48 protein-coding genes and 2 pseudogenes (1 of these 50 only partly in view) are annotated in these 57,355 nt (G+C 61.1%); 28 read left to right on the forward strand and 22 right to left on the reverse strand.

What is annotated here, in order from left to right:
* The 4 genes from AC0IPL_RS10715 to AC0IPL_RS10730 all read left to right on the forward strand — a co-directional run.
* Positions 1-1,541, forward strand: partial view of a tripartite tricarboxylate transporter permease gene (locus tag AC0IPL_RS10715; protein ID WP_474274352.1) — the 3' portion only. It extends 490 nt beyond the left edge of the window; the window shows 1,541 of its 2,031 coding nt (coding positions 491-2,031); its start codon lies beyond the left edge, outside the window; its stop codon occupies positions 1,539-1,541.
* A gap of 18 nt (positions 1,542-1,559) precedes the next feature.
* The gene (locus tag AC0IPL_RS10720) at positions 1,560-2,648 is read left to right on the forward strand and encodes a 4-oxalomesaconate tautomerase (RefSeq protein WP_474274354.1); all 1,089 of its coding nucleotides are present in this window, start codon (positions 1,560-1,562) and stop codon (positions 2,646-2,648) included.
* Between the two features lies 1 nt (position 2,649).
* Positions 2,650-3,465 carry a universal stress protein gene (locus AC0IPL_RS10725; RefSeq protein WP_474274356.1) on the forward strand — a complete coding sequence of 272 codons (816 nt, stop codon included), beginning with the start codon at positions 2,650-2,652 and terminating at the stop codon, positions 3,463-3,465.
* A gap of 189 nt (positions 3,466-3,654) precedes the next feature.
* Complete coding sequence (locus AC0IPL_RS10730; protein WP_474274358.1) at positions 3,655-4,629, forward strand: D-2-hydroxyacid dehydrogenase family protein; 975 nt, start codon at positions 3,655-3,657, stop codon at positions 4,627-4,629.
* Here AC0IPL_RS10730 and AC0IPL_RS10735 read toward each other — a convergent pair.
* Entirely contained in the window at positions 4,604-5,659 is a 1,056-nt protein-coding gene (locus AC0IPL_RS10735; protein ID WP_474274360.1) for an AbrB family transcriptional regulator, read from the reverse strand. The two genes, AC0IPL_RS10730 and AC0IPL_RS10735, sit on opposite strands and share 26 nt — an antisense overlap.
* A gap of 87 nt (positions 5,660-5,746) precedes the next feature.
* On the opposite strand from AC0IPL_RS10735, the gene AC0IPL_RS10740 reads away from it, so the two are divergent.
* Positions 5,747-6,439 carry a GntR family transcriptional regulator gene (locus tag AC0IPL_RS10740; protein ID WP_474274648.1) on the forward strand — a complete coding sequence of 231 codons (693 nt, stop codon included), beginning with the start codon at positions 5,747-5,749 and terminating at the stop codon, positions 6,437-6,439.
* Between the two features lie 38 nt (positions 6,440-6,477).
* On the opposite strand, the gene AC0IPL_RS10745 is transcribed toward AC0IPL_RS10740, so the two are convergent.
* Complete coding sequence (locus AC0IPL_RS10745) at positions 6,478-7,380, reverse strand: LysR family transcriptional regulator (protein ID WP_474274362.1); 903 nt, start codon at positions 7,378-7,380, stop codon at positions 6,478-6,480.
* Between the two features lie 79 nt (positions 7,381-7,459).
* On the opposite strand from AC0IPL_RS10745, the gene tcuA reads away from it, so the two are divergent.
* The 3 genes from tcuA (at position 7,460) to AC0IPL_RS10760 (ending at position 10,813) form a co-directional block, all read left to right on the forward strand.
* Positions 7,460-8,848 carry an FAD-dependent tricarballylate dehydrogenase TcuA gene (gene tcuA / locus AC0IPL_RS10750; protein WP_474274364.1) on the forward strand — a complete coding sequence of 463 codons (1,389 nt, stop codon included), beginning with the start codon at positions 7,460-7,462 and terminating at the stop codon, positions 8,846-8,848.
* Positions 8,835-9,899: a tricarballylate utilization 4Fe-4S protein TcuB gene (tcuB, locus tag AC0IPL_RS10755; protein WP_474274366.1), complete on the forward strand. Its 1,065-nt coding sequence runs from the start codon at positions 8,835-8,837 to the stop codon at positions 9,897-9,899. The genes tcuA and tcuB overlap by 14 nt, the downstream gene beginning before the upstream one ends.
* Positions 9,900-10,396: 497 nt before the next feature.
* Positions 10,397-10,813, forward strand: a complete 417-nt coding sequence (locus AC0IPL_RS10760; protein WP_474274368.1) for a CBS domain-containing protein — start codon at positions 10,397-10,399, stop codon at positions 10,811-10,813.
* Here the strand turns inward: AC0IPL_RS10760 and AC0IPL_RS10765 are convergent.
* From AC0IPL_RS10765 to AC0IPL_RS10775, 3 genes are all read right to left on the reverse strand, one after another.
* Entirely contained in the window at positions 10,810-11,562 is a 753-nt protein-coding gene (locus AC0IPL_RS10765; protein ID WP_474274370.1) for a Crp/Fnr family transcriptional regulator, read from the reverse strand. The genes AC0IPL_RS10760 and AC0IPL_RS10765 overlap by 4 nt on opposite strands.
* A 634-nt stretch (positions 11,563-12,196) precedes the next feature.
* Complete coding sequence (locus AC0IPL_RS10770; RefSeq protein ID WP_474274372.1) at positions 12,197-13,579, reverse strand: MBL fold metallo-hydrolase RNA specificity domain-containing protein; 1,383 nt, start codon at positions 13,577-13,579, stop codon at positions 12,197-12,199.
* 24 nt (positions 13,580-13,603) lie between these two features.
* Complete coding sequence (locus tag AC0IPL_RS10775) at positions 13,604-14,434, reverse strand: universal stress protein (RefSeq protein WP_474274374.1); 831 nt, start codon at positions 14,432-14,434, stop codon at positions 13,604-13,606.
* A gap of 714 nt (positions 14,435-15,148) precedes the next feature.
* Here AC0IPL_RS10775 and AC0IPL_RS10780 point away from each other — a divergent pair.
* The 5 genes from AC0IPL_RS10780 to AC0IPL_RS10800 all read left to right on the forward strand — a co-directional run bounded on the left by AC0IPL_RS10780 (position 15,149) and on the right by AC0IPL_RS10800 (position 22,438).
* On the forward strand, positions 15,149-16,657 hold the full coding sequence (locus AC0IPL_RS10780; protein ID WP_474274376.1) for a thymidine phosphorylase family protein: 1,509 nt from the start codon (positions 15,149-15,151) through the stop codon (positions 16,655-16,657).
* Positions 16,654-17,592: a ribose-phosphate diphosphokinase gene (locus AC0IPL_RS10785; RefSeq protein ID WP_474274377.1), complete on the forward strand. Its 939-nt coding sequence runs from the start codon at positions 16,654-16,656 to the stop codon at positions 17,590-17,592. Before AC0IPL_RS10780 ends, AC0IPL_RS10785 begins: the two co-directional genes overlap by 4 nt.
* Positions 17,593-17,855: 263 nt before the next feature.
* Positions 17,856-20,477, forward strand: a complete 2,622-nt coding sequence (locus tag AC0IPL_RS10790; RefSeq protein WP_474274379.1) for a cation-translocating P-type ATPase — start codon at positions 17,856-17,858, stop codon at positions 20,475-20,477.
* 44 nt (positions 20,478-20,521) lie between these two features.
* The gene (locus AC0IPL_RS10795) at positions 20,522-21,235 is read left to right on the forward strand and encodes a VIT1/CCC1 transporter family protein (protein WP_474274650.1); all 714 of its coding nucleotides are present in this window, start codon (positions 20,522-20,524) and stop codon (positions 21,233-21,235) included.
* A 57-nt stretch (positions 21,236-21,292) separates the two neighbouring features.
* Entirely contained in the window at positions 21,293-22,438 is a 1,146-nt protein-coding gene (locus AC0IPL_RS10800) for a site-2 protease family protein (RefSeq protein ID WP_474274381.1), read from the forward strand.
* A 23-nt stretch (positions 22,439-22,461) separates the two neighbouring features.
* Here the strand turns inward: AC0IPL_RS10800 and AC0IPL_RS10805 are convergent, their stop codons facing one another.
* Together AC0IPL_RS10805 and AC0IPL_RS10810 are read right to left on the reverse strand one after the other, a co-directional pair.
* Positions 22,462-23,292: a formate/nitrite transporter family protein gene (locus AC0IPL_RS10805; protein ID WP_474274383.1), complete on the reverse strand. Its 831-nt coding sequence runs from the start codon at positions 23,290-23,292 to the stop codon at positions 22,462-22,464.
* A 62-nt stretch (positions 23,293-23,354) separates the two neighbouring features.
* Positions 23,355-24,200 carry a universal stress protein gene (locus AC0IPL_RS10810; protein ID WP_474274385.1) on the reverse strand — a complete coding sequence of 282 codons (846 nt, stop codon included), beginning with the start codon at positions 24,198-24,200 and terminating at the stop codon, positions 23,355-23,357.
* A gap of 309 nt (positions 24,201-24,509) precedes the next feature.
* On the opposite strand from AC0IPL_RS10810, the gene AC0IPL_RS10815 reads away from it, so the two are divergent.
* The 5 genes from AC0IPL_RS10815 to AC0IPL_RS10835 all read left to right on the forward strand — a co-directional run bounded on the left by AC0IPL_RS10815 (position 24,510) and on the right by AC0IPL_RS10835 (position 30,768).
* Entirely contained in the window at positions 24,510-24,917 is a 408-nt protein-coding gene (locus AC0IPL_RS10815; RefSeq protein WP_474274387.1) for a universal stress protein, read from the forward strand.
* Positions 24,918-25,113: 196 nt separating this feature from the next.
* A complete protein-coding gene (locus AC0IPL_RS10820) occupies positions 25,114-25,641 on the forward strand; it encodes a universal stress protein (RefSeq protein ID WP_474274389.1) in 528 nt (175 codons plus the stop codon).
* A gap of 189 nt (positions 25,642-25,830) precedes the next feature.
* Positions 25,831-26,208, forward strand: a complete 378-nt coding sequence (locus tag AC0IPL_RS10825) for a SnoaL-like domain-containing protein (protein WP_474274391.1) — start codon at positions 25,831-25,833, stop codon at positions 26,206-26,208.
* Positions 26,209-26,767: 559 nt separating this feature from the next.
* Complete coding sequence (locus tag AC0IPL_RS10830) at positions 26,768-27,682, forward strand: efflux RND transporter periplasmic adaptor subunit (protein WP_474274393.1); 915 nt, start codon at positions 26,768-26,770, stop codon at positions 27,680-27,682.
* A complete protein-coding gene (locus AC0IPL_RS10835; protein ID WP_474274395.1) occupies positions 27,679-30,768 on the forward strand; it encodes an efflux RND transporter permease subunit in 3,090 nt (1,029 codons plus the stop codon). The genes AC0IPL_RS10830 and AC0IPL_RS10835 overlap by 4 nt, the downstream gene beginning before the upstream one ends.
* 77 nt (positions 30,769-30,845) lie before the next feature.
* On the opposite strand, the gene AC0IPL_RS10840 is transcribed toward AC0IPL_RS10835, so the two are convergent.
* The 4 genes from AC0IPL_RS10840 to AC0IPL_RS10855 form a co-directional block, all read right to left on the reverse strand.
* Complete coding sequence (locus tag AC0IPL_RS10840) at positions 30,846-30,971, reverse strand: hypothetical protein (RefSeq protein ID WP_474274397.1); 126 nt, start codon at positions 30,969-30,971, stop codon at positions 30,846-30,848.
* 254 nt (positions 30,972-31,225) lie between these two features.
* Positions 31,226-32,338: a C4-dicarboxylate TRAP transporter substrate-binding protein gene (locus AC0IPL_RS10845; RefSeq protein WP_474274399.1), complete on the reverse strand. Its 1,113-nt coding sequence runs from the start codon at positions 32,336-32,338 to the stop codon at positions 31,226-31,228.
* Between the two features lie 28 nt (positions 32,339-32,366).
* Positions 32,367-33,677 carry a TRAP transporter large permease gene (locus AC0IPL_RS10850; protein WP_474274401.1) on the reverse strand — a complete coding sequence of 437 codons (1,311 nt, stop codon included), beginning with the start codon at positions 33,675-33,677 and terminating at the stop codon, positions 32,367-32,369.
* Positions 33,674-34,186, reverse strand: a complete 513-nt coding sequence (locus tag AC0IPL_RS10855) for a TRAP transporter small permease subunit (RefSeq protein ID WP_474274403.1) — start codon at positions 34,184-34,186, stop codon at positions 33,674-33,676. The genes AC0IPL_RS10850 and AC0IPL_RS10855 overlap by 4 nt, the downstream gene beginning before the upstream one ends.
* 131 nt (positions 34,187-34,317) lie before the next feature.
* Between AC0IPL_RS10855 and AC0IPL_RS10860 the strand changes: the two genes are divergently transcribed.
* Both AC0IPL_RS10860 and AC0IPL_RS10865 read left to right on the forward strand, forming a co-directional pair.
* The gene (locus AC0IPL_RS10860; RefSeq protein ID WP_474274405.1) at positions 34,318-35,214 is read left to right on the forward strand and encodes a LysR family transcriptional regulator; all 897 of its coding nucleotides are present in this window, start codon (positions 34,318-34,320) and stop codon (positions 35,212-35,214) included.
* A 71-nt stretch (positions 35,215-35,285) separates the two neighbouring features.
* Entirely contained in the window at positions 35,286-36,056 is a 771-nt protein-coding gene (locus AC0IPL_RS10865) for an alpha/beta hydrolase (RefSeq protein WP_474274407.1), read from the forward strand.
* A gap of 508 nt (positions 36,057-36,564) precedes the next feature.
* Here the strand turns inward: AC0IPL_RS10865 and AC0IPL_RS10870 are convergent.
* Both AC0IPL_RS10870 and AC0IPL_RS10875 read right to left on the reverse strand, forming a co-directional pair.
* The gene (locus AC0IPL_RS10870; RefSeq protein WP_474274409.1) at positions 36,565-37,338 is read right to left on the reverse strand and encodes a ricin-type beta-trefoil lectin domain protein; all 774 of its coding nucleotides are present in this window, start codon (positions 37,336-37,338) and stop codon (positions 36,565-36,567) included.
* A gap of 338 nt (positions 37,339-37,676) precedes the next feature.
* Complete coding sequence (locus tag AC0IPL_RS10875; RefSeq protein WP_474274411.1) at positions 37,677-38,582, reverse strand: LysR family transcriptional regulator; 906 nt, start codon at positions 38,580-38,582, stop codon at positions 37,677-37,679.
* A gap of 186 nt (positions 38,583-38,768) precedes the next feature.
* Here AC0IPL_RS10875 and AC0IPL_RS10880 point away from each other — a divergent pair, with 186 nt between their 5' ends.
* Both AC0IPL_RS10880 and AC0IPL_RS10885 read left to right on the forward strand, forming a co-directional pair.
* Positions 38,769-40,433, forward strand: a complete 1,665-nt coding sequence (locus tag AC0IPL_RS10880) for a GMC family oxidoreductase (RefSeq protein ID WP_474274652.1) — start codon at positions 38,769-38,771, stop codon at positions 40,431-40,433.
* A gap of 28 nt (positions 40,434-40,461) precedes the next feature.
* A complete protein-coding gene (locus tag AC0IPL_RS10885; protein WP_474274413.1) occupies positions 40,462-42,972 on the forward strand; it encodes a CoA transferase in 2,511 nt (836 codons plus the stop codon).
* A gap of 426 nt (positions 42,973-43,398) precedes the next feature.
* Here AC0IPL_RS10885 and xylB read toward each other — a convergent pair whose 3' ends face one another.
* The 9 genes from xylB to AC0IPL_RS10930 form a co-directional block, all read right to left on the reverse strand.
* Positions 43,399-44,844 carry a xylulokinase gene (gene xylB, locus AC0IPL_RS10890; protein ID WP_474274415.1) on the reverse strand — a complete coding sequence of 482 codons (1,446 nt, stop codon included), beginning with the start codon at positions 44,842-44,844 and terminating at the stop codon, positions 43,399-43,401.
* A gap of 61 nt (positions 44,845-44,905) precedes the next feature.
* Complete coding sequence (locus AC0IPL_RS10895) at positions 44,906-45,859, reverse strand: ABC transporter substrate-binding protein (protein ID WP_474274417.1); 954 nt, start codon at positions 45,857-45,859, stop codon at positions 44,906-44,908.
* A gap of 34 nt (positions 45,860-45,893) precedes the next feature.
* Positions 45,894-46,892 carry an ABC transporter permease gene (locus tag AC0IPL_RS10900; protein ID WP_474274419.1) on the reverse strand — a complete coding sequence of 333 codons (999 nt, stop codon included), beginning with the start codon at positions 46,890-46,892 and terminating at the stop codon, positions 45,894-45,896.
* 11 nt (positions 46,893-46,903) lie between these two features.
* Positions 46,904-48,421, reverse strand: coding sequence for a sugar ABC transporter ATP-binding protein (locus AC0IPL_RS10905; RefSeq protein ID WP_474274421.1), 1,518 nt, complete (start codon positions 48,419-48,421; stop codon positions 46,904-46,906).
* On the reverse strand, positions 48,418-49,554 hold the full coding sequence (locus tag AC0IPL_RS10910) for a Gfo/Idh/MocA family oxidoreductase (RefSeq protein ID WP_474274422.1): 1,137 nt from the start codon (positions 49,552-49,554) through the stop codon (positions 48,418-48,420). Before AC0IPL_RS10910 ends, AC0IPL_RS10905 begins: the two co-directional genes overlap by 4 nt.
* On the reverse strand, positions 49,554-50,609 hold the full coding sequence (locus tag AC0IPL_RS10915) for a sugar phosphate isomerase/epimerase family protein (RefSeq protein WP_474274424.1): 1,056 nt from the start codon (positions 50,607-50,609) through the stop codon (positions 49,554-49,556). The genes AC0IPL_RS10910 and AC0IPL_RS10915 overlap by 1 nt, the downstream gene beginning before the upstream one ends.
* A 19-nt stretch (positions 50,610-50,628) precedes the next feature.
* Positions 50,629-51,924 carry a xylose isomerase gene (gene xylA, locus AC0IPL_RS10920; protein ID WP_474274426.1) on the reverse strand — a complete coding sequence of 432 codons (1,296 nt, stop codon included), beginning with the start codon at positions 51,922-51,924 and terminating at the stop codon, positions 50,629-50,631.
* Positions 51,921-52,982, reverse strand: a complete 1,062-nt coding sequence (locus AC0IPL_RS10925; RefSeq protein ID WP_474274428.1) for a LacI family DNA-binding transcriptional regulator — start codon at positions 52,980-52,982, stop codon at positions 51,921-51,923. Before AC0IPL_RS10925 ends, xylA begins: the two co-directional genes overlap by 4 nt.
* A gap of 806 nt (positions 52,983-53,788) precedes the next feature.
* A complete protein-coding gene (locus tag AC0IPL_RS10930) occupies positions 53,789-54,001 on the reverse strand; it encodes an aldehyde dehydrogenase family protein (RefSeq protein ID WP_474274654.1) in 213 nt (70 codons plus the stop codon).
* Between the two features lie 72 nt (positions 54,002-54,073).
* Between AC0IPL_RS10930 and AC0IPL_RS10935 the strand changes: the two are divergent.
* The 6 genes and pseudogenes from AC0IPL_RS10935 to AC0IPL_RS10960 form a co-directional block, all read left to right on the forward strand.
* Positions 54,074-54,250 (forward strand): annotated as a pseudogene (locus AC0IPL_RS10935) (transposase); the annotation flags it as partial.
* Positions 54,251-54,336: 86 nt separating this feature from the next.
* On the forward strand, positions 54,337-55,377 hold the full coding sequence (locus tag AC0IPL_RS10940) for an IS110 family RNA-guided transposase (RefSeq protein ID WP_474274430.1): 1,041 nt from the start codon (positions 54,337-54,339) through the stop codon (positions 55,375-55,377).
* Between the two features lie 219 nt (positions 55,378-55,596).
* Positions 55,597-56,183, forward strand: a pseudogene (locus AC0IPL_RS10945) (IS5 family transposase); the annotation flags it as partial.
* Between the two features lie 6 nt (positions 56,184-56,189).
* Positions 56,190-56,762, forward strand: coding sequence for an ABC transporter permease (locus AC0IPL_RS10950; protein ID WP_474274432.1), 573 nt, complete (start codon positions 56,190-56,192; stop codon positions 56,760-56,762).
* Positions 56,763-56,772: 10 nt separating this feature from the next.
* Positions 56,773-56,928, forward strand: a complete 156-nt coding sequence (locus AC0IPL_RS10955; RefSeq protein WP_474274434.1) for a hypothetical protein — start codon at positions 56,773-56,775, stop codon at positions 56,926-56,928.
* Positions 56,929-56,947: 19 nt separating this feature from the next.
* The gene (locus AC0IPL_RS10960) at positions 56,948-57,337 is read left to right on the forward strand and encodes an ABC transporter permease (RefSeq protein ID WP_474274435.1); all 390 of its coding nucleotides are present in this window, start codon (positions 56,948-56,950) and stop codon (positions 57,335-57,337) included.
* Positions 57,338-57,355 lie beyond the last annotated feature (18 nt).

Raw genomic sequence — 57,355 nt, forward strand, 5'->3', positions numbered from 1 at the left:
TTCTGGCTGGGCGCGTGGCACTGAAAGGGCTGGCTGCGGCCGGGCTTGGCATGCTGATCGGTACCATCGGCGAGGCCGACGCGGGCGGCAGCCTGCGGATGGCGACATATGACATCCCCTATCTCACCGACGGGTTGAAGCTGGTGATCGTCGGTCTCGGCATCTTCGCCGTGCCGGAAATCGTGTCGCTGCTGCGCCAGGACCGTTCCATCGCCAAGGACGCCAAGCTGGGCGCCGGCTGGGGCGCGGGCGTGAAGGACTGGGCCGCCAACAAGTGGCTTTCGGTGCGCTGTTCGCTGATCGGCGTCGTGGTCGGGGTGATCCCCGGCCTGGGCGGGTCGGTTGTGGACTGGATCGCCTATGGCCACGCGGTGCAGAGCACCAAGGACAAGTCCGGCTTTGGCAAGGGGGAGATCCGCGGCATCATCGGCCCGGAAAGTTCGAACAACGCCAAAGAAGGCGGCGGGCTGGTGCCGACGCTCCTGTTCGGCATTCCCGGTTCTGGCTCAATGGCGATCTTCATCGGCGCCATCGCGCTGCTCGGCTCGGGCGATATCGAGGTTGGCCCCTCGATGCTGCGCGACAACCTCGACATCACCTATTCCATCGTCTGGCTGCTGGCGCTGGCCAACGTGGTGGGCACCATCCTGTGCATCGCGGCCTCGGGCGGCATCGCCAGGTTGACGACGATCCGCTTCACCTACCTTGCGCCATTCCTGTTCATGCTGATCTCCTTTGCGGCGTTCCAGTCCGGGCAGAATTTCGAGGACATCCTGGCGCTCTTCGCGATCGGGCTGATCGGCATCTTCCTGCGCCGCTTTGACTGGTCGCGCCCAGCTTTCCTGATCGGCTTTGTGTTGTCGAACCCGGTGGAGAAATTCTCCAACCAGGCGTTTCAGATCGCCTCGTTCCGCTTCCGCAAGTCCTTCGAGGAGGGGCTGGACTACCTGTTCTCGCCCATCGTCATCGTGCTCTTGATCGTCACCGTGGTCTCGGTTGTGCTAGGCCTGCGCCAGGCCAAGTCGATCATGGCCGAAGGCGACGTGCAGTCCGGTTCCAAGCGCGCGCCAGTGGTCTTCCTGATGGTGCTGATGGCCTACGCCGTAGCCGCGCTGATCAACGCAAACATGATCCCCGACTACAACATGACGGACAAGATCATTCCTCTGGTTTTGGGCGGTATCACCCTCGCTGCGCTGCTGATCCTGCTGGTGCAGATGCTGTTGCGGCCGGAAACCGACGCGATCTTTGCGGACAAGGAAATCGCCGGGGAGGACGCGGATGCGCCCTACGGCCTCTGGGGCACGCTGGCCTGGTTCGCGGTGCTGATCGTGGCGACCTACTTCGTCGGCTTCATTCTGGCGCTGCTGGGCTTCCTCGTCGCCTTCCTGCGGGTGCGGGCGCAGGCGCCCTGGCCAAAGACCCTGATCCTGACCGCTGCAGGCCTCACGCTGATGTGCGTGATGGCAGGCGCGCTGAACCGCGACTTCCCGCCGGGGATGCTGCAGCAGGCGGTGGACCTGCCGTGGCCCCTGAAATGATCCAACGGAGGAAATGACATGACACAGACAGGCATTCCTTACGTCTTTATGCGCGGTGGCACCTCGCGGGGGCCATACTTCAACCGGGCTGATCTCCCCGAAGACCGCGAGACCCTCGCAGAGGTGCTGCTGGCGGCGGTCGGCTCCGGCCATGCGCTCAACATCGACGGCATCGGCGGCGGCGCGGCGGTGACCACCAAGGTGGCCATGCTTTCTCCGTCGCAGGACGATTGGGCGGATGTGGACTACTTCTTCGCCCAGGTTTCGGTCGAGGACCGGCTGGTCGACTTCAAACCCACTTGCGGCAACATTCTCTCCGGCGTGGGCCCGGCTGCAATCGAGATGGGGCTGGTGCGCCCGGCGGCGGACGAGACAGTGGTGAAGATCCGTGCCGTCAACACAGGTGCCCGGGTTGTCGCCCGCGTGCAGACCCCGGAGGGCAGGCTCACCTATGCGGGCGATGCCGAGATTGCCGGGGTGCCGGGCAAAGCCGCGCCGGTGGCGCTGAACTTCATGGGCGTGGTCGGATCGGCCACCGGGGCCTTCCTGCCCACCGGCAACCTGCGCGACAGCTTCGGCGGGATCGAGGTGACCTGCATGGATGTGGCGATGCCCATGGTGGTCGCCCAAGCCGCCGATTTCGGGCTTTCCGGCTATGAAACCGTGGCCGAACTGGACGCGAACCGGGAGTTCTTCGCCCGGATGGAGGCGATCCGGCTCGAGGCAGGGGCGGCCATGGGCATGGGGGACGTGTCCAAATCAGTCACCCCAAAATTCGGCCTGCTTGCCCCAGCCAGGGACGGCGGCACCATCGCCACGCGCTATTTCATGCCCTGGAACACGCATCCGTCAATGGCCGTGACCGGCGCGCAATGCCTGGCCTCCTGCGCGCTGACACCGGGCACCGTGTCGGACGGGCTGCTTGACCGCCCCGCCGACAGCCCGGCCAGTGTGGTGCTCGAACATGCCTCCGGCACGATCGAGGTTTTGGTAGACTTCGAAATGAACCCTCGTTTCACACTGAACTCCGCAGGCATTTTGCGCACGGCGCGCAAGCTGGCGGATGGTAAGGTCTACGTGCCCGCGCACATCTGGGAGGGCGCCTGATATGCCGGTCATGAACCTGCTGGTTGCCTTCAACGGCTCCGACGGCTCGGTGGCGGCGCTGCGCTATGCGGCCTCGCTGGCGCGAACAGAAGGCGCCCATGTCACCGCGATGCTTGCGCATACGTCGCATGAGGTGATCGACCGCCGCTCGCGCTGGATCCCGAAACAGGCGCGGGCGCTGCTGGAGGAAGCCAGCAATGGCGTGCTGCGCGAGATCGAAGAGGTGTTCGGTCGGGAACGCGCTGCGCTGGGTCTTTCCGGCGAACTGCAACTCATCGAAGTGACTGGTCGCGTTGACAGTCTGCTGTCGGAGGCCGCGCGGTATTATGACGTGCTGGTCGTTGGCGCGCGCTCCGACGCTGATGACGCGCATGTCACCCTGCACCCGGACCGCATCGCGCTGATGTCCGGGCGGCCGGTCATCGTGATCCCGGCAGGTTATGACTCGGGCGCGCGCCACAGCCACGCTGCGCTTGCCTGGGATGGCGGGCGGGCCGCCGCGCGTGCTCTGTCCGACAGCCTGCGCCTGCTGGAGGCCGAAGGCCGCGTCAGCGTCCTGACCGTTGGCCAGCGCAGCGGCTGGCCGATCGCCGACCTGCTGACCCATCTGGAGCGCCACGGAGTCGAGGCCATCCACGAGGATTTCCCCGAAAGCCACGCGGTTGCCGCCAAGCTGCTGGCCTATTGCGAGCGCCATGATCCGTCGTTGTTGGTGCTCGGCGCCTATGAGCATTCCAAGTTCCGCGAGGATTTCCTTGGCGGAGTCACCACCGAGGTGCTGGCGAAAGCTCGTATCCCCGTATTGTTGTCGCACTGAGGACAGAGCCATTACCGACTATGAGAAACTGAATCAGACCCGCCGCGATCTGGAAGACATCCGTGCCGGACTGGCAGCACGGATTGGACGGGCCGGCGATTGCAAGTCCGATCTGCTTGTCTTGCACGAACGGGTCAGCAAAGCCATCAAGGCGCTGTCAGGGCAGGGTTGAAAACAAGGGAGACAGACATGAAGGTTCATATCCTCGACGATTGGTTCGATACGCTGCGAGGGCTGTCGTGTTTCGGGCTTCTGGAAGGTCACGACGTCACCGTATGGACGGATCATGAGCCGGATGAGGCCGCTCTGGCCGCGCGTCTCCAAGACGCCGACTGCGTTGTGCTGTTTCGTGAACGTACCCGGATCACCCGTAGCCTGCTGGAGCAGCTGCCGCGTCTGAAGCTGATCTCCCAGCGTGGCGCCCATCCGCATGTGGACGTTGAGGCCTGCACGGACAACGGTGTTCTGCTGTGTTCGAACAAGGGTGCGGACGGCGCAAACTACGCCGCGGCAGAGCTGACCTTTGCACTGATCCTCGCGGCGATGCGCCAGCTTCCCCAGCAGATGGCCAGCGTCAAGGCCGGCGGCTGGCAGATGGGCGTCGGCCGAACCCTGCGCGGACGGCGTCTCGGGCTGTATGGCTATGGGCGGATCGGCCGCGCTGTGGCCGAATACGCGCGCGCCTTCGGCATGGACGTGGTCTGGTGGTCCTCGGAGGAGGGCCGCGCGCGGGTACAGGCGGATGGCGGAACTGTGGCCCCCAGCCGGGAGGCGTTCTTTGCGCAAAGCGACGTGGTTTCCCTCCATCTGCGGCTGACGCCGCAGACCCGCGGCATCGTCACGGCGCAGGATCTGGCCCAGATGTCCGCCCGCGCGGTGCTGGTCAATACTTCGCGCGCAGGGCTGGTTGCGCCGGGAGCCCTGCTTGCTGCGCTGAACACGGGCCGACCCGGCATGGCCGCCGTGGACGTGTTCGACAGCGAGCCACAGACTGACGCGACGGACCCGCTTCTGGCGCACCCGAACCTGATCGCCACGCCGCACATTGGCTTTGTCACCGAGGATGAGTTCGACAAGCAGTTCTCGGATATTTTCGAGCAGGTGAACGCCTATGCCGCGGGCCGCCCGATTCACATGATCAATCCGGACGTCTGCGTGCCATAAGCCCCGCAGCAAGCGGCGCGCCGACGATCACCAGCACGATCCGGGTCAGGTGATGGGTAATCACAAAGCCGAGATCGGCGCCGGTGACGATGGCCAGCACCGTCATCTCGGCCTGTCCGCCCGGCGCGAAGGCGAGGAAGGCCTCCAGCGGGCGGCCAAGGCCAAGCGCGGTGACAAAGGCGGTGAAACCGGCGGCCAGCAGCGCCAGCAGCAGCACATATGTCACCCCGGCCAGCACCACTCGTGTCAGCTCTCCCCAGGTGACGCCAAGAAAATGCACGCCGATGCCGCAACCGATGAAGAACTGCGCCGCAAGGATCGCCTCGGCCGGCGGGCGGAAGTGGATGATCCCGGCTAGCGACAACGCAGCGGTGACGATCATCGGGCCCAGGATCGAGGCGCCAAACAGGCCCAGGCGTTCGCCGCCCTTCCAACCGATCAGCGCTGCAGCCGCCATCAGGGCAAGTTCTTGCATTGGCAGCTCGGCGACCGGTGCGCCGATCGGATTGGTCAGTTCGGCGGCGTAAGCGAGGGTCAGGATTGCCGGTGCCAGCGTCACGATCAGCAGCACCCGCGTGGCATGGATCAGCGACAAGGTGCGCGGATCGGCGCCTGCCTCGGCGCCAAAGATGACCATATCCTGCAGCCCGCCAGGCATCGCAGCATAATAGGCGGTGGCGGTGTCAAATTTCCAGATTTGGCGGAAGTAGGGCACGCCGACAAAGCCAATCAGTGCAATGAAGACCGGCACCAACGCCACCGACAGTGCCATCTGGGGAAGTTGCGCCAGCAGCGCCGGTGTGATCGACGCGCCGACCGCCACGCCAAGAATCGTGCGCGCGCCCACCGAGACCTGCCCGAACCCGCTTACCGGAAGATGCGCCAGTGCTGCGATCAGGCAGGCGGCCATCGGGCCGAATAAGAACGGCAGCGGCAGCGACAACGCCCAGAACAGCGCCGCTCCCAGTCCTGCCAGGGCAAGCGTCAGGCCGCGTCGGGCGGCTGGTGTCTCCAGATTGGGTGTGCGCATGCGTGTCTCCGTCCGGTCTTGACCACATTTGTGTACGCCTGTATCCATCTGGATACAATAGTCGAACAACAGCAGGGCAAGCGCGCGATGGCCAGTGACGAGCATGACACCCCGCAGGGCAACGCCGCCTATTTGCGCCTGCTGACCGAACTGCGCGAAGGCAGGCTGAACCCAGGCGACCGCCTGCGCGAGACCGAGCTGGCAGAGCGGCTCGGCATGTCTCGCACACCGGTACGCGAGGCGATCCGCCAGCTCGAGTCAGACGGCATCGTGACCCATGTGCCGCGGCATGGCGCCAGCCTTCGCATGCTGGATTATGCCGAGGTGATGGAGCTGTATGAGATGCGGGCCGTGTTGGAAGGCACCGCCGCGCGGCTTGCGGCCCGGGCGGCCTCCGATATTGAGATCGAAGAACTGTACGAGATGAACCAGGCTCTGGCGGCGCTTGGGAACCAGCCGGAGGCTTTCACCCTGAACCGGCAGTTCCACGCGGCGCTTCTGGACGCGGCAAAGAACCGGTTCCTGACACGCTCGATCCACACCCTGCAGAAGACACTGATGATCCTCGGGCCCACCACGCTTACCCAGCCCGACCGCGCGGAGAAGGCGGTGCAGGAGCATTTCGGGGTGCTGGATGCAATCAAGGCGCGCGACGGCACTCTGGCCGAAGCGGCCATGCGCGCCCATATCGAGACCGCCCAGCGTGTCCGCGTGCGCGCGCTGCGCGGCCAATCCAACCGCTCCGTGCCGCCTGCCAGTTTCGACGGCGATCTGCTGTGATCGGCTAAACACCGGGTGCCGCAGGATGCTTTCGGCGGTCAGACCGCGTTTCGAATGTGCGCCTGCACCGCCATCGCTGCCGGAGAGGGCGACTGGCCGACGCGGGTGAGCAGGCCGACAGGGCGGGCAATGTCCAGCCCCGTCAGCGTGCAGCCTGTGACGCCGACCGCCAGCGGCGAACTCAGCATTGCCTCGGGCAGGAGCGCCGCGCCCGCGCCCTGGGTGACAAGCTCCAGCGCGCTCGTGCTGCGGCCGGCCTCCAGGGTCCACACCAGTCGCACGCGCGCGCGGGCAAGAGTTTCGTCGATCAGCACCCGGTTGCCGGTTCCGCGGGCAGGCAGGATCAGCGGCGTCTCGGCAAGGTCTTCGGCGCTGAGACATACGTGTCCTGACAGCGGATGCCCCTTTGGCAAAGCCACCATGATGCGGTCGTCGAACAGTGGTTCGAAATCTGTGTTCGGCTCCAGGGCGGGCAGCGAACACAGGCCGAAATCGGCCTCGCCCTGCGCGACGGCCTCGGCGACGCCGTTGGCGGTGTCGTCCAGCAACCGCAGGCGCGCACGGTGCCCATCGGCGCGGAATTTGCCGAGCGCGGGGATCACCAGCCGCGACAGCAGCGTCGGCACGACAGCGATGGTGACCACCACGCCGCGCTGATGCGCGAAGGCCACGCTTTCGTCGCGCATTGCGCGGGTGGTTTCGCGGGCATCCTCCAGGATCGCTTCGGCCCGCACCTGCAAGCGTTTGGCTGCGAGGGTGGGCTTTACCGCCCGTGTCGTCCGCTCGAACAGCCGTGTGTCCAGCGCCTGCTCCAGCTTGGCGACCCGCCGAGTGATCGCCGATTGCGACAGGTTCAGCACTTCTGCCGCCGCATGGAAGCTGCCGGTTTCCTTCACTGCGAGAAAGGCCTCGAGATCGCCGAAATCATAATTAATGCTCATGGCGCAATAATCTTTGATAAAGCCTCATTGGTCAAATCAAAAACCTCGGGTTAGGACAGCCCCAGCCAGGAGGACAGCCATGACCGAAGCTTACGATCTTGCCGTGATCGGTGGCGGCAATGCCGCGCTCTGTGCCGCGATGACCGCCGCCGAGGCGGGCGCCCGCGTGGTCATTCTGGAGACCGCGCCGAAGGCCTACCGCGGCGGCAACTCGCGCCACACCCGCAACTTCCGCTGCATGCATGGCGGCCCGCTGGGGCCGCTGGTCGAAGGTTACGACGAGGAGGAGTATTTTGCCGACCTGATGAAGGTCACCGGTGGCAAGACCGATGAGCATCTGGCGCGCCTGGCTATCCGCACCAGCGAGGAATGCCTGCCTTGGATGCAGGAGCGCGGTGTGCGGTTCCAGCCTTCGCTGTCGGGCACGTTGTCGCTGGCGCGGACCAATGCCTTTTTCATGGGCGGTGGCAAGAGCCTGGTGAATGCCTATTACCGCACGGCCGAAAATATGGGGGTCGAGGTGCTGTACGAGGCGGCGGTCACCCATCTGGAGCTGGAGGGCGACCGGATCACCCGCGTCGATTACACGTATGAAGATGCGCAGCACTCGATCAGCCCAAAAAGCGTCGTCGTCGCCTCTGGCGGGTTTCAGGCGGACATCGACTGGCTGACCCGCGCGTGGGGGCCTGCGGCACGCAACTTCTTGATCCGTGGTACACCTTACAACCGCGGCGTGGTGCTGGCGGATCTGCTGGAACAGGGTGTCGAGAGCATAGGCGACGCTGATCAGTGCCATGCGGTTGCCATCGACGGGCGCGCACCGAAATACGACGGCGGCATCGTCACACGGCTGGATTGCGTACCGTTTTCCATCGTGGTGAACAAGAACGGTGAGCGGTTCTATGACGAGGGCGAGGATGTCTGGCCCAAGCGTTACGCGATCTGGGGCCGTCTGGTCGCGGCGCAGCCGGATCAGGTTGGCTATGTCATCATCGACTCGAAATCTCTAAACCTTTTCATGCCCTCGGTTTTCCCGCCGTTGCAGGCGGACACGTTGGAGGAGCTGGCGGGACTGATGGGCCTGCCGCCGGACAAGCTGCGCGACACCGTCGAGACCTTCAACGCAGCCTGCGGCGATACGTCGGCGTTTCACCCGACTGAACTGGATGGCGTTGCGACCAAAGGGCTTGTCCCGCCGAAGACCAACTGGGCCCGGCCGATCAGCGAACCGCCGTTCTACGGCTATTCGCTGCGCACCGGCGTTACCTTCACCTACCTGGGCCTGAAGGTCGACGAGACCGCCCGGTGCCGCACCGCCGAGGGCCCGGTCCGCAACCTGTGGGCCGCGGGGGAGACCATGGCCGGCTCAATCCTCGGGCAGGGCTATCTTGCCGGGTTCGGCATGACAATCGGAACAGTCTTTGGACGCATCGCAGGACGGGAGGCCGCAGCCCATGCAAACCGTTGACCTTATTCAGGAAGCTCGCCGTCAGGCAGAAATTTGCAACGCCTGCCGCTATTGCGAAGGCTACTGCTCGGTGTTCCCGGCAATGCACGCGGGCCGTGCCTTTTCGGATGGGGACATCACTCAGCTCGCCAACCTTTGCCATAATTGCCGCGGCTGTTATTACGCCTGCCAGTACACCGCCCCGCATGAGTTCGAGCTGAACCTGCCCAAGGCGCTGGCCGAGGTCCGCCGCGACAGCTGGGAGGCCTACGCTTGGCCGCAGCCGCTGGCGCGGCGCTTTCACACCCATGGCGGCGCCATCGCGCTGGCGCTGGTGCTGGGCTTTGCAGTGATCCTCTGGGCGCTGCGGACGCTTGGTGGCAGCGGCGAGGGCTTTTACGCCGCGCTGTCGCATAATGCGATGGTGGCGATTTTCCTGCCGGCTTTCCTGTTACCGCTGTTGTGTCTGGGCGTGGGCATGCTGCGCTACTGGCGCGCTGTGGACGGGGTGCCCATCCGGCTGGCGCATCTCAGGCAAGCCTTCGGCATGGTCGCAAAGATGAAGAACCTGGCGGCCGGTCATGGCGAGGGCTGCAACTTCGAGGATGAGGACCGCTTCAGCCACGCACGCCGCTACGCGCATCAGGCGGTGATGTACGGATTCCTCCTGTGCTTTGCCTCCACCTCCACCGCCACAGTCCTGCATTACGTCTTTGACATGCCCGCGCCCTATCCGCTGTGGTCCCTGCCAAAGATGCTGGGTGTGCCGGGCGGCATTCTGTTGACCGCGGGTTGCATCTGGATGGCGCTGCTGAAGCTGCGCTCTGACAAGACGCTGGACGATGAAAGCGCCTTTGGTGGCTCCGTCGCCTTTATCCTGCTCCTGGGGTTTGTGGCGCTGACCGGGCTTGCGCTCTATGTGCTTGGCAGCTCACCCTTGATGCCCGCGTTGCTGGCCGTCCACCTCGGTGCGGTGCTCACCTTCTTCCTGCTCACGCCCTTCACCAAGATGGCGCACGGCTTTTACCGCTTGCTGGCGCTGATCAGGGACGCGCAGAGGACGCTGTCGTGAAAGTATGAATTGGCTGACAACGTCGCGAACTCCCGTTGAGGTCATGCAGGGTCATTCAGAAGCTTGGCCGCCGGGGTATCGCTTCACATCTGCAGAAAGGCGGGGCGGGATGTGGCGGTTTCCTGCTCCCGCAACCCGCGTTTCCGTCCACGCGTCCGCAAGCAGGCCGGGGCTATGTTGCTCCCTGCCAATTCCTCAACACGGTCAAGGAAATGTCGGCCGTGCACGCCATGTCCGGGCTTGAAGTACAACACATCCTGCCGGGTCAGTTCTTGCTCCCGATCTCTTGAAAGTCTGTTGCGTTTTAACGCCGGTTAAGGCGGAGGTCGCAGCTTTCATCAAGGCTGGTAGGTGTTGCGACTCGCATTCGATCTGAGGGTGCTGCCAGCAGCCAGATAAACGAAGAGCCGTCAAAGTTGCATCCTGATGCGCTTGGCGCAGGCAGGCGGCTATCGGCTATCGGCAACCGCCGCGGGGGGCCCAGAAAGGACATGCCCATGCTTGTACAAGACATCATGACCATACCCCCACGGTATGCCAGTCCGCGGGACAATGCCGCCAGCGCTGCGGCGCAAATGAAAGCCGTTGGTATCGGCGTTTTGCCCGTTGTAGAGGATGGGCGGATTGTCGGTATCTTCACAGACCGGGATCTGGTTCTGGCATTGGCAGGGCAGGAGCGCGCGCTGGCAGGGCTGTCCATTGCCACGGTCATGACCACCGACGTGATATGCTGCCGGGCCACGGACACGATCGAGGCTGCGGCCGCACTCATGGGGGACTATCAAATCCGCCGACTGCCGGTGGTGGATGATCATGGGCGATTGGCGGGCCTGCTGTCGGTTACGGACATCGCGGTGCATGGGTCGGAACATATTGCGGGGGAGGCGCTGGGAGAGATTGCCGAGTACCGCTAACCTGAAAACGGTGAGATCTCGGCGGCCAAGCGCTCCGGTTCAACCCCGGCGATTTCTGACAGCGCGGCCAGATCTTTGATCTGGATGTCAATGTGGTCTGCGGTCTCCACCAGGCCGTTTCTGACAAAGCGGCGCATGGTGCGGCAGACATGAACCGCCGTGAGGCCGGTGAAATCGCCAATATGGCGTTGGGTCAGAGGCAGGTGAAACGCGCCATTGTCCGACAGGCCCAGCGGTTTCAGCCGAAGGGAGAGTTCGATGAGGGCATAGGCAATTCGGCTTTCGGCGCTGCCGCGGCCCAGTCGCAGCATGCGTTCGGACAGCCTGCTGCGTTCGGCGGCGTGGACGAGTTCATTGGCCTGTGCCAATCGCGGGGACGCCGCCAGCATGCTGTGCCAGGCCGACAGGGGAATGACGCAGACCAGCGCGTCGGTTACGGCCTCGATGCTCAGCCCGGCTGTTTTCCCGTCAGCGGATGTCGGATCGGCGATATCCCCGGGCAAGATGAAATCGATCAGCTGCACGTCACCGTTCAAGGAGGATTTCGAGGTGGCAAGCCATCCTTCGATTCCGATTATGACCGTGCTGCTGTCCTCGCCATCGTGAAGCATTATGCTGCTTGCCGGGATGGAGCGGACGTTCATACGGAAGCTTTGCAGTGCGGGGTCGCTGCCGTCGAAATCCATGGCACCGATGCGCAGACGGTTGGTTTCGGCAACATGGCTGTGAGTCGAGGCTTGCCGCGTCATTGGCTCGTTCCCTGTCAGTGATGACAGTACGGAACCGAATGCCGTACTGAGCAAGTGCCGCTGTTGTTGAAGTCCGATCTGCGCCCTGAAGTTAATGGTACCGGTGCGGCGCGATTTTGTCGACTCTCGCCTGGGGTGCCTTGCATTGCTGCCTTTCGTCCGCGTCTTTGCGGGAGAAGACTGCGTCGAGTGCCGCAGTTGTAGTCGACTTCGCTGGAGACTGCCTGCCTGTCCTCATCAAGCGTGACAGGCTTTGGAACCACCTCTGCTCAACGGGCTGATTTGGCGAAATTTGGACTTCTAGAAGCCAGCTGAATTTGCCTCCGGACGGTAGAAAGATCTTGTTACCAGAATTGAGGCGCGTTTTGACAGGGAGCCGCCTGACGATCCGGAGTGTGCCGTGTCCGCTGCATTCGATCTGCCGCGGCGGCATGTATCCAAGGGAGAGTTCGACCAGGTCAGAAATGCGATGCGCAAACCCATCCAGCAGCTTTGGCACTAGGGGAAGGGTTTTACGCCTTAACGCCCCGGTGCTCAGCCTGCGTGCCCAGCCCGGTGCTTTGCGGCTTGGCCAAGGAGTTGACCCGGCAGAGCAGACGGCTCAGCCCGGGGCACAGTCTTCTCGCCGACCGGATCAGGTTGGGCTGTCGATGCGGATGGCCTCCAAGTGTTCGGGCACTCGCGAAGGGCGTCCAAGTTCATGTGCGATGCGGCGTCGGAGCGTGTCAGACGCTTCGGGTTCGCCGTGCGTCAGATAGGTCATTTCAGGCGCCGGTGCAGCTGCCATCCAGCGCATCAGTTCATCGGCGTCAGCATGGCCGGAGAAGGATTGGAGTTGAGTGACCTGGGCACGGATGGCGTGGTCTTGCCCGAACATACGCAGGCGGCGTTCTCCCGCCGCCAGAGAGGCGCCACGGGTGCCGCCTGCCTGATAGCCGGTGAGTAAGATCAAGGTCTTCAAGCGCCGGCCAAAGTTCGCGATATGATGCAGTATGCGGCCGCCAGTGATCATGCCGCTGGCCGAGATGATGACCATCGGGCCCTCAAGCGCACTCAATTCCTTGGATTGTGAAACCGAATTCGTGCGGACAGGGAGCTGGAACACGCCTGCGCAGTCCTGCCGGGAGATCCTGTGTTCTGTGCAGTGACGGGCATAGATATCCGTGGCGTCCGCTGCCATTGGGCTGTCAAGAAATACTGGGATCTTCGGAATGCGCTTGGCCGCTATCAGACGGGAAAGATGATATATGATGCCCTGCGCGCGGCCTACGGCGAAGGCCGGGATCAGCACGATTCCCTTCTGCTTCAAAAACGGCGCCAGAATGCTGGCAAGTTCGTCTTCGGGGGAAATGGCAGTGTGAATGCGGTCGCCGTAGGTCGACTCGCAGACCAACACTTCGGCGCCGCGAAACGGCTCCGGCGGCGGCATCAGGGGGTCGCGATCCTGGCCAAGGTCGCCGCTGAAATGAACCGTCCTGCTACCGACCCTGATCCGGATCTGTGCAGCCCCCAACAAATGACCGGCCCGGATGAATTCTGCGCTGAGCCGCCCCCCGAGATCCAGCGGCTCGCCGAAAGGGTGCTGCTTGAACTGGCGCAGCGCCGCCCTTGCGTCCTGCTCCGTGTAGATCGGTGCCGGGCGCTTATGCTTGGAATAGCCCTTGCGTCTCGCACGCCGGGCCTCGTCCTCTTGCAGGTGACCGCTGTCCGGCAGGAGCAGCCCGCACAGGTCGCGGGTTGGCGGGGTGCAATAGACCGGTGCCCGGCAGCCGGACCGGAGCAGCGCTGGAAGGTAGCCGGAATGGTCGAGATGAGCATGTGTCAGCAGTATGGTGGTGATGGAGTTAGGACGAACCGGGAACGGTTTGCGGTTGCGCCGCCTGAGATGCTTGTAGCCCTGATAGAGGCCGCAATCGATCAGCACCCGCTGCTGTCCGGCGTCGATCAGATAGCGGGAGCCGGTGACCGTTCCGGCCGCCCCGAGAAAACGTAGCGTTGCACTGTCTGGCGGCATCATGGCACCCTCCTGTTGTGTCGCGACCTATTTGGACAAGAGGACCGGCAGCTTTGCATGCTCCAACAGTTCGCGGGTGGCGGCACCGATCACGAAATCATAAGCCCAGGAATGACCGAACGCACCGGCAGCCAGCATGTCGGCGCCGCATTCAACGGCCACTTTGAGCAGCATGGAACCGGTGCCCTGCCCGGTTCCTTCACGGTCGATCAGCGTCACGGAATGCCCATGCCGGTCAAAGGCGGCAGCCATGTCCTCGCGGCAGGCAAGCCCGAGGTCGCCGTCGCCAATGTGGAGGATTGATATGCTGGCACCGGGCTGCGCCAGGGCGCGGGCGTAGTGGGCAGCGCGGATGGCCTCGCGGGTGTTGCTCCAGCCAATCAGGATGTTTGCGCCAATGGCCGCAGGGGACCAATTGTCGGGGATGATCAGGACAGGGCGTCCCGACCGGCGGATCAACTGCTCCTGCAGCTGTCGATGGCTATGCCGGGCACCATCCTTTGGGCACTGACCCGCGAGCACAAGATCCGCTGCAGCCACATTATCAAGCAGAAACTCCTCCGAGCTCTGGCTTCCGAGAGGCTGCTGACGAAAATCGGAAAGGAAATCGCGCCTTTCCATAGCCGACTGAAAAGCGTCTGCAACGGCCTCAGCCTCCTCCCGCTGCCATTCAGGAATAAACGCCGCGCCGTAGCTGACAAGACTGCCCTCGGCTCCGACATACGGCACCTGGATGTCCGCTGGAAGCACGCCAGTCAGATGGGCGCCAGTGCGACTGGCTATATCTGCGGCCGCAGGAATGAGCCACTGTGCTTCCTGTGCCGAGAACAGGGCAACTGCCAAAGACTTGATAGTCATCTGAGAACTCCTCGCTGAATGTCTCATCTCGCCGGGATCGAAAACACGGATGCCGACTTCCGCCAACACGGCCCACAGCTGAACCCGGTCCATTCCCGACATGCCGCGGCGTCGTATGTCTCCTGATCGTCGCTGGCCGACGCCAAACGCATCGCGGTGTGCCCGAGGCATCATCCCGGACACATGTCATGCATCCCACCGGGGCTGTTGGGGTCCGTTGCCATTATCTCAGCATGTTCCCGTGGCAGGCGCATTGATGGCGGTTAATGGTCTAAAGGTGGCGACAAAACAGTCTCGCGTTCAGCCGTCTTACCAAGCGCGTGCGCTGGAGGTTGCGCTTCCGCCGACTGGCCGTCAGGTGGACGGCAAGCATGTTGGCAAGCCCACACATGCGCTTTCCCGGTGGCAAGGGTTGCAGGCCTTGCGATTGCACCTCCGAACGCTACGTGGTGCCCGGAACGCTTTTTAGAACCAGGTCTGATCCTTGCCGCACTCCGGTCAAACATGCCTGCGGTTGCGCGGGGCCGCAGATAGGAAAACCCGGTCTCGGGAATGGGGGGAGATCGGGCAGCTGCTATTGAGAACTGTTTGCGGCCTATCTCGATGGCCCGACTGGTTTCGAATGGACAGGCGCAGTCCCGCCACTGGGTGCGGCTGTGCGTTCAGAGCTGTGCCGCTGCGCGCTCTGCCCAAGAACCCCGCAGGGCCAGCGCGATGAGAACCGACACCCATAGCTTGCGGCTCATGCCGGCGGGCATCGATACTTACAGCCACCCAGTTGTCTATATGCACGCCGATTGCCACGTTTGCCAGGCTGAAGGCTTTCGGGCCCTGACGCGTGTGCGGATTGACTGCGGCCGCAATTGGGTGATCGCAACGCTGAATGTGGTGACCGGCGGCGGCTGGCTGCCCCCCGATGCTGCCGCACTGTCAGACGCAGCCTGGGAGGCATTGCAGCCAGGGCCGGATGCGCTGGGGCAGTTATCGCACCCGGAACCACCAGCCGCCGCATCCTTCATTCGTGCGAAGGTGTATGGCGCGCGTCTGGAACAGTCACATTTCAGCACCATCGTCGACGATGCGATCGCCCGCAGGCTTTCTGACCTGGACCTGGCCGCTTTTGTAACGGCCTGCGCCGGCGACCGGCTGGATATCGAAGAAACAATTGCATTGACACGAGCCATGCAGGCTGCAGGCACAACCCTTTGCTGGGGCAAGGAAGTTGTACTGGACAAACACTGCGTCGGCGGGCTGCCTGGCAATCGGACCACGCCGATCGTGGTGGCCATTGCGGCTGCGGCAGGGCACATCATTCCCAAGACGTCCAGCCGGGCCATCACGTCGCCTGCCGGCACGGCAGATGTGATGGAAGTCATGGCACCGGTGAAATTGGAACTGACTGCAATGCGCCGCGTCGTCGAGGCTCAGGGCGGCTGCATTGTCTGGGGCGGCGGGCTTCACCTCAGTCCGGCAGACGACGTGTTGATCCGTATCGAACGGCCGCTGGATTTTGACAGCGACGGCCAGCTGGCAGCGAGTGTCCTGTCCAAGAAGGCCGCAGCAGGGGCCGAAAGGGTTGTGATCGATATTCCCACGGGACCAACTGCCAAAGTTCGCTCTGCGGCGGCGGCCGAGTCGTTGTCCTTGCGGCTGAAGGCGGTTGCGGCAGCGGTCGGGCTGGAACTGAAAATCCACGTCAGTGACGGGAGCCAGCCAGTGGGTTGCGGGATCGGTCCGGCGCTGGAAGCGGCGGATGTGCTGAAGGTGCTGCGCCGGACGCCGGATGCGCCTGTGGATCTGCGGAGTCGTGCGCTGACACTCGCGGGGCACCTGCTCGAACTGGGCGGAGCTGCCGGAAATGGTTTCCGCACCGCCGAAAGATTGCTGGACAGTGGTGCCGCCGAGCAGCGGTTTATGACCATCTGCGAAGCGCAAGGCGGGTTCACCGAACCCGGCTCCGCTGTACACCGGACACTGGTGACGGCTGGGCGCGGCGGAACGATTGTCGAGATCGACAACCGCCTGATCGCCCGACTTGCCAAACTGGCAGGTGCGCCACAACGGGCCCGCGCCGGGATCCTTCTGTTGGCCCGCCCCGGTGACACGGTTCAACTTGGTGAGCCGCTGTTTGAAATCCATTCGGAAACCCCGGGAGAGCTGGCTTATGCCCGGGATTACGCCGCGCGCCAGCCCGGACCGTTCACAATCAGGAGGCAGATATGAAACCTGTTCTATCTCCATTTCCCGATATGATGCCGATGGGGACCCAGATCGCGCAGTCGGTTGGCGCCCGGATCGTTCCAATCGGCTGGCGGCACTTCCCGGATGGTGAGAGCCTGGTAACCTTGGATGGAGATGTTACCGGTCACGATGTGGCTCTTTTGTGTACGTTGCGAGATCCCGACCGGCATATGCTACCGCTGCGCTTTGCTGCGGCGACGGCCCGCGAGATGGGAGCCGTCAGCGTCGGGTTGATTGCGCCCTACCTTGCCTACATGCGTCAGGATCGGCGGTTCGGACCGGGGCAGGCTGTCAGCGCGCCTTTATTCGCAGCCTGCGTGGAGGAAAGTTTTGATTGGCTCGTAACAGCTGATCCGCATCTGCACCGAATTCGGAATCTGGCAGACCTGTTTACGATTCCGGCGCAGCGGGTGGTCACCGCTCCGGCGCTTGCCGACTGGATCGCCCGAAACATTTCCAGCCCGGTGATGATCGGTCCCGATGAGGAAAGTCGACAATGGGTCGCCGAGGTTGCCGCATTGGCAGGGTGTGACTTCGCTGTGCTTTGCAAACACCGTCACGGCGATCAGGAGGTGCACGTCAGCGCTCCGTCCCGCACCGTGCTGACGCAGGGAACAGCGGTTATTCTGGATGATATCGCCTCGTCCGGCGCAACCTTGGTCAAAACCCTCAGGCAGTTGGCCTCCAAGGGGGACAAACCGCCGGTCTGCGTCGTGATCCATGCGGTATTTGCTGCGGGAGCCTATGACCGAGTTTTGGAAGCGGGCGCCCAACGGATCGTCACCACGGACAGTATTCCGCACGACAGTAACGGGATCAGTATTGCCTCTCTGCTTGCAGACGCGTGGCGCAGACTGCGTGAGAGCAAAGAAGAGCCTCTGGCAAAAAAGGGGCACGCCGGGCCATCCGGACCCTGAGTTGGCGCGATGCGCAGGCCAGAGAAGTCAAAAACGCGGGTTGCGAGGTTGCGCATTGGTCTTGTTGATGGGCGCGCCCGGAACTGGGTCCCCGGTGCACGAAAGCCCTTATGCCAAACGTTTGTTCAATCCACCCGTTGTGGTTCCGCACGACACGGATGCAGGGGAACTTCTGACCTGCGGCGTTGGCGCAGTTGCTGCAGTTGCTCTGCTTGCTGCAGACTGGGATCAGCGGCCGTTTGGTGCTGCGGAGGGCGGATCGCATGGTAAATCCTGTTGAGACGGGTAGCGGCCCGCGGCATTGCGGGCTGACGCGGCAGCAGGCGGAGGCCGCGCGCCGGACCCATGGCTGGAACGAGCTGCCGAGGGGCAGACGCATCGGTCCGCTGAGGGTCTTTCTACGCCAGTTCAGTAATTTCCTGGTGCTGATCCTGATCGCTGCGGGGGGTATCGCCTTTGCCCTGGGGGAATACGCTGACACGCTGGCGATTGGTCTGGTGATCGGTCTGAATGGCGTTCTGGGCTTTGTGCAGGAATGGCGTGCGGAAACGGCGCTGGAGAGCCTGCGCAACATGCTGTCGCCGCAGGCGCTGGTGGTGCGGGACGGGCGCGAGCAGATGATAGAGGCGCGCGAGCTTGTGCCCGGAGATCTGATCATTCTGGAAGCGGGGGCGCGGGTGCCAGCCGATGCTGCGCTGCGAGAAACGGCCGCCCTGCGGATTGATGAAAGCGCGCTGACGGGTGAATCTGTTCCTGTTAACAAGGCTGTGGGCGGTGACACAGCCGAAGTTTTTGCCGGTACAGTGGTGGCTGCCGGGCGGGCGCTGGCTGTGGTCACTGCCACCGGCACGCGCACCTCTTTCGGGCAAATCGCCTCCTTGACGGGGTCGGTGGGACTAAAGAAAACCAATCTACAGGTGCAGCTCGGCCGTCTCGCGCGGCAGCTGGGGTTCGCAGCGCTGGCCATCGCCGCCGCCATATTGTGCCTTGGGCTTTATATGGGGCGGGAGGCGGCTGAGATGTTCATGACCGGCCTGTCGTTGTCGGTGGCAATGGTGCCGGAAGGTCTGCCCGCGGTTGTTACCATTACCCTGGCGTTGGGCGCGGCTGCGATGGTCCGTCAAAAGGCGCTGGCGCGCCGCCTGCAGGCGGTCGAAACGCTGGGAGCGGCTTCGGTGATCTGTACCGACAAGACCGGCACCCTGACGGAAAACAAGATGACCGTGACCCGGGTCTGGACGCTGAACCGCAGCTATCGGGTCAGTGGCACCGGATACGATCCGGCGGGCCAGATCTCGCATGAAGGCGGTGTCACCAGCGCCAAGGAGGATGCGGTGCTGGCTGAATTGCTTGCGGCGGGGCTGACCTGCACCCACGCCCGCCTGCACTGCGAGGACGATCACTGGCACATAACCGGTGCCCCGACCGAGGGCGCGCTGGTCACGCTCGGATACAAGGGCGGGGCGCAGTTGCCGCCACCGGATGCGGTGCTGGCGGAGATTCCGTTCAGCAGTGAACGCAAGCGGATGAGCGTTCTGGCGCGCAGTGGCAGCGAAGAGAAGATCTATACCAAGGGCGCGCCGGAACAGGTTCTGAGCATATGCACCCACGTGCTGACGCCGGACGGGCCGCGAGCGATAGGTCCGACGGAGGCGGCACGCATCACCGAGGCTTATGAGGCGATGGCAGCGGAAGGCTTGCGGGTGATCGGCCTTGCTGTCGCCGCCGCCCAGGCGCAGGCTATCTCCGAACAGGACATGACCTTTCTGGGCGTGGCCGGGCTGATCGATCCGCCTCGGCCGGAGGTGCGTTCTGCGATCGCCGCGGCGCGGGCGGCGGGCATCCGGATCATCATGATTACCGGGGACAGCCCGCTGACCGCCGCGGCGATTGCAGAACAATTGGGCCTGCCGGCTGCAAGGATCCTGACGGGTGACGCGCTGGAGGCTATGCAAGGTTCTGAGTTGGAACAGATTTTGGAGCGGGATGTGCTGTTTGCCCGTACCCGGCCTGCGCACAAGATGCGCATCGTTTCGGCCTTGCAGGGGCAGAATCAGATCGTGGCAATGACCGGCGACGGGGTCAACGACGCCCCGGCGCTGAAGCAGGCTGATATCGGCGTCTCGATGGGGGTTCGGGGAACGGATGTGGCCAAGGATGCCTCTGATCTGGTGCTGCTGGATGATAATTTTGCCACCATCGTGCGCGCCATCGGGGAGGGGCGGCGGCAATTCGGCAATGTGCGGAAATTCGTGCGCTACCTGCTGTCTTCCAACGCGGGCGAGGTCATTGCGCTGCTGCTCAACATCCTGATTGGCGGGCCGCTGATCTTTCTGGCGACGCAGATCCTGTGGATGAATTTGGTGACCGATGGGGTCACAGCAGTTGCCCTGGGGCTGGAGAAAGGCGAGCCGGACCAAATGGAGCATCCACCGCGCAAGAAGGACACGCCGATCCTGGGGCGGGGCGGTCTGCTGACCATTCTGGCGCTGGGGCTTTATACCGGGTTGGCCAGCCTCTGGCTGTTTCTGCATCTGTTGGACGGGAACGAGGATCTGGCTCGCACCGCCGCTTTTACCGCCATGGTCCTATTTGAGAAGGCCAGCGTGTTTGCCTTCCGATCCTTGCATCTGCCGTGCTGGCGGATCGGTTTCTTTAGCAACCCTCTGCTGCTGGGAGCGCTGGCTGTTACGATTGGTGCGCAGGTGGCGGCGGTGTATTGGCCGCCGCTGCAGGCGCTGCTGCACACGGTACCTCTGGAAGCCGGGCATTGGGGGCTGATCGCTGTTCTCGTGCTGCCCATCCTGCTGGTGCCGGAGGTTTTGAAAACCCTGCGCTATGTCGTCCGCCGCCACAGGCACAGTCAGGCGGTAGCGACGGCTTGACTTGCCTCAATGCAGAGAGCGCCTGAGTGGTCCATCATGCGATCATGCATGTGGATCATGGGCACAGTAAAGAAGAAATCGCACACCGTCTGGCTGGCAACAACGGCAGCGGGCGGCTGCGGGACGCGGTTTATGGCGGCATAGACGGCGCGGTGACCACCTTTGCGATTGCCGCGGGCGTCGAGGGCGCCGGGTTTTCCTCTTCGGTCATCATTGCCCTTGGGATCGCGAATGTGCTGGCAGACGGGTTTTCCATGGCGGCGGCCAACTATCTGGGGACCAAGGCGGATCTGGACGAGCGGCGGCGGCTTTATGCTGTGGAACAGCGCCACATCCGCCAGTATCCGGAAGGAGAGCGCGAGGAGCTGCGGCAGATCTTTCAGGCTCTGGGCCTGAGCGGCGAAGTGTTGGAAGGTGCGGTGCGTTCTGTATCCGCCAAACCAGAGAAATGGATCTCGCTCATGCTGACCGGCGAATATGGCCTGGCGCCTGCCGAGCCCAATCCGGTCACGGCTGCCGCGACGACCTTTGTCGCGTTCCTGCTGGCTGGAATTGTGCCCCTGCTCCCGTTCATTCTGGGACTGCCGGACCCCTTCATGACGGCTGCGGCGGCCACCGGGCTGGTGTTTTTCGGTATCGGTGCCTGCAAAAGCGTCTGGTCGCTGGCGCCTTGGTGGAAGTCCGGGCTGGAGACCTTGCTGATCGGCTCTTGCGCCGCAGCCGTAGCCTATCTGGCGGGCAGCCTGTTCCGGGCTTGAGCCGGGTTAAGGGGGCTGGATCCGTGTGGCCCCAAATTGAACGCCGGAGGGACAAGGATGTTTTCGAACGCCATAAAAATAACGACCCTGCAAGGGTTTGACATAAAGATCGCGCCAAGCTGGGCGCTGATCGCCGCGCTCATCACCTGGAGCCTCTCGACCCAGTTTTTCCCGATGGTCTATCCCGGTGCCGCGTTTGGCGTCTATCTCATACTGGCGTTGGTGGCGATGCTAGGGTTCTTCGCCTCTCTCATTTTGCATGAGATGTCCCATTCCGTGGTCGCACGCCGCTTTGGTGTTGAGATCAAGGGGATCACGTTGTTCATCTTCGGTGGCGTCGCCGAGTTGGGATCGGAGCCGAAAACCGCCGTGAGCGAATTCTGGATCGCCATCGCAGGCCCGTTGATGAGCTTTGCCCTTGCGCTCACCTTCTGGCTGTTGGCGCAGGTGGCTGAGTTGCTGGCCCCCGGTATGGCACTGAACCATGTCTTGTCCTATCTAGCGCTGATCAACCTGGTGCTGGCGGTGTTCAACCTGGTTCCGGCCTTCCCGCTGGATGGCGGCCGAATTTTCCGGGCCTATTTGTGGAGCCGCAGTCGCGACCTTCTGCAGGCGACGGCCACCGCCACCCGCATCAGCAGCTATTTTGCCTATGCGCTAATTTTTTTGGGGCTCGTTGGCCTGTTCTCCGGCAATCCCATTGCCTCTCTGTGGCAGGTGCTGATCGGGGTTTTTGTCCTGACGGCGGCCAAGGGCACCTATGCCCAACAACTTCAGGCTGCGGCGTTCAAAGACAAAACTGTTGCTGCAATGATGACGCGTGACCCGGTCACGGTTGCGCCTGAAAGGAGCCTGCAAGAGATGGCCGACGAGGTGATGCTGCGTCAGCGCAAGAGTTTTGTGCCGGTGGTGCTGGACGACGTGCTGCTGGGTTACGCCGATACCGGGCTTCTGTCCCAAAATCGCCGCGAGACCTGGGGCGCAAAGCACGTGGGGGACGTCTATGTGCCGACGGACGTGGACAACACGGTTGGCCCTGAGATGCCGATAGCAGATCTGATGGCGAAGATCTCTGCCTCCGGACGGCGCAAGTTCCTGGTGGCAGAGGGCCGCCAGTTGCTGGGCGTGATCACCCTGACCGACTTGATGGGTTATATGGCGGTTCTACAGGAGATCAGGCTTTCAGAGAAGAAGGCAGAGTGACGTCTGCGCGGGTGGTAGGCATATCAACGGCTGCGCTGTGACGGGCGTTCGGTCTGCCGCAGATCAGGCTGGCGTGCGGTGCCGCCGAGGAAGGCAAACCAGTAGGCCAGAGCGACGCCGCCCGCGCCGCCGACAATGTTGCCGAGGGTGACCCAGAGCAGATTGGCGGCCGCCGTTGCCAAGGAGACGTCCGATCCCGCGGCCCAAGCCTGCGGGAAGAAGTACATGTTGGCGATCGAGTGCTCCAATCCCAGCAGAACGAAGGCGGTGATCGGCCACAGGACTGACAGGATTTTACCTGCTGCCGTCCGGGCAGCAAAGGACAGCCACACGGCGAGACAGACCAGGGCGTTGCACAGGGCGCCGCGCGCAAATGTCTCCACCGGTGCCAGCCCGGCCTTGGTCTCGGCGATGGTCGTCGCGGTTGCGCCCATCGGACCGTTCAGCAGCCCTGTCAGGGCAAAAGCAGCTGCCAGCCCGGCGGCGCCTACCAGATTTCCAACATAGACGGTGCCCCAGCTGCGGAAAAGCAGGCGCAGCGAGATCTTGCGGTCCACCGCAGCAATCACCATCAGCACGTTGCCAGTGAACAGTTCAGCCCCGGCAACGACCACCAGGATCAGGCCAAGCGAAAACACCGCGCCGCCAAGCAGTCGCACCGGTCCCGTGACGGGGGCGGCGCCGGTGATGGTCACCGTATAGGCCGCCGCTCCGAAGCCGATGAATGCGCCTGCCAGCATGGCGAGTACAAACATCTGCGGCAGCGCAAGCCTGGCCTTGGCCGCGCCGGCGGTCTCTACCATCGCTGCAATCTCAGTCGGCTTATAGGCGTCTATCGCGGGTTGACTAGTCATGGGGTCGCTCTTGAATAAGCCAAAAGAATGGAGGCGGTCGGGAGACAACCGCCAGCCGCGAGTCAATGGGCAAACAGGACCGGCAGTTCGGTCTGTTCGATCATTGTCCTGGTGGTGCCGCCAAACACGGCCTCGCGCAGGCGGGAATGCCCGTATCCCCCCATCACGACCATCGCGCATTCGGTCTCTCTTGCTCGCTGCTGGATGCCGCGGCCGACGTCATGCCTGCCGCCGGGGAATTGGGAGACGGTGACATTGCATCCGTGATGGCTGAGCCAGGCGGCAACATCCGTTCCAGGGTCTTCACCACTGCGCTGATCAGAGCCGCCTTGGTCGAAGCATCCGACCACGACCTCTTGTGCGCGGAGAAGATAGGGCAGCGCCGCATGGGTCGCACGGGCGGCGGCAAGGCTGCTGTCCCAAGCCAAGAATATACGACTGTATTTGGCAAAAGGAGAGCCATTTATGAGCGCTGGAATGGGCGACTGGAACAACAGACCGTGCAGCGCTTCGCCAAAGACATCCTCATGCTCTTTGAGATCCGCGGAGAACTGGGCGATGTCACAAGTCTTTGCACGTTGCGCACAGAGTATTCGGATATCGGGGCCAGCGCAGACCGCATATTGGACATCGCCGGCACAGCTGGTGTCGGTGAGCAGCCGGTTCACTGCGGCAGCCCGGGTTTCTGCCGTCTGCTTGGCTTCCCTGAACCGGTCGATCCAGTCGGCCGGCATCGCGGCCGCGCCAAAGGCCGTTGTTCCGCCGACAAAGTAGGGTCTGCCGGGCGGACTTCCCAAGATCAGGCAGGCCAGATAGGCGTCTTGGTCTTTCGCGGCCTCGGCTGCGGCGGCGACTGTTTCGTCGCTGCAATCGTTGCTGACCAGGTAAAGCGATGTTTTGCGTCGCATGGCGGGCCTCCTGAAGCTGGATTGCGGCTGGCCAGAATGCACGCCGCGCTTGCCATTAGATCAGCTCCGCAAACGCACACCATGATCCCGATCAATCCGGCGTCAAAAGGAGCCCCCCCTTGTTGGGTGCGGTCAGGACCTCGAGTGCAGGGCAGGCGGCGTCGATCCGGCGGGATAGACCCGGATCAAACGCGGCGGCGCAGCCGATGATTGCCGCGCGGCTGAGGTTGCACTGTTGCTGGCTAACTTCGGTCAATTACGGCCCAAGACCGCGGGTGTAGCATTGGCGAACACCGCTGGAGGAAAACCATGTACAAGCATATTCTGGTTCCCATAGCCCCGGATCACAGCGCTGATACCGCCAATGCGCTGCAAGCTGCTCGTTTGCTGGCGGACCGAGACGGCAGGATTACTGCGTTAACAGTCGCCGACGAAATTCCCGGATATGTGGTCCATCAGCTGCCGGAGGGGTTGCTGGGCAATACTCGTGTGAGGATGCTGGAGGCGCTGAAGGCGGATCTGATCGAAGAGGCAGGGGTCGAAGCTGAAGTTGTCACCGGTCATGCTGCGCGCACAATTGTCGAGTTTGCTGAATCTCGTGGTGTCGATTGCATCGTGATCTCGTCGCACCGGCCCGGCTTGCAGGATTATTTCCTCGGCTCGACGGCGGCGCGGGTTGTACGCCACGCCAAATGCACGGTGGTTGTAATTCGCTGAGGCCGGGCGGTGTGACCGCAAGGCTGCACTGATCCCAGAGGGGACATTGCCCCCTTTGCTGTAAGACTGCAGCGTCTTTTCGGCTGGGCTCTGGCAAACGAACGGCGAAGCCCGGCGTGCTGTTCGCTTAATCTGCATCAACGAATTCGGGCTCTGAATCCTGTATTGTTATTCAGAACTGAAGGGGGATCGGACTATGATTTCTAATATCTTGGTCGCTACAGATGGCTCTGACACGGCTGGCCGCGCGGTTGATCTGGCGGCGGAAATTGCCTCGAAACTCGGCGTTCCGCTCACTGTGGGCCACGTGTTGCAGCACGGTGCTCGGGCGGAGGAATTGAATCGGATGGCTGAGGCAGAGCACTTGGTGCGTCACACTGCATCTGAGGCAAGGCTGAATATAGCAAATATTCCGTCGAACATGGATGCCTTGTTCACCGGTACTCTCTCCGGTGCCGATAGGGAGCGCGCAATTGCAGTCATGGGCGATAAGATCGCAGATGGCGCTGCGCGGCGCGCCAAGGAGAAGGGTGCCAAGAACGTCTCCACCCGTGTCGTGAACGGCGATTACGACGAAGGCATTCTGGAAATGGCCAAAGAAGTGGGAGCGGATATGATCGTGATCGGCCATCGCGGCCTGGGCAGACTGCGGCAAATGTTCCAGGGGAGTGTTTCTCAGAAGGTCAATCAGCAGGCTGAGTGCACGGTCGTAACCGTGCGGTGAGTGGCGCCTTCGCCGCAGCCTTCAAGACCGATCTTTAAAGCTGAGATTTCAACCTGTGTGGCGCGTGTAACCTAAGGACGACAGGCAGAGCGACGAGCGCGTCCCGGTCTGCCATTCTTGGTAGCCTTGGTCGCGTCCCGTTTCGCAAGCCGCCGCTGCCACCTCTTGTCCATTGAAAGGAGAGCTTGCATGGAAGAACTTGTCAAACTGGGGCATGAGTTTGTTCAGGCGATGCGAAATCGCTGCGGCATAGCGCATGTAGATGAGATTTATTCCGAAAACGCACAATCAGTAGAGGCGGTTGTGCCACCGGGGCGCGATGTGCGGATCGCCAAGGGGCGGGTCGCAATCAAGGGAAAACGTGAGGATTGGGCGGCGAACCATGAAATCAAACGCCTTGACGCGGACGGGCCTTATGTTCATCCACCCAACCGTTTCGCGGTCCGCTTCCAGGCTGAGGTGACGCAGAAAGCCACCGGACGGCAGATGACCCTGAGCGAGATCGCGCTCTATACTGTCGAAGATGGAAAAATCGTCCGAGAAGAGTTCTTCATGTTGCCGAAGTAGGCCTAAACGTTTTGGTGAAGCTGCACTGCCGCCCAAGAACCATGCCGTTGGGGGCTGGAGCAGAGCACCGGTTCAAGCCTTTGATGTGGCTTGCAGAGTCTCCGACGCTGTCCCTGCGAACAGGCGTGCGCCTGACCTCATGCGTCGGGCTCAAAAGCATTGGACAGCGTTGGTTTTTTGAGAACGCCTGCGTTGGCGCACTGCTTCGACCGTGCGTCGGTGCTGACGTCAGTGCTCGCGGATCTTTCGCGACTAAGAAACCTCTCATCGTAAAAATAATTGGCGACCGTGCGACGGAATGCGTTTCGAACCGCGTATCAGACGCAGAACACATTCCGCAGGGACCCTTTTCATGTCAAAAATTTCCGCCATTCTATCCCTCGTTATCCTTGTGGGGGCCTATGGGATCGCGTTTGGTTTTCCTGAACCGGTTACACAGTTCTGGGCCGACAGCACGACTGAAACATCCAAGGCTGCGCCTGACGCGCGAGAGGGGCGGCGGGGGCAAGGCCGTGCGACGACCGTTGTTCTCAGCCCGCTTGAACCGCGCGCATACACGATGGTTCTGCGGACTGTTGGCAGTGCGGTTTCGCTGCGTCGTACCGAAGTCACCGCGACTGATGCGGGCGAAGTGGTCGAGACGGCGCTACGTGCCAACAAACGTGTTGAAAAGGGTGACATCCTCTTGCGGCTGGATGACCGCACCGAACGGCTGGAGCTGGAGATCGCGCAGGCCAACCGGGATCAGGCACAGGCCACGGTCACCCGCTATGAGGGGCTGCGCAGCACTGGCAGTGCCGTGGTGACGGACGTGGCACTGTCCGAAGCGCGCGTGGCGTTGCGTCTGGCTGAAGCCGCTGTTGGACTGGCCGAAGTCGCGCTGGAGGACCGTACGATCGTGGCGCCGATCTCTGGCCAGCTGGGGCTCAGCGATGTCAACGTGGGGGACCGTTTGTCGAGCGGGGATGCCATCGTCACGATTGACGATACCAGCACCCTGCTCGCCACGTTTGAAGTGCCGGAACGCTCAATTGGTCTGTTGTCTGAGGGCAAGCGGGTTCTTGTCTCGACACCAACCTATGCAGGGCGCGTTTTTGAAGGGGCGGTCACCGCCTTCGACAGTCGCTTGGACAGCGTGACCCGCAGTGCCACGGTGCAGGCCGAAATCAATAACCCCGATGGGTTGCTGCTGGCTGGTATGACCTTTGCCATTCGCATGATGGAAGAGACCGATCCATTGCCTGTCGTCCCCGCAACTGCGATCTCATGGGATCGCACCGGGGCCGGTATCTGGGTTGTCGAGTACGGCAGCACGCGCCGGGTGCCCGTTACCATCCGATACCGCGAGGGGGACCAGGTCTGGGTTGAGACAGAAGCGCCCCTGGGCGTGCAAATTGTTGCCGAGGGGGCGTCGAAACTGAGGGAAGGCGCGCAGGTCATGGCCGCAGGCGCAGGCAAAGGTCCGGGCGTATGAGTTTCGAGAAAAAGGCGCACAAAGCCGGATTTGCCGATATCTTTGTTGCGCGGCCAATTTTTGGCATCGTTCTGAACCTGCTGATCATCATCGCCGGGCTGGCTGCGCTCAGCAGCGTTGACATCCGCGAAATGCCGGACGTGGACCGGCCCGTGCTTTCGGTCAGGACCACCTACGAGGGCGCCGTGGCGAGCACGGTGGACACCGAGGTCACGCAAGTTCTCGAAGATGCGCTGAGCGCGCTTGAGGGAATGGCGTATATTGAATCCACGTCCAGCGCAGGGTCGAGCCGGATTACCATTGATCTGTCGGATGGTACGGATGTCGACGTTGCTGCCAACGAGGCGCGCGAAATCGTCTCGGGCACCTTGCGGTCGTTGCCGGATGAAATCGAGGATCCGGTTGTCAGCAAAAGCGACAGCAACGCGGACGCGATCATTCGCCTTGCCTTACTGGGGGATGCGAGCCTCGATACATTGACGCAGCTTGCCGAGAACACGGTTTCCGAGCGCCTCTCATTGATTGATGGCATTGCCGAGGTCACGGTGCGCGGCGATCGGGCCAATGAATTCCGGGTCTCAGTAAACATGCCGTCTCTGCTGAGCCGCGGCCTTACGATCTTTGACGTCTCCGCCGCACTTGCGCAGCTTCGCGACGACACCGCCCTTGGTGCGCTTTCGAGCGAGTCGCAGTCTCTGTCGCTCCGGGTTGGCAACGAAGACGTCACCGTCGAAACCATCAACCAGCTGCCGGTCAACGACACGACACAAGTGGCCGATATCGCTTTTGTCCAACTGATCCCGGAAGACACAAGCGTCTATACCCGCGTGAACGGCGAGACCGCCGTTGGCTTGGATATCACGCGGCAATCGGTTGGGAATACGCTGGAAATCTCCGGCGACGTCGCACTCGCGGTGGCGGAGTTGCGCGACCAATTGCCGGAAGGCGTGCAGCTGTTGGTCACCACGGATGATGGTATCTTTATCGAAGGGTCGATCAACGAGGTCGCTACATCGATTGTGCTGGCAACTGGCATCGTGGTCGCTGTTATCTTTCTCTTTCTGCGCTCGCCGCGGGCAACCCTGATCCCCACGGTCACCATCCCGGTGGCATTGATCGGCACCCTGGCCGCGATCTGGATCACCGGGTTTTCCGTCAATACAATCAGCCTGCTCGCACTGGTTCTGGCGACGGGCATGGTGGTGGATGACGCGATCGTCGTCGTTGAAAACATCGTGCGCAAGCGCAAGTCAGGCATGGGAGGCTTTGCCGCGGCGGCCTCGGGCACCAATGAGGTCTTCTTTGCCGTTATCTCCACCACTGCGACGCTTGCTGCGGTTTTCATCCCGATTTCCTTTTTGCCCGGCCAGGCGGGTGGTGTCTTTTCGGAGTTCGGCTTTGTGCTGGCTTTTGCGGTCACCTTGTCGTCGTTCACCGCTCTGACCCTTGCGCCGGTTCTGTCCGCCCTTTTGGATCCCGGAAAACCGCAAACCAACGCGGCGCAAAACGAACCCGGTGTCCTGGCACGCAGCTTTGATAACGTGATGGATTTCGCGATCCGGACGCCCCTGCTGGTTCTGTCTATCGCGATTGGTTTCGCCTTGATTGCCATGGGGGCCGCGATGACGTTGCCGTCCACTGTCACACCTGAGGAAGACCGCGGTTTCTTCCTTGTGCAGGCGCGTGGGGCTTCGGACAAGACGATTGATTATCTGGATACGCAGGTGCGGTTGATCGAAGATATCCTCGATCCTTACCGCGAGCGCGGGCAGATCGAGACGGTGCAAAGCATCATCGGCGTCGGCGGCGGCACCAGCGCATTTATCGTCGTGCGGTTGCCGGACTGGGCCGAGCGCGACTTTACCCAGCAGGAACTGATTTCACAGATCAGCGGCCAGTTGGCCACCGTCCCCGGCGTGCAGGTCAGCGCCCGCTCTACCAACAGCCTCAATATTCGCGGTGCTGGTGGCGGCCTGAGCTTTGCAGTGACCGGCACGAACCTTGCCGATATGACCGAAACTGCCGAAGCTCTTGTCGCGGCGATGTCGCAGGATCAGACCTTCCTGAACCCGCAACTGTCCAACAACAGCGTGACTGCGCAATTGGAAGTGACCATCGACGACAGTGCCGCGGGGGACATGGGGTTGAACAGCGCGGATATTACCGCGCTGGTGAGCGCCGTGGTCCAAGGAGATGTTGCCGTCAGCGTCTTTTCCGACGACGTGGAAATAGACGTCAATCTCGTCCCCGGCGGGCCGCCGATCGACGATCCCTCCGATCTCGCATCCATGTCCATCCGGCTTGCCAGCGGGGCCTATGTTCCATTGTCCACCGTTGCGTCGCTGGACATGGTGGTGAGCGATGCTCAGATCGAACGTTTGGCGGGGGCCTTGGCCGTTTCGATGCAGGCCAACCTGGGGGAGGGCGTTGACCTGTCGACAGCGATGGACCGCCTGCTTGCAATTTCGGATGAGATCTTGCCCGACGGCATGGGCATTGCCTTCACCGGTGAGGCGGCAACGCTGGATGAGTCCCAGGGCGGTATCTATATCGTCTTTGGGGTCGCCCTGATCGTCGTGCTGCTGGTTCTTGCCGCCCAGTTTGAGAGCTTTGCCAGCGCGGTTGTCATCATGATGACTGTACCCTTTGGCCTTGCGGCTGCGCTGCTGGCGATCTGGATGACCGGCGGTTCGCTGAACTATTACAGCCAGATCGGCCTTGTCATGCTGATCGGGGTCATGGCCAAAAACGGCATTCTGATCGTTGAATTTGCAAACCAGCTGCGTGAAGCGGGCGAGGACATTGATAGCGCCATTCGAAACGCGCTGCGCCTGAGGATCCGACCGGTGATGATGACGATGGTCTCGACGGTTTTTGGTGGCCTGCCCTTGATCCTGACCTCCGGCGCGGGTGCAGAAGCGCGCATCGCCGTGGGCTGGGTGATCGTCGGGGGCCTGGGTTTCGCCACGGTTTTTACCTTGTTCCTCACGCCGATCTTCTACCGCTGGATTGCCGTCTGGGGTGCCGCACCCGGAGGGGCTGCGCGCAGGCTTCGGTCCGAAATGGAGGCGACCACGAGCGCGTAGTGCATTGGGCCACGTCCGTTTTTCTGGCATCGATCCAGTGCCGAGCCCAGTCTTTCGAAGGGCATGTTTACCCCCTTCTACGTCTTGATCACGGCAGTCTTCTGCTCGCCGTTTTTCGCGGTCGGCTCAGCCATGATCCGGGCAAAGACACCCTGCGTCGCACCCTCGTTTTCGGCGGTTTCAGAGTGTCTTGTGCGGGCCATGCGCATCCGGTGCATCACGCCAGCGTCAGTCGTTGCGTTTAAGAAAACGATCCCGCATGGAACGCGTCGACCGTCGAGACATGGCGGGCTACGGGGGAAAGTAAGGCACCAGACGCGCCATCTGCGTGTCGCGCAACCAGAATAGACCCGACGTGACCTCGCCCCCGTCTTGGGAGCGATGGGCGCTGGTTGTCTGGAATCGCATGCCAGGGACGCCTTGGAAGCGCCCCCGACTGCTTCTGTTGATTCCGTGCTTAGTTCATTCCGTACGTTGCACGGTCCAGCTTGTCGTAGATCTCCGCCTTCGCCAGCGCGGCCAGCGCGTCGGTGTCGCCGTGATCCACATCGGCCAGCAGGTCGGCCCAACGATCCACGATGCGCTTGTAGTCTTCCAGCAGCGCTTCGGGGTTCTCGATGCCGCGGCTCTTGGCATTTTCGATCAGCACAGCCTCATCGGCTTTGACGAATTCTGCCAGCGCATCCGTCAAAGCCTGATCCGGCTCGAAGACTTTCATGCCGCGCTCTTTGGCTGCAGAAACGGCCTTTTCGACGTCCTTGTCGAATTCTACCCGGTGTTGGGCAAGATAGTAGGCCATCTGGTCGAATAGCACGCCGCGCGACTCTTCCGACAAACCCTGCCAGAAGGCCGGGTTGTAGCCCCACTCAAAGCCAGCATAGTAGTTGCCCACGGCCAGCGTGTTCATGTGGGTCACCACATCCGACAGAGAGAAGGAATCCAGCGCATCGGCAGCTGCCACAGCACAGTCGAGCGACCCTGTGTCGAGGCCGGTGTACATCTCGCTTGACGGGATCGACACCGGCACCGCGCCCACGTATTCGGCAAAGCGCGACCAGGCGCCGCCAGCCATGCGCAGACGTTTGCCTTGAATGTCCTCATAGGTGGCGACGGGCGTGTTGCACATCATGTAATATTCAGAGGTCGAATAGCCGCCGCCGAAAACCACGCCGTTCTCTTTCCACTCGGCCAGCGCGGCCTCATTGGTCAGGCCGAACTCTGTCGAGGCGAAAGCCATGACCATCGGGTCTGTGTTGTAGAAAGCGAAATTACCGATCAAATTGGCGACCGGCAGTTCGGACGGTGTGTAGGTGCCTGCGTGATATGTCACCTGGGCCACACCGTCGCGCACGCCTTGCAAAGAGGCAGCAGGCGGCAGCAGCGAGCCGCCGGAAAATACGGTAAAGTTCACGTCGCCATTGGTCTTCTCGGCCACGCGCTCCGCAAACTCCACATAGGGACCGCGGACCATGGAATGGCGTTCAGCGAAAAAATGGTTCGCGTTCTGTGCGACGGCGGCGGTACCGAGGCCACATGCCGCGAGGGCCAGCAGGGATATGTTCAGCTTCATTTTGTCGTCTCCTCCAAGTGAATATGGGTCACTGCGCCATGAGCGAGGGCAGAAACAGGCTGATCGCGGGGAAGGCGATCAGTATAAAAAGGGTCAGGATGTCCATGGCGATGAACCAGGTCGTGCCTGAGATAACGTCGCTGAGCTTTACCTCGCCCGACAGCGCGCTGTGCAAGACGTATAGGTTCAGTCCGACAGGCGGTGTCACCAGGCCGATCTCCAGCAATTTGATGCAGATGATGCCGAACCAGATCAGATTGATGTCGGCAGCCTCCAGCACCGGCAACAGGATCGGCAGGGTCAACAAAATCAGGCCGATAGAGTCGATCACCATGCCCAGGATGACAAAGAGTGCGGCAATCATCAGGATAATGATGATCTGGTTGTCCGAAACCGCCAGCATGGCGTCAGTCAACGCGCGCGGCACGCCGGACAGCCCCATGAAGCGGGTGAACATCACCGCCCCGATGGATAGGAAGAAAATGGAGGAGGTCGCCAGCGTGGTCTGGCGAATTGCCTCGGCCAAGGCCTTTCGGGTCAGTGAGCGGCGCAGCAGTGCGACCGTCGCGGCAAGGAAGGCACCCACCGCCCCGGCCTCGGTCGGGGTGAAGAAGCCTCCGAATATGCCGCCCAATACGCCCAATACCAGCACCGGAAAGGGCCAGACTGACCAAATCAGGCGCAGCAATTGCGTGCGGTCAATCCGTTCGACAACGGGTGGTGCCAACGCTGGCGTAACAGTGGCGCGGACGGTGATCATTGCCATGTAGACGAGCGCCGAAAGCATGCCTGGAATAACGCCTGCGATAAACAACTGGCCGATCGATTGCTCGGTGAAGATACCGTAGAGCACCATGAGGATCGAGGGCGGGATAAGCGAGCCAAGCGTTCCGGAAGCCGCAACCACGCCTGTGGCCAGCGATGGGTGATATTTCGCCCTTAGCATCTCCGGCACGGCGATCTTCGACATGGCTGCAGTTGTCGCGATGGAGGAGCCGGAGGCGGCAGCGAAAAGCCCGCACGCCCCGACACTAGCAGACGCCAACCCGCCCGGCACTCGCGCCAGCAACACACGTAGCAGGTCGAAAGCGCCCGCCGTCAGTCCGGTATTGGCGGCAATAAAACCCATGAACAGGAACATCGGAATCGCCGTCAGCGACCAGTCCCCAATCAGGTTGAAGGGCATCGCGCTGACGATGCCCAGGGCGGCTTGCAGGTTGAACATGAAGCTGATGCCGACAAACGACACCGCCATCAGCGCCGTCCCGATGGACATGCGGAAAGCCAGCAACCCGAACAAAGTACCGACACCGATCCAGCCAATTACAAGATTGCTCATGACAGGGCCCCATCAAGCTGGGATTGGGTGACGGGCTGGCCGCGCAGCACCAGTATGGCCCGCAGCAATGCTGCAAGACTGGCAAGCCCGAAACCAAGCGGCAAGACCATACGCGACGGCCAGACGATGACTTCGCGTCCGCCCATGACGACCTCTCCCACGCGAAGCGCGCGGACGGCATCAAGGCCGCTGCGCCACGTCATGACGGCCAGGATCGCAGCAGCGGCCAAGAATCCGAAGACCAGCGCTGCTTTCTGGAGCCATGCGGGGAAGTGGTTGAACAGCAGGTCTACCGAGATCTGCTGGTCCTGCATCTCGACAAAGGCCATCGGCAGCATGACCAACGCAACCATGTAGTAGTACGACGACATCTCGACGGTGCCCTGGATCGGTGCGTTCCACAGCAGTTTCGCGACGACGTCCGCCACGATGTTCAGCATCATCGCGATAACGCCAAAGCCGCCGATGAACATCAGCCATGAGCACAATCTGTTGAACAGCGTTAGCATCGGGCCTCCTCCCCATACCAAGACGGGATCTGGGCCCGTATCTCCGATTCAACCTCACCGCTCATGGTTCAGTTGACAAATAGCGATGGTTGATCGAGTGATAACGAAACGCGATCAATATGGAAAAGCGAATGGACGACAGCCGGAAACCCACCCGCCTCGACTTGCGGCACTTGCGTTATGCTCTGGCGGTGGCAGATGCCAGCGGGTTCCGCGCGGCTGCTGAGATGCTCAATATCGCGCAACCCGCCATTTCAAAAGCCGTGAAAGACACGGAAACTGATCTTGGGTTCGCGATCTTTGACCGAAGCGGCCCGCGCGTGGTGCCAACGCCCGAGGGGGCGGTTTTCCTGGATGATGCGCGCCAGACGGTGGCGCAATTTACACGCACGATCCGCGCTTCGCGACAAAATGCTGGCGGCGCACGGGGACATATCATCGTCGGCTATTCCGCCCTCGCCAGCTCCCGGCAAATCTCCGAAGCCTTGGATTCCTTTCACCGCAGTGTACCGGGCGTGCAGGTCGAGATGCACGTTATGTCCACGGATAACATGCTGAAAAATCTGCAATCAGGCGTGATTGACCTCGGGTTCCTTCTGTCGCACCCCACAGTCGGTGCGCCGGGGATCGACCAAATGCCGGTCTGGAGTTCGCGTATCGGTGTGGTCGCCCCCGTCGGAGAGGCACCGGCGCGGGTGAAGGACTTGGAGGGTCGGCCCTTCGTCATGGGGTTGCGGGAAAACTGGCGTTCGTGGCGCGCGCTTCTGGACAACGCTTGCGAACGGGTCGGGCTCAGCCCTGTGGTCGTGGACGAAGCTTGGGACGTGCAGGTGATCTTTCAGCGTGTGGCAGAACGGCGCGGCGTGACACTCTTTCCCACAAGCATCGCAGACAGCCTGCCCGCCGCGCTGGAGCTTGCTCCGCTCGACGGGCTGGACGCAGAGGCGACGATCTCAATGGCGTGGAGCATCAAGGCCGATACTGGGCTGCTGCGCCAGTTTCGCAATCACTTCACCCCGATGGGTTGATCGCGTTTGCTTATCGCATGATACCGCAAGTCTATTTGCGCAACCGACCCATAGCGCGATTTTATGCGCCTATGAAACAGACGCCAATTGCCCCCTTCGACCTGCCCGAAGCGCAGCCCTTTCTTTGTGAAGGTAGCGATACCGGCTTTCTGTTTTTCCACGGGTTCACCAGCACGCCGCAAAGCGTGCGCGAAGTTGCCCTGCAAGTGCATGCAGCGAGTCGCGCGACAGTGTTTTGCCCCCTGCTGGCGGGCCATGGTGAAAGCCCCGCTGCGCTGGGACAGACCGGCCAGACCGACTGGGTAGCGTCAGCCGAAGCGGCCCTCGAAACCTTATCGTCGCGCTGCGCGCGCGTGATCGTCGGCGGGCTTTCCTTGGGCGCGACACTGTCGCTCAACCTCGCAGCCCGCATGCCCGAAAAGATACAGGGCGTGGTCACTATCAACGGCTCGACCGGTCTCTATCGCCCCGAGGTGGTTGCGCCGCTCTACGACACGGATGGGCCCGAGTTCATCGGCGGGATCGGATCCGACATTGCCGAGCCGGGAGTGACCGAGATCTGCTATGACCGCATTCCGCGCGACACGCTGAAAGAGCGCTTCCTTCTGACCAATGCCACCGGCGCGCTACTGCCGCTGATCCGCCAGCCCGTCCTAATCCTGCAATCGCGCCGCGACAATGTTGTCGATCCGAAGAACGCACCACGCATCGCGACATCGGTGGTATCGAGTGAGATACATCTCGCCTGGTTGGAGCGGTCCTATCATGTGGCCACATTGGATTATGACCGCGGGTTGATTGCCGAACGGATCGCCGGGTTTCTGCGCGCGGTGGCAGATTAAACGAAGCGGATTGCTCGCAGCGTCGCGTTTCGCCACATGCCTGCATCCGAAGCTCGAAGAAACACCGATACTGCTGTCGCCGTAGAAAACAACCGCTTCATGCAGCTGGCTCCAGAGCCAATCAGAGCGGCAAATTTCACGATTGGTCTCCTCGTTTTGCTCGACGCCAACAATAATCGAATTGCTTTAGATCTGCGGCGAACTGGCCGTTACCTGACCTGCGGCAAACCGCCAGTTCAAGCGCACAACCAACCACGGAACCAGTGTTTTCGGCCGTGACCGGATCATGAATGTTACGCGAGCGCTGCGGTCCCAGAACTGTCGTTCGCGCAAGTTCAGGTGTATCGGTGGCAGCGACGAAGGCAAAGATGCCACCGCCTGCTTGGGGTTGCTCATAAGATTACTGATGGCAAACGGATTTCCGGCACAAATGGCCGCGTCCGTGCGGCGGCCCCCGGTTCTTTCTGCAAGCAGTCGAAAGACAGGCATGCTTTGATCTCACTGTGGTTCAGTCGGCGCTTCGGTAGCTCCAGATCTGACTGGCGGCCTGAGCGGCCTCGCAGGTTTCAAGCGTCATGTTCTTGATTTGGTTTTCCTTGCTGCGCCCAAACCGGGTGTCTTCGTCCAGGGTCACGCACATCTCTGGAGCGGACACGGGAGTGATCGTGCCCTCGCCGGAAAAGATGAAGCTTTGCGCTTCTGATCCGTCGCAGTCCACAAGCTGCAGCGCCGTGCCGACCTTTGTAGAGGGGACCTGCATGCAGACGTCGAACTCTGGCATGTAAAATGTGCCCTCGACAAACCGATCGGAATCAAACCCCTGATCGACGAAAATCCTACCAGAGGTGCTGTAACATGTGTGGCCTTGCAAGCCCGCCGCCGGGTCTGCCTGTTGCCCCTGTCCACCGGAAATATCGACGCAATAACCGTTCTGGATGTTGTCGAGCTTGTCGATGAGGTAGACCTCAACCGTTTCTGCCTGGGCTGTTCTGGCGACAAACAGGGCAACCATTGCAGCGGAAGAAAGTGCGCGTTTGATCATAGGGTGGTCCTTTGCGGGTGGATCGACGTGGTAGGCGGATGGCGGGCTATCGCTCTTCGTCCCCGGCAGCATACGCCGGTTTGTGGCGAGCCGCTGGTCGCGACGGCCGACGATTTCCGCGTCGGATTCCGATGCGGCTGCCGCTGTACACTGGTCCTTTCGTATACAGGCCGCAGCCCCCGCCACCGCAGCAAAGACACTGGCCATAGGCAAGGTCAGTTGCGGCAGCAAACCGGTCATTCGACCGTCAACCGGCGCAGAACCGTATTGCTCTGTTCAAGGTCCAGGCTCCAGATGAAAGCGGCCTTTCCGGACCATATCACATCGCCATAGCCCATTTTCGCATCGACCTGCGCCGAGGGATAAACTTCCGCCTGCGGCCACCCCGAAGCGTCAAACCCCGCCGTATCCATGATCTGAAAAATGATACCGTCATTGTGTCAGAGCCGGAAAAATCCAGCTCCGGGCGCTCCAAAGTTGGGTGGCAGAGCACTTTGCGGAAAACTCCGGCCTCAAGCGAGCCAGTTTTCAGGGGGCAGAGCACCACGGCCATTCGATTTACTGGCACAGGGCACGCTTTACCAAACGCGGTCCAGTTGCCCATACAATGCATTAATGATCGGATCGTCCTTTTTGTCCTCGAGCGTGAGGACAACGAGGGAGGCCGGGACCTGAACTGTCTCGCTTAAGGCCAGTCCGAACGCCTGCCTCTGGTGGAGCGCGATCGACTCGCGACATAGGGACAGCCCGACACCAGAGCGAACCATTTCCAGCATCGAGGCCTCCTGGTCCACCAGCGCAACCGTCTTCTGTGTGCATCCATTCTCCGCAAAGATCCGAGCCAGAAGACGATGATGCACGGAACTCTGTGGTGTGCCAATCCACGGCAATTTCGCCAAATCGGCCCAGCCTGCGGTGGCAACCTGTGGCTCCCATCCACAAGGCGCGATGACCCTGTACGTGAAATCGGCGAGTTTCTTCACATGCAGCGGCACATCACTTGGAATGGTGCCCAAACAGTCGGGCGCAGTGAGGTAGAAGCCAGCATCGATCTGGCGCCGCTGCAGTTTCTCGAGAATGTCGCCGCTGACACCATGAACCAGCTCAGCGCTGATCTTTGGGTGGGATTCGCCGAGCGCGCTGAGCAGTCTCCCGAGACGAATGAACTCCGGATCCACGATGGTGCCGATCCTGAGCGTGCCCGAAACCTGCCCGATCTGCCTGCTTGCGATGAGGCGGAACTCCGACATCGCGTTCAGCACATGTTCGGCCTTGGGCAGTATCGCTGTACCAGCGGGGGTCAGCTTAAGACCCTGAGGGGTCCTGATGAACAGCGTTACGCCGATTTCTTCACTCAGCCGTTTGACTTGGTGGGTGACTGCCGGCTGCGTCAGGTTAAGCACCTGCGCTGCGCGGGAAACGCTGCCTTCGCGGGCCACGGTCACAAAGGCCAGGACGCTGTTCAAATTGGGGAGTCTCTGCATATTAAAAACTTTTATATAGCAGAGAAAAATTTGTCATTAGCAACACAACGGCCGCGTTTCTATTGTCCTCGCAAGTGTTGCACTGGGAGGAGCGAGAGAAGCCACCGAGGTCCGGGCCGGGTAGGGCCCTGGCCGGTGATGTGCTCTTTTTCCCTCCGGTGCTGTTGGGCGAAAGAGGAGCGATTCATGGCTGACATGGCAAAAGAGTTCGATTTCATCGTCGTTGGCGGCGGCTCTGCGGGTTGTCTGTTGGCCAATCGTCTGAGTGCCGATCAGAGGAATAGGGTGCTGATGCTGGAAGCGGGCAAGCCAGACACCTATCCTTGGATCCATATTCCCGTCGGGTATCTTTATTGCATCGGGAACCCGCGCACGGATTGGATGTATAACACCGAGGCAGACAAGGGGCTGAATGGCCGCGTCCTGCGGTATCCGCGTGGCAAAACGCTGGGCGGCTGCTCGTCGATCAACGGTATGATCTACATGCGGGGTCAGGCGCGGGACTATGATGCCTGGGCACGCCTGAGCGGTGAAGACGCCTGGAACTGGGAGAATTCGCTCCAGGACTTCAAGGCGCACGAAGACCACTACAAACTGGATGATGGTGCGGATCCGGCGACCGGTGACAACAGCCGTTTTTCAGACCTTCATGGTCACGGTGGGGAATGGCGCGTGGAAAAGCAACGGCTGCGTTGGGATGTGCTGGACAGTTTCGCAGAGGCGGCAGAGCAGGCCGGGATAGAAAAGACTGAAGACTTCAATAGTGGTGACAATGCCGGTGTCGGGTATTTCGATGTCAATCAGCGCTCGGGCTGGCGCTGGAACACCGCCAAGGCCTTTCTGCGGCCGGCGAAGGCGCGAAAAAACCTGACGGTGTGGACCGAGGCGCAGGTCGAAAAGCTCACTTTGGAAACTGGGGCGGACGGCAAACTGCGCTGCACAGGCGCGCGGGTGAGCCGAAAGGGGCATGTGATTGATGTTACCGCACAGCGTGAGACTCTGCTGTCGGCTGGGGCGATCAATTCGCCGCAGATCCTGCAACTCTCGGGTATTGGTCCGGCCGCGCTTCTGAAAGAACATGGAATTGAGGTGCTCAAGGATGCGCCTGTGGGCGAAAACCTGCAGGACCATCTGCAAATTCGGGCGGTCTATAAGGTCGCCGGGACGCGTACGCTCAACACGCTGGCGGCCAATCTGTTGGGTAAGGCGATGATCGGGGCTGAGTACCTGTTCAAACGGTCCGGACCGATGAGCATGTCCCCCAGCCAGCTTGGTGCCTTTACCCGGTCCGATCCGGGGCGGCCCCATGCCAACCTCGAATATCACGTGCAGCCGCTCAGCCTCGACGCGTTCGGCGATCCGCTGCATAGCTTTCCGGCAATGACAGTGAGTGTCTGCAACCTCAACCCGTCAAGCCGGGGTCATGTGCGCATCCGGTCGGCCAATTTCCGCGATGCCCCGATGATTTCGCCCAATTACCTGGCCACCGAGGATGACCGCAAGGTTGCCGCCGACAGCCTGAGGCAAGTGCGGGAAATCATGGCACAGCCGGCAATGCAGGCTTATGCGCCCGAGGAGTACAAACCCGGCCCGCAATACCAGAGCGACGAAGACCTTGCCAAACTGGCCGGTGATATCGCCAATACGATCTTTCATCCGGTTGGCACGGTGAAGATGGGCCGCGTTGACGATGACAGCGCCGTTCTGGATCCGCACCTGCGCCTGAAGGGCGTGTCGGGATTGCGCGTCGTCGATGCCAGCATCATGCCCGAAATCACCAGTGGCAATACCAATTCGCCGACACTGATGATCGCGGAAAAGGCGGCCCGCTGGGTTCTTGCAAGCCATTAGGCGTGCGCGCCTGTTAATCGGAGGAAACATGCGTACAACGTTTTCCAATCTTCCCCTGACCGGGGTCAAAGTGGTTGATTTCGGGCAATATATCGCGGGCCCAGCCGTTGCGATGCTGCTTGGTGATCTGGGCGCGACGGTCGTACATATCGATCCGCCGGAAGGACCAATGTGGGAAAGCGCGGCAAACGCGACTCTCATGCGCAACAAGCTGATCGTAAACCTCGACCTTAAAACCGAAGATGGCTTGGCCAAGGCGCACGCCCTATGTGCCGAAGCCGATATCATTGTCGAGAATTTTCGCCCCGGCAAGATGGCTGGGCTTGGTATCGACTTTGCCGAACTGCGGGCTGAGCGCCCCGAGGTGATCACCGTCTCTATTCCCGGGTTCGCTTCTGATGATCATGAACGGCGCGAATTGCGCGCTTTTGAAAGTGTCGTGGCGGCCAACTCTGGCGTGTTCACAGACATGGGGCTCAACCGTGTTCTGATGGGGTTGAATCCTTCGTTCTCTCCGCTTCCCTTGGCATCGGCCTACGCGTCGCAGATTGCCGCCTCCGCAACAGTTCTGGCTTTGCAGTCGCGCCAGTTGACGGGTTTGGGTGACCAGATCGAAGTGCCGCTGGCGGCGGCGGTGATGGAGGGGCTGTGCTACAATTCCATCAAAGTGTCCGACATGCCGGAGCGATATCTGACCCAGCGTGAAATCGAGATCGAACGCCGACGGGTCGAAGGTTTGCCGATGAACGTGTCCTATGAAGATTTGCAGGAGCTGCTGGACCCGTTCTTTCGCAGCTACATGTGCAAGGATGGACGCATGTTCTATGTCGTCTGCCCCAGCCACAAGCACCACGCGCGCCGCTGCCTTGAGGTGCTTGGCCTCTATGAAGAGATGATTGCTGACGGCTTGCAGGAAGAAGAAGACACCTACAAGCCGCAGTCAGAATGGAAGACAGATACGTCGCTGGGTGTTTACCCAATGCCGAAATTCTGGGCCGACAAGCTCGCCGCGCGGATGAAAGAGGTCTTCATGACCCGCACGTCGCATGAGTGGAAGCGCATGTTTGGTCGTGCAGGCATTCCCGGCGCGCCCCAGCGTTGGCTGCAAGAGTGGATCAACGATGAATACGCCGAAACTTCGGGTCTGATGATCGACGTCCACGACCCTGAATATGGCGAGATGACCCAACCCGGCCCCGTGGTTTGGATGGAGGAAAGTGGCGAAGAGGCGTTGAACCCAAATCCGCGCCGCTGGGTGGCGTTCGAAGAAGCGCTGAAGGCGCTGCGCAAACTTCGTACCGATATTCCCGACCCCGAGGATGGTGCCGAACAGGAGGGCTGGCTTTCGGGCGTGCGCGTGCTGGACATGTGCAACGTGATCGCCGGGCCGCATGCGGCCAGCTATCTTGCCCGTTTCGGTGCGGAGGTCATCAAGATCGACCCGGCGCAGCCGCTTTATGACAGCTGGAACACCGTGATCTATGGCCTCAGCCAGGGGCGCGGCAAGAAATCCATCCTTGCCAACGTGAAATCCGAACATGGTCGCAAGGTATTCGAGGATCTAGTGAAATCCGTGGATGTGATCTTCTGGAACGCACCCGACAGCCAGATCAAGCGAATGGGGCTGGATGCCGAAGGTCTGCGCAAGCTGAACCCTGAAGCCGTCTTCTGCAAACTGGATTGTTTCAGCGGCGTGCGGCGCGGTACCCGGACCGACTACATCGGTTATGATGATCTGGTGCAGGCAACGACTGGCATCATGCTGCGTTTCGGCGGGGCGATGGACCGACCGGAGGAGCATGCGCACGTCGGCACGATCGACGTCATGTGCGGCTTTGGTGGGGCGCTTGCCGTCGCCGCGGCCCTGTATCAAAAGCACCGCTTTGGCCGCATCGGCCGCGGGCGCACCTCGCTCAGCGCCAACAGTGGGTTGCTCCAGGTGCCTTTTGCCTATGACTTCCGCGGCCGGGGGCTGTTTGACGAACCATCCGGCCCCGAGGTCAATGGCTACGACTCGCTCAGCCGGTTCTACAGCACCGCGTCGGGCGTCTACATCCTGCTGAGCGCCTATGAATCCGACCTTCCACGTTTTCGCAACGTCGAAGGCCTCGAGGAGCTTCCGGATGTCCCCGAAGAGGACCGCGCTGCTTTCCTTGCCGGTGCGTTCCAGCTACATCCGGCGACGGAATGGATCGCGCGTTTGCGGGCTGCCGACATCGGTTGCGCGATCTGCAACAACATTGACGCACTGCGGTCTGAAAACCTGCGCGAACCGGATGACACCCCCGGCACTGACCGCGGCAGCTATTCCTTCTCTCACTTTGTTGACCACCCGAGCGGTCATGAGGTGATCCAGCTGGATCCCTATGCAGTCCGAACGACGCGCGGCAGGGTCTTTGCTCTGTCTCCAACTGAGAAATTCGGCGCTTCGACACGCTCCATCCTGGCTGAGCTTGGGTATTCCGATGCCGCTGTTGAGCGCATGCTCAAGTCGGGGCAGATCAGCGAAAGCTGGAGCGCCGAGTACCTGCCCAGCTGATGACTATACGGTGCGGGGTCAATTGGCCCCGCCCTTGCTTCTCGGCGCGCCTTGCATGCGCCACCTTTCGCGGTTTGCATGCAAGCCGTTGTTTGGCGAGTGCAATCTCTGGATTTTGTCCACGATCAGTTCGCCAAGGGCCAGCGCTTCCGGCTGCGCGAGAGGAAAGCTGCGCGCGTCGGGCAATTGCGCAACCTGCTCCAATTGGCGTGAACACCAACTGAGCACAAATCGCGGCTGGATAAAGACTGAGTGGCAGCTCACCGTTGAATTTGATGCTTTGATGCAATTTGCGCTCCTCTCCCAGCCAGGAAAACTCTGCGGGAAACTCCACCTTCACACGGTCCGGTTTTCAGGGAACGGCGCAGCGCGTCAGCTACTCCTCATCGACATCCCTTGGAATCATTGTGACGCGAACCACCAAAATCAGCGCTGGAGAGATTGTGCGCCAATATCGCGGTATTTCTTGAAGCCATTACTATACGCGTCTTTCATGTCAGCGTTTGGCACGAAGGATTCGTTGATGTGCGGCGGATGCAGCACTGTCTCTGCCGTGCCCGCGCTGCTTGCCAATATTCCCAAACGCGCCGCGCCCAATGCTGCGCCTTGTGAGCCGCTGTCGGGAACGGTCAGGGTCAGCCCGGTGATATCAGCGATCATCTGCAACCAGGTCTCTGACTGGCTGCCGCCGCCTGCGACGGTGACGGTTTTGGGCAGCGATCCCGCTGTCGCAAGCGCGGCGCAGCAATCAGCGAAGGCATATCCGACGCCTTCCATGACCGCTTGCACCATATCAGGCAAGGTATGGTCACGGCGCAATCCGTGAAACACACCAACCGCATCGGGGGCGTTGTGCGGGGTGCGTTCGCCCGACAGATATGGCAAAAACACGATCGAAGACGGCGCTGTGACCTCAGCCACCATGGAGGCCAGCGCGGCCGGCGTCTTGCCGGTAATATGGCCAAACCAGGCAAGTGCATCCGTGGCAGACAGGATTACCCCCATGTGATGCCAGGTTTCAGGCACCGCGTGGCAAAAGCTGTGAACAGCGTTTTGCGTGTTCGTCGCAAAGCGGTCGGTGACAGAGAACAACACGCCCGACGTGCCCAGAGACAGAAACCCATCCCCCGGATTGACGGCGCCCAACCCGCAGGCTGTTGCAGCGTTGTCGCCAGCCCCGCCAGCAACGGCAACGGGCCCAACGCCCCACGCGGCTCTCAACTCGGGGCGCAGATCCCCGGCCTGCGCGCTGCCTTCGACCAAACGGGGCATGTGGTCGCGGGTCAGGTCGGTGGCGGCCAACAGCACGTCTGACCAATCGCGCCGCGCAACGTCCAGCCATAGGGTGCCTGCGGCATCTGACATCTCGGAGACATACTCTCCAGTCAGCCAAAGGTTCACGTAGTCCTTTGGCAGCAAAACCTTGCGCGTGCGCGCAAACATGTCTGGTTCGTTCTTTTGCACCCATCGTAATTTGGGCGCCGTAAAGCCCGCCATGACGATGTTGCCGCCGATTCCGCGAAAATCCGCGCGGTCTTCAAGTTCGGCACATTCAGCATGGCTGCGCCCGTCGTTCCACAGAATGGCGGGGCGCAGGGGCATGTCATTGTCGTCCAGCAAGGTTGCACCGTGCATTTGGCCCGACACGCCGATGCCACGCAGGGCGGCAAATTCAGCGGGCGCTTGCGTGCGCAGCTGTTCGATGGCCACTTTGCAGGCGTCAATCCAGGCTCGGGGGTCCTGTTCACTCCACATCGGATGGGGGCGATCGACGGTCAGTTCGCCATGCCCTTCGGCGAGGGCAGCCTGAGTGTCATCAATAAGGAGAGCTTTGACGCCAGAGGTCCCCAAATCCAAACCAAGATATGTCATGCAGACCTCGCGCAGAAAACAGATTGGTCACCGGCGGGAACGGCCGGTGACCAGAAGGAGCTTAGAACGGGCTGTCAGGATAGTAGAAATCCATCGCGTTCTCTTGTGTGACCAGCACGGAACCGATCACAAAATCACCAGACACCGGGGCGTTGGACGTCAGGCCAACAGCGGTCAGTTCAATTGCGGTTGCAATCATGGAGGGGGGGTAGGTTACGTTGGCAGGGATCATCGCATCCCCATCGGCGGTCCGCTTGATCATTTCCTTCATCCCGGCACCACCCAAGACGAACTTGATATCGTCCCGGCCCGCGGCCTCGATCGCGGCCAGAACGCCGATTGCCATGTCGTCATCAGACGCCCAGACAGCATCAATTTTGGAATGTTTCGACAGGAAATCTTCCATCACGGTGAAGCTGTCGTCGCGGTTCCAGTTGCCGTGTTCCATGTCCAGCACATTGATGCCGGAGCCTTCGATTGTGGCGGTAAAGGCGTCCACCCGCTGGTTGTCGATGGTTGTCGGGATGCCACGCAAGACGACGATGTCACCGCCCTCTGGCATCATCGAGACCATGTATTCACCGGAAACCTTGCCGAAGCCGCTGTTGTCACCGGCGACATAAAGGTCTTCGATGCCTTCGACGGACAGACCACGGTCAACGACGGTGATCCAGGCGCCGCTGTCGGCGACAGCCTGCACAGGCGGCGTCAGAGGATCGGATTCAAACGGCAGCACCACCAGCGCGTCGATGTTGCGCGTGGCGACCATGTCTTCGATGTCATTGACCTGCTTGCCCGGGTCCGATGCCGTGGCAAGGACGAAATCCAGGCCGGGATACACCTCCTCCAAGCGTTCCACGGTCTCCTTGGCGTGAAAGTTCATGCCGCCGGCCCAGCCGTGTGTGGCGGCCGGAATGGACACACCGACCACCTTGACCTTGTCACCGGCTGCCAATGCAGCACCGCTGACAGCGGTCGCCAGTGCGGCGGCGATAAATGTTTGCGTATATTTCATTGTTTGCTCCTCCCATGAAGCGTTGGCAAATGTCTTAACTTGCAGCCTTGCGATCGCGCTGCAGGATCACAGCGAGAATGATGATGACGCCTTGGATCGCGCCGTTCAGATAGGGTGAAACGAAATCGGTCAGATTGAGGATGTTGCCGATCAGGCTCAGGATCAGGACGCCGATGACAGTGCCCCAGACCCGGCCAAATCCACCTTTCAACACCGTGCCGCCGATAATCACGGCTGCAATGGCCTCCAGTTCCCAAAGAACACCGGTGGAGGCAGAAGCGGATCCAAGGCGGGGCACGTACATGATCGTCGCAATGCCCACCAGAATGCCCAGAGCCGCGTAGGAAATCAGGCGCGTGCGTTTGACGTTTACGTTGGAATAATGGGCCACATGTTCGTTCGAGCCGGTGGCGGCACAATGGCGACCATAAACGCTGCGGGACATGACGATCTCGCCCAGGATCACGACCAGGGCGAAGACGATGATCGGCCAGCTGACGCCCAGTATCCCGTCAAAATAGACCGGTCGATAGAAGCTGCGCAGCCCGAAATCCAGCGAGAGCGTGCCGCCATCTGCCAGCCATGTGACCAGCGACCGATAGATGCCCATGGACCCCAGCGTCACGATGAACGCTTCGATCCCCAGCGTCGTAATCAGGAACCCATTCAGCAAGCCCGCCAACAGACCCGCGACGATGGCCGTCAGCATGCCAAGCAGGATGATGGGGACGCCCACGCCCATACTGGGCAGCGCTGCGTTCATCACAAGGATCATCAGCCCGGCAATGAAGGCCGCCATCGACCCCACCGAGAGATCCAACCCCCCCGCGGTGATGACAAAGGTCATGCCCACGGCGATGATCCCGATGAAGGCGGATCGCGCGAGAACGTTTGTAATGTTGGCCGCGCTCAAAAAGTTGAAATTCAACATCGTCCCGATGACGAGCAGGGCGAGTAGTGCAATGATGGGGCCAAGCACAGACATCGAAGGGATGCGCAGCCCGGCCGCTTGTGGTGTGGTTGTGTCTGTCATCTGCTCTTTCCTCAGGCCATTTCTGGCGTATGTTCGGCGCGCAATCCCATGGACAGGCGGACGATTGCGTCTTCGTTGATGTCAGTGTCTGTCAGCACGCCGCTGATCCGGCCCAGACGCATCACCAGCACGCGGTCCGACAATCCGATCAATTCAGGCATTTCCGACGTAATCACGATGATGGCGTGGCCAGCATCGGCCAGGCGGCGCAGGAAAGCGTAGATTTGCTGCTTAGTCCCGATGTCGATGCCGCGTGTGGGTTCATCGACGATCAGCACGCGGGGCTCCGACAGCATGACCTTCGCCAGAAGCAGCTTTTGCTGGTTGCCGCCGGACATATTGCCCACCTTCACGTCGCGGGCGCCGGCGCGAATATCGAACTCTGCAATCGCGGCCGTCAGGGCCTCCTCTTCGGCGGTTCGGTTGATCAGCATCCCGCCAAACTTGTGCAGGTTGGCGAGCGTCAGATTTTCCCGCATGCCGCGTTCCAAGAGAAGCCCCCGCAGTTTGCGGTCCTCGGTCAGGTAGCACAGCCCCGCCCGCTGCGCGTCGCCGGGGTGTTTGAACTGGCTAGTTTGCCCAAACAGCGTGACCTTGGTCGCAGTGCCCGGGCGCAGGCCAGCAAGGCCTTCCATCACTTCGGTTCGCCCGGAGCCTATCAATCCGCCGATCCCGAGAATCTCGCCCTGCCGCAGGTCAAACGACACGTCCTGCGCAAAGCCGGGTACACTCAGATGTTCGACATTCAGCACCACAGGTGCCCCTGCGGCGACGCCGGGTTTCACAGGGTAGAGGTCAGACACATCGCGGCCCACCATTGCGGTGGCCATCGCGTCTTCGGTCATGGCGGCGGTCGGACCGGCATGCACCACATCACCATCGCGCATAATGGTGATTTGATCCGAGATCGCCGCGACCTCATCCAGTTTATGCGAGGTAAACAAAATCGCCGCCCCCGCGTCGCGAAGGGCGGCAACCTGTTTGAACAGCACATCGGTTTCGCGGTTGGTTAGCACGGCCGTCGGTTCATCCATGATCAAAACCCTGGCATCCCGCGACAGTGCCTTGGCGATTTCGACCATCTGCTTTTCGGAGTTGGACAGGCTAGAGACAGGCGCATCCGGCGACACGTGACAGGCGACACGGGAGAGATAGTCCCGTGTCAGGCGGCGCATCTTTTCCTTGTCCAGCAACAGCCCCCGCTTCAGTTCGCGGCCAAGAAAGATGTTTTGCTCTACCGTCAGCTGTTCGGCGAGATTGAATTCCTGATGGATCATCACGATTCCGGCGGCCTCGCCATCCTGCAGCCCGCCAAAGCTGACCGGCTGCCCATCCAGCTGAACATCCCCCGATGTCGGCGGTTGATAGCCTGCCAGGATCTTCATCGTGGTCGATTTGCCGGCGCCGTTCTCGCCGATCAGCGCATGTACGCTGCCTGCGGTCAACACAAGGTCCACATTGTGCAAAACCTCGACCGGTCCGAAGCTTTTACTGACGCCCTTCAGCGCCAGAACGGGGCGGGTCGTCATAGTTTGGTCCACGCCGCATCGTTGGCCGAAGACGCGACGCAGGCGCGGATGAACCGCATGCCGTCCACGCCGGCCTTGATCCCCGGTAAAACCCCCATGGCAGTAGCACGATCGGCGCCGTCTTGAACCGCCCGGATCGCGTCGGCCGCCTCGTTGTAGATCGTGGCAAAGCCTTCGAGATAGCCCTCTGGGTGGCCGCCCGGAATACGGCTGACCGCCTGGGACGCCTCCGTTGCTCCGGCGCCGTTGCGTGTCAGCAGGCGCTTGGGTTCTCCGTGGTTTGTGTACCACAGGTAGTTCGGGTCCTCCTGCGACCATTCCAGCCCGCCCTTGTCTCCGTAGATCCGCAGCTTGAGCGCGTTTTCATTGCCAGGGGCCACCTGACTGGACCACAGCATGCCACGCGCACCACCGGCGAACCGCAACAACATATGGGCGTTGTCATCCAACCTGCGGCCCGCGCCAAAGGCCTGCAGGTCGGCAGCAAGGCTTTCGACCTCCAGCCCGGTGACGAAACACGCCAGATTGTGGGCGTGCGTGCCGATATCGCCGATTGCGCCACCTGCACCGGACCGGGTTGGGTCCGTGCGCCATTCGGCCTGTTTCAGGCCCTCGTTTTCCACGGACGATGTCAGCCAGTCCTGCGGGTATTCTGCCTGCACGATCCGGATCTTGCCCAAGTCACCAGCCGCCACCATGTCGCGGGCCTGCCGAATCATCGGATAGCCCGTGTAGTTATGGGTCAGAACGAACAGAGCCTCGGAATGAGCTACGGCCGCCTCAAGAGTTGCGGCGTCTTCCATGGTGGATGTCAGCGGCTTGTCACAAATCACATGGATGCCCTGCGCCAGAAAGGCTTGCGCGGCGGCCGCATGCACGTGGTTGGGCGTTACGATAGACACCGCCTCGATCCCGTCCTCACGCGCGGCCTCTGCTTTGGCCATCTCCTCAAAGCTGCCATAGGATCGCGGAATGCCAAGTGCCTTTGCGCTTGCCGCTGATTTTTCAGGGGTGGACGACAGCGCGCCCGCGACGAGTTCAAAGCGGTCATCAATTCGCGATGCGATGCGGTGAACCCCGCCGATAAAGGCGTCATTGCCGCCACCCACCATGCCAAGACGAATGCGTGCCATCAGTCGATCCCCAACATTGCTCGGTTGGCGGCCTGATCGGTGCCACCGTCTGCGAAATCGTCAAAGGACCGTTCCGTCACGCGGATGATGTGGTCCTTGACGAATTGCGCCCCTTCGCGCGCGCCGTCTTCTGGGTGCTTGAGGCAGCATTCCCATTCGACCACGGCCCAACCGTCAAAATCATTGGCGGCCATCTTTGAAAATACAGCCCCGAAATCGACCTGTCCGTCGCCCAGAGACCGGAACCGCCCGGCACGATCGACCCAGGGCTGATAACCCGAGTAGACCCCCTGACGCCCGGTTGGATTGAACTCCGCGTCCTTGACGTGGAACATTTTGATCCGGTCTTTGTAGATGTCTATATTGTCAATATAATCAAGGCACTGAAGTACGTAGTGGCTGGGATCATAAAGCATGTTGCAGCGCGGGTGTTGATCGACCCGCTCCAGGAACATCTCGAAGGTGACACCGTCGTGCAGGTCCTCACCGGGGTGAATTTCGTAGCAGATATTGACGTCATTCTCATCGGCATGATCCAAAATGGGCCGCCAGCGGCGCGCGAGCTCGTCAAAGGCGGTTTCAACCAGACCTGCGGGGCGCTGCGGCCAGGGATAGATGTAGGGCCACGCAAGCGCGCCCGAGAATGACGCGTGGTTCTTGATGCCCAGATTGGCCGAGGCAGAAATTGCCTTCATCACCTGATCAACCGCCCATTCCTGCCGTGCCTTGGGGTTGCCATGTACGGACGGATCGGCAAAGCCATCAAAGGCGGTATCATAGGCGGGATGCACCGCCACCAGCTGACCCTGCAGGTGGGTCGAAAGTTCGGTTACCTCTACCCCGTTTTCCAAAGCCGTGCCCTTGAACTCGTCGCAATAGTCCTTGCTGTCGGCGGCCTTGGCCAGGTCAATCAGGCGGGCGTCCCAGCTGGGCACTTGAACACCCTTGTAGCCGCAATCGGCCGCCCATTTGGTGATGCTGTCCCAGGAATTGAACGGTGCTTCGTCACTGGCGAACTGCGCCAGGAGCAAGGCTGGTCCCTGAATGGTCTTCATGATGGTTCTCCCTGTCCGCTCAGACGAAACGATTGACGATGTTTTCAAGGATTTCCTGCCGGCCTGAGCGCGGCTGGGGGTTGATCGCGTCGGCCTGGACGCGGGCCGCAATCGCGGTGAAATCGCTGGCGAGCATGGCCTTGGCCTCTGCGCTGTCCCAGCCTGCGTAGCGCTCGGCACGCATCGTTTCCAATGTGCCGTCTTCCAGCATTGCTGCCGCGGCCTTGAAGCCACGCGCGCAGACATCCATCGCGCCCGCGTGCGCAGCGATGAGATCCGCGGGGTCAAGCGATTGACGGCGTAGCTTGGCGTCAAAGTTCGTGCCGCCCGTGGTGAAGCCACCAGCTTTCAGCACCTCGTAGTAGGCCAATGCGACCTCTGGCACGTTGTTGGGAAACTGATCCGTGTCCCAGCCCGACTGGTAGTCGTTGCGGTTCATGTCGATGGACCCGAAAATGCCCAGCGAGGCCGCAAGCGCCAGTTCATGTTCGAAGGAATGGCCCGCAAGGATCGCGTGCCCCTGTTCGATATTCATCTGAACCTCACCCTCGAGGCCGAATTCCTTCAGGAACCCGTAGACAGTGGCCACATCGAAATCATACTGATGCTTGGACGGCTCCTGCGGCTTCGGCTCCACCAAAATCGCGCCGTTGAACCCGATCTTGTGCTTGTATTCGACCGCCATTTGCAGGAACCGCCCGGCCTGATGGCGTTCTTGTTTCAGGTCCGTGTTCAGCAGCGTTTCATAGCCTTCACGCCCGCCCCAAAGCACATAGTTTTCGCCACCCAGCTTATGGGTCGCATCCATGCAGTGTTTCACCGTGGCCGCAGACCAGGCAAAGATCTCCGGGTCCGGGTTGGTCGCCGCGCCGGACATGAATCGCCGGTGGCTGAACAGGTTGGCCGTTCCCCAAAGCAGTTTGGTGTTCGAGGCTTCCATTTTGACGCCGAGATAGTCGATCATCTCTTCGAAGTTGCGCAGGCTTTCTGCGAAAGTGCCGCCTTCGGGACGGATGTCCGCGTCATGCCAGCAAAAATACGGCACGTTCAGCAAATCGAACATCTCAAACGCCACATCTGCCTTCTGACGCGCAAGGTCCATGGAGTCCCCGAACCAGGGCCGGTCGAAGGTCTGGCCTCCAAAAGGATCGCCCCCCGGCCAGGCAAACGAATGCCAGTAGGCGACCGCGAACCGTAAGTGGTCCTCCATGCGCTTGCCCGCCACGACCTCATCCGGGTTGTAGTGTCGAAACGCCAGCCCCGTGCTGTCGGGGTCATAGGACAGGCGGCTAATATCTTTGAAAAAATTGCTCATGTATCGTCGACTTCCATCGCATCGTTGAGTGAATCGGCGGGCAGGTTGTCCCGCACATAGATTGTCGGCATCAGGTCAGGCATTGGGGGCGGGTCTCTGTCGTCGATCAGGGCGCGCAGGGTGGTGAAGGCCCGGTTGACTTCGACGTCGGGGCGCTGATCGATGACCAGATCTATGTGATTGTCGAGCAGCGCCTGTTTGGAATGGGCAACCAGCTCATGCACAACGCAATAGGGACGCGTGGTTGCGGTCTTGCTGATCGCATCGATCAATCCACGATTGCCTGCCCCGACATTATAGAACGCGGTGACGTCCGCCCCTGTGCCCAACGTGGCAGAGGCCGCAGCATACAGCGCCGAAGGATTGTCCTTGGTCAGGATCGGATCAAGGACAGTCAGATGCGGGAAATCCGCGGCAATCACCTCACGGAAGCCTTGCAAGCGCTCGGCGTGGTCCCGGGCTTCCATGGAGCCGACGAAGGTCTGGATTCTGCCCGGATGCCCGGCATGTGCCATGCCGGTGACGCGCGCTGCTGTGCGTCCCGCGACCATGTTATCGATGCCGATATAGGCTGACCGATAGTCCTGGGGCAGATCCGATACCAAACCGATGACAAAAACACCTCGGTTGCGCAATGCCGCCAAGGGTTCCTCGAGCAGGCGATTTTGCAGCCCGACAATGGCGACACCATCAAAATTGCGCCCCGCGAGATCAGCAATGCTGTCTTGTAGCGCATCAACGGAAAATGCGGAGACATCAACGATCTCGATGCTGACATTGTCTGCACTGAGATGCCTGGTTGAGTGCAAGATATAGCCCCGGACACGGCTGAAGAACGCATTTGATCCGGTCGGGATCAGAAACGCCAAACGGTAGACCCGTTTGCGAGACAAATTGGCCGCGGCGATATTGCGGACGTAGCCCAACCTGGCGACGGCTTCTTGCACCTTGTCGATGGACTTCTGCGCGACATTGCCGCGCTTGTTTATGACGCGGTCGGCCGTTGCATAGCTAACGCCTGCCGCCTGCGCGACATCGCTTAATGTTGGACCTGCCATTTCTCCTCCCGACAGCGGCGCCCCTGTTTGCTTCCTCGCCGCTTAACTCCGAAAGATATTGGGGCGAAGTGCGAGACGTCAATCATTTTCTGATATACGTCAATCAATTTGCCTTGGCGGGGAAGAGGGAGGCCCATAGATGTCATGTTTTCTATAGGGTTATGGGGGGGGAGGGGCTTCCGGTTCTGAACCGCGCTATTGCAAGTGGCGCGCCGGGCAGTGGTCGTCCTTTGGGTCGTCACATCGCACCGCGCCCTGTGATCTTGCTGAGCTGGGATCGGTCTACACGGCAACCTGAGAATCGCGTTTGGCAACCGCATGTGCCGCCGGTGATCTGAATCTGAAGGAGCTCAAACTGAACGACGAATTACGTTTCGAACCGCGCATCAGAGGCAGCACACTGTCCGCAGGGACCCTTTTCATGTCAGAAATTTCCGCCATTCTATGCCTCGCTATCCTCGCGGGGGCCTATGAGATCGCGTTTGGTTTTCCTGAACCGGTCACACAGTCCTGGGCCGACGGCACGACTGAAACATCGAAGGCTGCGCCTGACGCACGAGTGGGGCGGCCGGGGGCAAAGCCGCGCGGGAGGGACGCCACAATCCGGTGGGCGCGACCTGGCCCATTTTCCTTGTCCTGAGCCTTGCACATGCCGTGACACCTTGAAGGTTGAAGGTCTAGCTCTGATCGGTGACCATGCCGAGGAAGGTGAAGCGTCTGACATGCTTAACAGCGCGGCCGCCAAGGCGTGCGCGGGCACAAAGGTTGTGCAGGCCCGCGCGCCGGGTTGGCTCAGGTGAACCGCGCTATCGGATGCGGGCTGCTATGCTCTTGGTCTTGCAATGACTCTTGAGCCTTTCCAGCCCTTTCTCGCGGCCAAAGCCAGATTTCTTGTTGCCGCCAAACGGGACTTCGATGCCGTCGGCAATATACTTGTTGATGAAGATCTGCACGGCATGGATTCTGCGCGCTAGCTGATGAATCAGCGAAAAGTCAGTCGAGTGAACCCTTGCGGTCAGCCCGTATTAGGCTCAGGACCCATTGATTTCCGGTGGGTGGCTTGATTCACGGTTCGAAAAATGAGCGGTGATATGTCTGATCTTTTCTGGCTGACCGACGCGCAGATGGCCCGTCTTGAGCCTTATTTTCCAAAGTCCCACGGCAAGCCGCGTGTTGATGACCGGCGTGTTCTGAGCGGAATTATCTTTATCAATCGCAATGGCTTGCGCTGGCGTGATGCTCCCAAAGATTACGGCCCGCACAAGACATGGTGTGATTGCGGCGGTCGCTCTCCTGCGGCGAACGAGGTCCGGTATGTTGGCCTCATGGATATAAGCCGTGAGGAGAACGACCTATGGAATACTATGTCGGTTTGGATGTGTCGCTGAAAGAGATTTCGATCTGCGTTGTAGACAAGGATGGCGAGACTGTAGCGCATTGCGTCTGTCCCGCTGATCCCGAGGGCGTGGCGGGCTGGTTTCGCAACCGTGAACTCACGCCCCGACGGATTGTGCATGAAAGCGGAATGCTGTCGATCTGGTTGCAGCGCGGCCTCGCCGGTCTCGGTCTGCCTGCGACCTGCATTGATGCCCGCAAGGCGCACAAAAGCTTGTCGGCACGGCTCAACAAGTCGGATGCTGCCGACGCCGAAGGTCTGGCACAGCTTGCGCGCACCGGTTGGTTCACACCGGTCCACATCCGCAGCGAGGAGGCGGACCGGCTTCGCAGCTTGGCAGGCGCGCGGGAACGGTTGATCCGGCTGCGTAAGGACCTCGAAGGTCACATTCGTGGCGTCCTCAAAACCTTCGGCATCCGTATGATCGGCATTGGCCAGGGGCGGCAGAGGCAGGCGTTCCGCGATCAACTGGCGGCAGCGGGCGAGACCGACCCGGTTCTGCGGGCCATAGCCGATGCCTTCATCGCGACCCATGCCAAGTTGTGCCAAGCGGCGGACGACCTGGACAAGGCGGTGAAGAAAACCGCCAGGGTCCATCCTGTCGCGCGCCGCCTCATGACAATCCCCGGTGTTGGTCCGGTCAATGCGCTCAGCTTCATAGCCCTGGTTGATGATCCCGGTCGGTTCAGCCGGACGTCGGATGTGGGCGCTTTTCTTGGGTTGACGCCAAAGCGGCATCAGTCTGGCGAGATGGATTGGTCGGGGTGCGTTTCGAAATGCGGTGACGGTGCGATGCGCGGGCTACTGTTCGAGGCGGCATCATCCGTGCTCCACCAGGTGAAACGTTTCTCGCGGCTGAAAAGCTGGGCCGTGCGACTGGCCAGATGGCGCGGCTTTCGCAAGGCGGCAGTCGCGACGGCCCGCAAAATCGCCGTGCTTATGCTGACGCTCTGGAAAAATGGAACCGACTATCAATGGACAAAGGAGGCCACCGCCTGATCTGAGTTCCCGCGTCCGAAGCGGGGAGCGCAGTCCCGACGGGACGGAGGTTGATCGATCTCGCTGTAGAGCATGGGGTGGCCAGGTGCCACACCCCGCACAAGACATTGGAGACGATCCGCCACCGAAAACCATCATGAGGCGCTCAATGCGACCTCGGAGAGAACCATGACCCCGAACGGACAACACCCCTCCCACGCTTGACAAGGCCGCAATCAGAGAACCTTGTACAACCGTTGGAAGCGGTGGAGCGACAAGGGCATCTTTGCCCAGATGATGGCCGGTCTGGCTGCTGATCACGGTGAGGAAAAGACCGTGATGATCGACGCAACTTACCTGAAAGCACACCGTACAGCCTCCAGTCTTGGGGTTAAAAAGGGGGGCGTGGGCGTCTGATCGGGCGCACTAAGGGCGGCATGAACACCAAGCTGCATGCCATCTGTGACAGCCAGGGCCGTCCGCTGAACCTGTTCGTGACTGCCGGGCAGGTCGGTGATTACACCGGTGAAAAGGCGCTGCTGAGTGGCCTGCCTGACGTCCAGTGGCTTCTCGGAGATCGCGAATATGATGCCGATTGGTTTAGAGAAGCGTTGAAAGACAAAGGGATACGCGCCTGCATCCCCGGCCGAAAGCAGCGCAAGAAAGCCATCAGACACGACAAACGCCGATATAAGCGGCGCAACCGCATTGAGATTATGTTCGGCAGGCTGAAGGACTGGCGGCGGGTTGCGACACGATACGACAGATGCCCAAAAGTCTTCCTGTCAGCAATCGCGCTTGCAGCCCTCGTTATCTACTGGCTTTGAAACTCAATGAGGCCAGAGCCTAGGGTCCATGAATTCGGCTTTGGAAACTACGTGGATTTCTTGCAGGAGCCGATCTATTGGAACCCGCTGCTGCGCACCGGGTCGATGTCGCTGCTGGTGACAGCGCTGGCCCCGGTGATCAGGTTTCCGATTGCCCATTACATTGCCAAAATTGCCGGCCCGCGGGCGCGCGGCGGGTTGTTCCTGCTGTGTCTGGTGCCCCCGTGGGTCAGTGACCTGATCCGCCCCTTCGGCTGGATCCTGCTGCTGCGGGAGACCGGCGTGATTTCAACCGCCTTGCAGGAAGTTGTCCTTATCAATGGCCCGGTTGGGCTTTTGCACAATGACGCGGCGGTGATCGTCGGTCTGGTGTACACCGTTATCCTGTTCATGATCCAGGCAGGGTATAATCTGGGCGGCAACGGGTTCACCGAACAGATCTACAACCAGTTCATCACCCGCTTCAACTGGGAGCACGGTGCGGCCTTTGGCATGCTGCTGCTGTTCACATCGGCGGCTATCTGGCTTGGCCTTCGGCTCATCGGCCAGACCCTTGCCAATACCGTCGCCAAAAGCTGAGGAGGGACCCATGCTTCCAACTTTGAAAACCACGCCGTTCCTGCTGGGCTACCGGCTGAATGTAGCGGCCTTCTTCGTGTTCCTAGCCGCGCCGCTGATCTCTGCCGGGGCGTTTCCCTTTAACGACAGCCGATTCGATCGAAGACAGTATCGGCTGGGAGCTTGAGTTCCTGCGACCGGGTCTGTTGCTTGTGGTACTGGGTCAGTTTTCCTTCGTCGCGACGATCACGTCGCTGGTGATCACCGCGCGGCTGAAGAAATTCGATGCCGCGATGGAGGAGGCGGCGTATAATCTGGGCGCCAGCCGGGCCCGCGTGTTGCGCACGATCACGTTGCTGTTCCTACGGCCTGCGATGATCGCCGTCGGCATCGTGGCATTTCTGGACTCTTTCGAGAACTTCGACGCGACGCCGTTTCTTGTCGGCTCTGAATCTCCGCTCACCTTCACCATGGAGAACCGCATGACAAAGGTCGGCTCGACACCGGTGCTGAATGCCGTCTCGTTTTTTCTGATGATCGGATCTGGACTGCTGGCACTGCTGTCAATTCTAGTCCAGCGCGGCACGGCGGAATGAAGCACCATGGAATTTGAC

This window comes from Leisingera sp. SA32 (assembly GCF_056033425.1).

Bases quoted from the DNA above. Each gene is read 5' to 3' on its own strand.
- AC0IPL_RS10720 (WP_474274354.1), top strand. From the start codon at position 1,560: ATGACACAGACAGGCATTCCTTACGTCTTTATGCGCGGTGGCACCTCG.
- AC0IPL_RS10725 (WP_474274356.1), top strand. From the start codon at position 2,650: ATGCCGGTCATGAACCTGCTGGTTGCCTTCAACGGCTCCGACGGCTCG.
- AC0IPL_RS10730 (WP_474274358.1), top strand. From the start codon at position 3,655: ATGAAGGTTCATATCCTCGACGATTGGTTCGATACGCTGCGAGGGCTG.
- AC0IPL_RS10735 (WP_474274360.1), bottom strand. From the start codon at position 5,659: ATGCGCACACCCAATCTGGAGACACCAGCCGCCCGACGCGGCCTGACG.
- AC0IPL_RS10740 (WP_474274648.1), top strand. From the start codon at position 5,747: ATGGCCAGTGACGAGCATGACACCCCGCAGGGCAACGCCGCCTATTTG.
- AC0IPL_RS10745 (WP_474274362.1), bottom strand. From the start codon at position 7,380: ATGAGCATTAATTATGATTTCGGCGATCTCGAGGCCTTTCTCGCAGTG.
- tcuA (WP_474274364.1), top strand. From the start codon at position 7,460: ATGACCGAAGCTTACGATCTTGCCGTGATCGGTGGCGGCAATGCCGCG.
- tcuB (WP_474274366.1), top strand. From the start codon at position 8,835: ATGCAAACCGTTGACCTTATTCAGGAAGCTCGCCGTCAGGCAGAAATT.
- AC0IPL_RS10760 (WP_474274368.1), top strand. From the start codon at position 10,397: ATGCTTGTACAAGACATCATGACCATACCCCCACGGTATGCCAGTCCG.
- AC0IPL_RS10765 (WP_474274370.1), bottom strand. From the start codon at position 11,562: ATGACGCGGCAAGCCTCGACTCACAGCCATGTTGCCGAAACCAACCGT.
- AC0IPL_RS10770 (WP_474274372.1), bottom strand. From the start codon at position 13,579: ATGATGCCGCCAGACAGTGCAACGCTACGTTTTCTCGGGGCGGCCGGA.
- AC0IPL_RS10775 (WP_474274374.1), bottom strand. From the start codon at position 14,434: ATGACTATCAAGTCTTTGGCAGTTGCCCTGTTCTCGGCACAGGAAGCA.
- AC0IPL_RS10780 (WP_474274376.1), top strand. From the start codon at position 15,149: ATGAGAACCGACACCCATAGCTTGCGGCTCATGCCGGCGGGCATCGAT.
- AC0IPL_RS10785 (WP_474274377.1), top strand. From the start codon at position 16,654: ATGAAACCTGTTCTATCTCCATTTCCCGATATGATGCCGATGGGGACC.
- AC0IPL_RS10790 (WP_474274379.1), top strand. From the start codon at position 17,856: ATGGTAAATCCTGTTGAGACGGGTAGCGGCCCGCGGCATTGCGGGCTG.
- AC0IPL_RS10795 (WP_474274650.1), top strand. From the start codon at position 20,522: ATGCATGTGGATCATGGGCACAGTAAAGAAGAAATCGCACACCGTCTG.
- AC0IPL_RS10800 (WP_474274381.1), top strand. From the start codon at position 21,293: ATGTTTTCGAACGCCATAAAAATAACGACCCTGCAAGGGTTTGACATA.
- AC0IPL_RS10805 (WP_474274383.1), bottom strand. From the start codon at position 23,292: ATGACTAGTCAACCCGCGATAGACGCCTATAAGCCGACTGAGATTGCA.
- AC0IPL_RS10810 (WP_474274385.1), bottom strand. From the start codon at position 24,200: ATGCGACGCAAAACATCGCTTTACCTGGTCAGCAACGATTGCAGCGAC.
- AC0IPL_RS10815 (WP_474274387.1), top strand. From the start codon at position 24,510: ATGTACAAGCATATTCTGGTTCCCATAGCCCCGGATCACAGCGCTGAT.
- AC0IPL_RS10820 (WP_474274389.1), top strand. From the start codon at position 25,114: ATGATTTCTAATATCTTGGTCGCTACAGATGGCTCTGACACGGCTGGC.
- AC0IPL_RS10825 (WP_474274391.1), top strand. From the start codon at position 25,831: ATGGAAGAACTTGTCAAACTGGGGCATGAGTTTGTTCAGGCGATGCGA.
- AC0IPL_RS10830 (WP_474274393.1), top strand. From the start codon at position 26,768: ATGGTTCTGCGGACTGTTGGCAGTGCGGTTTCGCTGCGTCGTACCGAA.
- AC0IPL_RS10835 (WP_474274395.1), top strand. From the start codon at position 27,679: ATGAGTTTCGAGAAAAAGGCGCACAAAGCCGGATTTGCCGATATCTTT.
- AC0IPL_RS10840 (WP_474274397.1), bottom strand. From the start codon at position 30,971: ATGGCCCGCACAAGACACTCTGAAACCGCCGAAAACGAGGGTGCGACG.
- AC0IPL_RS10845 (WP_474274399.1), bottom strand. From the start codon at position 32,338: ATGAAGCTGAACATATCCCTGCTGGCCCTCGCGGCATGTGGCCTCGGT.
- AC0IPL_RS10850 (WP_474274401.1), bottom strand. From the start codon at position 33,677: ATGAGCAATCTTGTAATTGGCTGGATCGGTGTCGGTACTTTGTTCGGG.
- AC0IPL_RS10855 (WP_474274403.1), bottom strand. From the start codon at position 34,186: ATGCTAACGCTGTTCAACAGATTGTGCTCATGGCTGATGTTCATCGGC.
- AC0IPL_RS10860 (WP_474274405.1), top strand. From the start codon at position 34,318: ATGGACGACAGCCGGAAACCCACCCGCCTCGACTTGCGGCACTTGCGT.
- AC0IPL_RS10865 (WP_474274407.1), top strand. From the start codon at position 35,286: ATGAAACAGACGCCAATTGCCCCCTTCGACCTGCCCGAAGCGCAGCCC.
- AC0IPL_RS10870 (WP_474274409.1), bottom strand. From the start codon at position 37,338: ATGACCGGTTTGCTGCCGCAACTGACCTTGCCTATGGCCAGTGTCTTT.
- AC0IPL_RS10875 (WP_474274411.1), bottom strand. From the start codon at position 38,582: ATGCAGAGACTCCCCAATTTGAACAGCGTCCTGGCCTTTGTGACCGTG.
- AC0IPL_RS10880 (WP_474274652.1), top strand. From the start codon at position 38,769: ATGGCTGACATGGCAAAAGAGTTCGATTTCATCGTCGTTGGCGGCGGC.
- AC0IPL_RS10885 (WP_474274413.1), top strand. From the start codon at position 40,462: ATGCGTACAACGTTTTCCAATCTTCCCCTGACCGGGGTCAAAGTGGTT.
- xylB (WP_474274415.1), bottom strand. From the start codon at position 44,844: ATGACATATCTTGGTTTGGATTTGGGGACCTCTGGCGTCAAAGCTCTC.
- AC0IPL_RS10895 (WP_474274417.1), bottom strand. From the start codon at position 45,859: ATGAAATATACGCAAACATTTATCGCCGCCGCACTGGCGACCGCTGTC.
- AC0IPL_RS10900 (WP_474274419.1), bottom strand. From the start codon at position 46,892: ATGACAGACACAACCACACCACAAGCGGCCGGGCTGCGCATCCCTTCG.
- AC0IPL_RS10905 (WP_474274421.1), bottom strand. From the start codon at position 48,421: ATGACGACCCGCCCCGTTCTGGCGCTGAAGGGCGTCAGTAAAAGCTTC.
- AC0IPL_RS10910 (WP_474274422.1), bottom strand. From the start codon at position 49,554: ATGGCACGCATTCGTCTTGGCATGGTGGGTGGCGGCAATGACGCCTTT.
- AC0IPL_RS10915 (WP_474274424.1), bottom strand. From the start codon at position 50,609: ATGAAGACCATTCAGGGACCAGCCTTGCTCCTGGCGCAGTTCGCCAGT.
- xylA (WP_474274426.1), bottom strand. From the start codon at position 51,924: ATGAGCAATTTTTTCAAAGATATTAGCCGCCTGTCCTATGACCCCGAC.
- AC0IPL_RS10925 (WP_474274428.1), bottom strand. From the start codon at position 52,982: ATGGCAGGTCCAACATTAAGCGATGTCGCGCAGGCGGCAGGCGTTAGC.
- AC0IPL_RS10940 (WP_474274430.1), top strand. From the start codon at position 54,337: ATGGAATACTATGTCGGTTTGGATGTGTCGCTGAAAGAGATTTCGATC.
- AC0IPL_RS10950 (WP_474274432.1), top strand. From the start codon at position 56,190: ATGAGGCCAGAGCCTAGGGTCCATGAATTCGGCTTTGGAAACTACGTG.
- AC0IPL_RS10955 (WP_474274434.1), top strand. From the start codon at position 56,773: ATGCTTCCAACTTTGAAAACCACGCCGTTCCTGCTGGGCTACCGGCTG.